51 protein-coding genes, 1 other RNA gene and 1 pseudogene are annotated in these 54,657 nt (G+C 72.2%); 26 read left to right on the top strand and 27 right to left on the bottom strand.

Annotated elements, in window-relative coordinates; all coding sequences use genetic code 11:
• The first annotated feature begins 67 nt into the window (after window positions 1-67).
• The gene (locus ABZ990_RS20015) at window positions 68-1,372 is read left to right on the top strand and encodes an MFS transporter (RefSeq protein ID WP_361232926.1); all 1,305 of its coding nucleotides are present in this window, start codon (window positions 68-70) and stop codon (window positions 1,370-1,372) included.
• A 150-nt stretch (window positions 1,373-1,522) separates the two neighbouring features.
• Here ABZ990_RS20015 and ABZ990_RS20010 read toward each other — a convergent pair whose 3' ends face one another.
• Window positions 1,523-1,771, bottom strand: coding sequence for a hypothetical protein (locus ABZ990_RS20010; protein ID WP_361232924.1), 249 nt, complete (start codon window positions 1,769-1,771; stop codon window positions 1,523-1,525).
• 59 nt (window positions 1,772-1,830) lie between these two features.
• Here ABZ990_RS20010 and map point away from each other — a divergent pair, with 59 nt between their 5' ends.
• The gene (gene map / locus ABZ990_RS20005) at window positions 1,831-2,688 is read left to right on the top strand and encodes a type I methionyl aminopeptidase (protein WP_361232921.1); all 858 of its coding nucleotides are present in this window, start codon (window positions 1,831-1,833) and stop codon (window positions 2,686-2,688) included.
• 116 nt (window positions 2,689-2,804) lie between these two features.
• On the top strand, window positions 2,805-3,455 hold the full coding sequence (locus ABZ990_RS20000) for a biliverdin-producing heme oxygenase (protein WP_361232918.1): 651 nt from the start codon (window positions 2,805-2,807) through the stop codon (window positions 3,453-3,455).
• A 103-nt stretch (window positions 3,456-3,558) separates the two neighbouring features.
• On the opposite strand, the gene ABZ990_RS19995 is transcribed toward ABZ990_RS20000, so the two are convergent.
• Window positions 3,559-4,215: a PhzF family phenazine biosynthesis protein gene (locus ABZ990_RS19995; protein ID WP_361233031.1), complete on the bottom strand. Its 657-nt coding sequence runs from the start codon at window positions 4,213-4,215 to the stop codon at window positions 3,559-3,561.
• 443 nt (window positions 4,216-4,658) lie between these two features.
• Here ABZ990_RS19995 and efeO point away from each other — a divergent pair, with 443 nt between their 5' ends.
• The 4 genes from efeO (at window position 4,659) to ABZ990_RS19975 (ending at window position 9,364) form a co-directional block, all read left to right on the top strand.
• Window positions 4,659-5,813, top strand: a complete 1,155-nt coding sequence (gene efeO / locus ABZ990_RS19990) for an iron uptake system protein EfeO (RefSeq protein WP_361232915.1) — start codon at window positions 4,659-4,661, stop codon at window positions 5,811-5,813.
• Between the two features lie 158 nt (window positions 5,814-5,971).
• Complete coding sequence (efeB, locus tag ABZ990_RS19985) at window positions 5,972-7,294, top strand: iron uptake transporter deferrochelatase/peroxidase subunit (RefSeq protein ID WP_361232912.1); 1,323 nt, start codon at window positions 5,972-5,974, stop codon at window positions 7,292-7,294.
• Between the two features lie 110 nt (window positions 7,295-7,404).
• Window positions 7,405-8,295 (top strand): iron uptake transporter permease EfeU, encoded by an 891-nt coding sequence (efeU, locus tag ABZ990_RS19980; protein ID WP_361232910.1) that lies wholly within the window; start codon window positions 7,405-7,407, stop codon window positions 8,293-8,295.
• A gap of 103 nt (window positions 8,296-8,398) precedes the next feature.
• Window positions 8,399-9,364 carry a hypothetical protein gene (locus tag ABZ990_RS19975; RefSeq protein WP_361232907.1) on the top strand — a complete coding sequence of 322 codons (966 nt, stop codon included), beginning with the start codon at window positions 8,399-8,401 and terminating at the stop codon, window positions 9,362-9,364.
• Between the two features lie 86 nt (window positions 9,365-9,450).
• Here the strand turns inward: ABZ990_RS19975 and ABZ990_RS19970 are convergent, their stop codons facing one another.
• On the bottom strand, window positions 9,451-10,236 hold the full coding sequence (locus ABZ990_RS19970) for a bifunctional DNA primase/polymerase (protein WP_361232904.1): 786 nt from the start codon (window positions 10,234-10,236) through the stop codon (window positions 9,451-9,453).
• A gap of 220 nt (window positions 10,237-10,456) precedes the next feature.
• Window positions 10,457-11,086: a TetR/AcrR family transcriptional regulator gene (locus ABZ990_RS19965; RefSeq protein ID WP_361232901.1), complete on the bottom strand. Its 630-nt coding sequence runs from the start codon at window positions 11,084-11,086 to the stop codon at window positions 10,457-10,459.
• Between the two features lie 244 nt (window positions 11,087-11,330).
• Between ABZ990_RS19965 and ddaH the strand changes: the two genes are divergently transcribed.
• Window positions 11,331-12,206: a dimethylargininase gene (gene ddaH / locus ABZ990_RS19960; protein WP_361232898.1), complete on the top strand. Its 876-nt coding sequence runs from the start codon at window positions 11,331-11,333 to the stop codon at window positions 12,204-12,206.
• 204 nt (window positions 12,207-12,410) lie between these two features.
• Window positions 12,411-12,737: a divalent-cation tolerance protein CutA gene (gene cutA / locus ABZ990_RS19955; protein ID WP_361232895.1), complete on the top strand. Its 327-nt coding sequence runs from the start codon at window positions 12,411-12,413 to the stop codon at window positions 12,735-12,737.
• A gap of 97 nt (window positions 12,738-12,834) precedes the next feature.
• Here the strand turns inward: cutA and ABZ990_RS19950 are convergent, their stop codons facing one another.
• The 5 genes from ABZ990_RS19950 to ABZ990_RS19930 all read right to left on the bottom strand — a co-directional run bounded on the left by ABZ990_RS19950 (window position 12,835) and on the right by ABZ990_RS19930 (window position 18,054).
• The gene (locus ABZ990_RS19950) at window positions 12,835-13,821 is read right to left on the bottom strand and encodes a small ribosomal subunit Rsm22 family protein (RefSeq protein WP_361232892.1); all 987 of its coding nucleotides are present in this window, start codon (window positions 13,819-13,821) and stop codon (window positions 12,835-12,837) included.
• Between the two features lie 51 nt (window positions 13,822-13,872).
• Window positions 13,873-14,412 (bottom strand): hemerythrin domain-containing protein, encoded by a 540-nt coding sequence (locus ABZ990_RS19945; RefSeq protein ID WP_361232889.1) that lies wholly within the window; start codon window positions 14,410-14,412, stop codon window positions 13,873-13,875.
• Window positions 14,413-14,549: 137 nt separating this feature from the next.
• On the bottom strand, window positions 14,550-15,956 hold the full coding sequence (locus ABZ990_RS19940) for a multidrug effflux MFS transporter (protein WP_361232888.1): 1,407 nt from the start codon (window positions 15,954-15,956) through the stop codon (window positions 14,550-14,552).
• A 118-nt stretch (window positions 15,957-16,074) separates the two neighbouring features.
• Complete coding sequence (locus ABZ990_RS19935) at window positions 16,075-17,709, bottom strand: alkaline phosphatase D family protein (RefSeq protein WP_361232885.1); 1,635 nt, start codon at window positions 17,707-17,709, stop codon at window positions 16,075-16,077.
• A 219-nt stretch (window positions 17,710-17,928) separates the two neighbouring features.
• A complete protein-coding gene (locus tag ABZ990_RS19930) occupies window positions 17,929-18,054 on the bottom strand; it encodes a hypothetical protein (protein ID WP_361232882.1) in 126 nt (41 codons plus the stop codon).
• Here ABZ990_RS19930 and ABZ990_RS19925 point away from each other — a divergent pair.
• Both ABZ990_RS19925 and ABZ990_RS19920 read left to right on the top strand, forming a co-directional pair.
• A complete protein-coding gene (locus ABZ990_RS19925) occupies window positions 18,053-18,508 on the top strand; it encodes a MazG-like family protein (protein WP_361232879.1) in 456 nt (151 codons plus the stop codon). The genes ABZ990_RS19930 and ABZ990_RS19925 overlap by 2 nt on opposite strands.
• A gap of 206 nt (window positions 18,509-18,714) precedes the next feature.
• Window positions 18,715-18,990 carry a hypothetical protein gene (locus ABZ990_RS19920; RefSeq protein ID WP_361232877.1) on the top strand — a complete coding sequence of 92 codons (276 nt, stop codon included), beginning with the start codon at window positions 18,715-18,717 and terminating at the stop codon, window positions 18,988-18,990.
• A gap of 140 nt (window positions 18,991-19,130) precedes the next feature.
• Here the strand turns inward: ABZ990_RS19920 and rnpB are convergent.
• Window positions 19,131-19,529, bottom strand: an RNA gene (gene rnpB / locus ABZ990_RS19915) — RNase P RNA component class A.
• A 41-nt stretch (window positions 19,530-19,570) separates the two neighbouring features.
• A complete protein-coding gene (locus tag ABZ990_RS19910; RefSeq protein WP_361232874.1) occupies window positions 19,571-20,149 on the bottom strand; it encodes a Uma2 family endonuclease in 579 nt (192 codons plus the stop codon).
• A 138-nt stretch (window positions 20,150-20,287) separates the two neighbouring features.
• On the opposite strand from ABZ990_RS19910, the gene ABZ990_RS19905 reads away from it, so the two are divergent.
• Complete coding sequence (locus ABZ990_RS19905; RefSeq protein ID WP_361232872.1) at window positions 20,288-21,049, top strand: MerR family transcriptional regulator; 762 nt, start codon at window positions 20,288-20,290, stop codon at window positions 21,047-21,049.
• Window positions 21,046-21,936: a hypothetical protein gene (locus ABZ990_RS19900; protein ID WP_361232869.1), complete on the top strand. Its 891-nt coding sequence runs from the start codon at window positions 21,046-21,048 to the stop codon at window positions 21,934-21,936. The genes ABZ990_RS19905 and ABZ990_RS19900 overlap by 4 nt, the downstream gene beginning before the upstream one ends.
• A 30-nt stretch (window positions 21,937-21,966) precedes the next feature.
• Here ABZ990_RS19900 and ABZ990_RS19895 read toward each other — a convergent pair whose 3' ends face one another.
• Window positions 21,967-23,025: a LacI family DNA-binding transcriptional regulator gene (locus ABZ990_RS19895; RefSeq protein ID WP_361232866.1), complete on the bottom strand. Its 1,059-nt coding sequence runs from the start codon at window positions 23,023-23,025 to the stop codon at window positions 21,967-21,969.
• A gap of 156 nt (window positions 23,026-23,181) precedes the next feature.
• Between ABZ990_RS19895 and ABZ990_RS19890 the strand changes: the two genes are divergently transcribed.
• From ABZ990_RS19890 to ABZ990_RS19875, 4 genes are all read left to right on the top strand, one after another.
• Window positions 23,182-24,489, top strand: coding sequence for an extracellular solute-binding protein (locus ABZ990_RS19890; protein ID WP_361232864.1), 1,308 nt, complete (start codon window positions 23,182-23,184; stop codon window positions 24,487-24,489).
• A 17-nt stretch (window positions 24,490-24,506) separates the two neighbouring features.
• Window positions 24,507-25,508: a sugar ABC transporter permease gene (locus ABZ990_RS19885; protein ID WP_361232861.1), complete on the top strand. Its 1,002-nt coding sequence runs from the start codon at window positions 24,507-24,509 to the stop codon at window positions 25,506-25,508.
• Window positions 25,508-26,326, top strand: coding sequence for a carbohydrate ABC transporter permease (locus ABZ990_RS19880; RefSeq protein WP_361232858.1), 819 nt, complete (start codon window positions 25,508-25,510; stop codon window positions 26,324-26,326). Before ABZ990_RS19885 ends, ABZ990_RS19880 begins: the two co-directional genes overlap by 1 nt.
• Window positions 26,327-26,454: 128 nt before the next feature.
• Window positions 26,455-28,794 carry a glycoside hydrolase family 3 N-terminal domain-containing protein gene (locus ABZ990_RS19875; RefSeq protein ID WP_361233028.1) on the top strand — a complete coding sequence of 780 codons (2,340 nt, stop codon included), beginning with the start codon at window positions 26,455-26,457 and terminating at the stop codon, window positions 28,792-28,794.
• A gap of 188 nt (window positions 28,795-28,982) precedes the next feature.
• On the opposite strand, the gene ABZ990_RS19870 is transcribed toward ABZ990_RS19875, so the two are convergent.
• Window positions 28,983-29,966: a glycoside hydrolase family 11 protein gene (locus ABZ990_RS19870; RefSeq protein WP_361232855.1), complete on the bottom strand. Its 984-nt coding sequence runs from the start codon at window positions 29,964-29,966 to the stop codon at window positions 28,983-28,985.
• Window positions 29,967-30,275: 309 nt separating this feature from the next.
• On the opposite strand from ABZ990_RS19870, the gene yaaA reads away from it, so the two are divergent.
• The gene (gene yaaA, locus ABZ990_RS19865) at window positions 30,276-31,043 is read left to right on the top strand and encodes a peroxide stress protein YaaA (RefSeq protein ID WP_361232852.1); all 768 of its coding nucleotides are present in this window, start codon (window positions 30,276-30,278) and stop codon (window positions 31,041-31,043) included.
• A 30-nt stretch (window positions 31,044-31,073) separates the two neighbouring features.
• Window positions 31,074-31,304 (top strand): annotated as a pseudogene (locus ABZ990_RS19860) (keto-deoxy-phosphogluconate aldolase); the annotation flags it as partial.
• Here ABZ990_RS19860 and ABZ990_RS19855 read toward each other — a convergent pair.
• The 5 genes from ABZ990_RS19855 to ABZ990_RS19835 form a co-directional block, all read right to left on the bottom strand.
• Window positions 31,297-32,109: a GNAT family N-acetyltransferase gene (locus tag ABZ990_RS19855; protein ID WP_361232849.1), complete on the bottom strand. Its 813-nt coding sequence runs from the start codon at window positions 32,107-32,109 to the stop codon at window positions 31,297-31,299. The pseudogene ABZ990_RS19860 and the gene ABZ990_RS19855 overlap by 8 nt on opposite strands.
• 407 nt (window positions 32,110-32,516) lie before the next feature.
• A complete protein-coding gene (locus ABZ990_RS19850; RefSeq protein WP_361232846.1) occupies window positions 32,517-33,980 on the bottom strand; it encodes a bifunctional RNase H/acid phosphatase in 1,464 nt (487 codons plus the stop codon).
• Window positions 33,981-34,020: 40 nt separating this feature from the next.
• On the bottom strand, window positions 34,021-34,764 hold the full coding sequence (locus ABZ990_RS19845) for a C4-type zinc ribbon domain-containing protein (RefSeq protein WP_361233026.1): 744 nt from the start codon (window positions 34,762-34,764) through the stop codon (window positions 34,021-34,023).
• Window positions 34,761-35,579, bottom strand: coding sequence for a Nif3-like dinuclear metal center hexameric protein (locus tag ABZ990_RS19840; RefSeq protein ID WP_361232843.1), 819 nt, complete (start codon window positions 35,577-35,579; stop codon window positions 34,761-34,763). The genes ABZ990_RS19845 and ABZ990_RS19840 overlap by 4 nt, the downstream gene beginning before the upstream one ends.
• A gap of 262 nt (window positions 35,580-35,841) precedes the next feature.
• Window positions 35,842-36,891, bottom strand: a complete 1,050-nt coding sequence (locus ABZ990_RS19835; protein ID WP_361232840.1) for an iron-siderophore ABC transporter substrate-binding protein — start codon at window positions 36,889-36,891, stop codon at window positions 35,842-35,844.
• A 444-nt stretch (window positions 36,892-37,335) separates the two neighbouring features.
• On the opposite strand from ABZ990_RS19835, the gene ABZ990_RS19830 reads away from it, so the two are divergent.
• Both ABZ990_RS19830 and ABZ990_RS19825 read left to right on the top strand, forming a co-directional pair.
• On the top strand, window positions 37,336-38,607 hold the full coding sequence (locus ABZ990_RS19830) for a hypothetical protein (protein ID WP_361233023.1): 1,272 nt from the start codon (window positions 37,336-37,338) through the stop codon (window positions 38,605-38,607).
• A 49-nt stretch (window positions 38,608-38,656) separates the two neighbouring features.
• Entirely contained in the window at window positions 38,657-38,779 is a 123-nt protein-coding gene (locus tag ABZ990_RS19825; protein WP_361232837.1) for a hypothetical protein, read from the top strand.
• Window positions 38,780-39,041: 262 nt separating this feature from the next.
• On the opposite strand, the gene ABZ990_RS19820 is transcribed toward ABZ990_RS19825, so the two are convergent.
• The 3 genes from ABZ990_RS19820 to ABZ990_RS19810 all read right to left on the bottom strand — a co-directional run bounded on the left by ABZ990_RS19820 (window position 39,042) and on the right by ABZ990_RS19810 (window position 42,469).
• Window positions 39,042-40,022, bottom strand: coding sequence for a 3-oxoacyl-ACP reductase (locus ABZ990_RS19820; protein ID WP_361232834.1), 981 nt, complete (start codon window positions 40,020-40,022; stop codon window positions 39,042-39,044).
• Window positions 40,023-40,312: 290 nt separating this feature from the next.
• The gene (locus ABZ990_RS19815) at window positions 40,313-41,410 is read right to left on the bottom strand and encodes a Zn-dependent alcohol dehydrogenase (protein WP_361232832.1); all 1,098 of its coding nucleotides are present in this window, start codon (window positions 41,408-41,410) and stop codon (window positions 40,313-40,315) included.
• A gap of 135 nt (window positions 41,411-41,545) precedes the next feature.
• On the bottom strand, window positions 41,546-42,469 hold the full coding sequence (locus tag ABZ990_RS19810) for a MaoC/PaaZ C-terminal domain-containing protein (protein WP_361232829.1): 924 nt from the start codon (window positions 42,467-42,469) through the stop codon (window positions 41,546-41,548).
• 374 nt (window positions 42,470-42,843) lie between these two features.
• Here ABZ990_RS19810 and ABZ990_RS19805 point away from each other — a divergent pair, with 374 nt between their 5' ends.
• The 4 genes from ABZ990_RS19805 (at window position 42,844) to ABZ990_RS19790 (ending at window position 46,572) form a co-directional block, all read left to right on the top strand.
• Window positions 42,844-43,833 (top strand): ABC transporter ATP-binding protein, encoded by a 990-nt coding sequence (locus ABZ990_RS19805; RefSeq protein ID WP_361232826.1) that lies wholly within the window; start codon window positions 42,844-42,846, stop codon window positions 43,831-43,833.
• The gene (locus tag ABZ990_RS19800; RefSeq protein ID WP_361233020.1) at window positions 43,833-44,552 is read left to right on the top strand and encodes an ABC transporter permease; all 720 of its coding nucleotides are present in this window, start codon (window positions 43,833-43,835) and stop codon (window positions 44,550-44,552) included. Before ABZ990_RS19805 ends, ABZ990_RS19800 begins: the two co-directional genes overlap by 1 nt.
• Before the next feature lie 40 nt (window positions 44,553-44,592).
• On the top strand, window positions 44,593-45,813 hold the full coding sequence (locus ABZ990_RS19795) for a sensor histidine kinase (protein WP_361232823.1): 1,221 nt from the start codon (window positions 44,593-44,595) through the stop codon (window positions 45,811-45,813).
• A 126-nt stretch (window positions 45,814-45,939) separates the two neighbouring features.
• Window positions 45,940-46,572 carry a response regulator transcription factor gene (locus ABZ990_RS19790; RefSeq protein ID WP_361233017.1) on the top strand — a complete coding sequence of 211 codons (633 nt, stop codon included), beginning with the start codon at window positions 45,940-45,942 and terminating at the stop codon, window positions 46,570-46,572.
• A gap of 48 nt (window positions 46,573-46,620) precedes the next feature.
• Here ABZ990_RS19790 and ABZ990_RS19785 read toward each other — a convergent pair whose 3' ends face one another.
• The 6 genes from ABZ990_RS19785 to ABZ990_RS19760 form a co-directional block, all read right to left on the bottom strand.
• Window positions 46,621-47,127, bottom strand: a complete 507-nt coding sequence (locus ABZ990_RS19785; RefSeq protein WP_361232820.1) for a hypothetical protein — start codon at window positions 47,125-47,127, stop codon at window positions 46,621-46,623.
• A gap of 52 nt (window positions 47,128-47,179) precedes the next feature.
• Window positions 47,180-48,655, bottom strand: a complete 1,476-nt coding sequence (locus ABZ990_RS19780; protein ID WP_361232817.1) for an MFS transporter — start codon at window positions 48,653-48,655, stop codon at window positions 47,180-47,182.
• A 77-nt stretch (window positions 48,656-48,732) separates the two neighbouring features.
• Window positions 48,733-49,923, bottom strand: a complete 1,191-nt coding sequence (locus tag ABZ990_RS19775; protein WP_361232814.1) for a Nonspecific lipid-transfer protein — start codon at window positions 49,921-49,923, stop codon at window positions 48,733-48,735.
• An 86-nt stretch (window positions 49,924-50,009) separates the two neighbouring features.
• Window positions 50,010-52,241, bottom strand: a complete 2,232-nt coding sequence (locus ABZ990_RS19770) for an acyl-CoA dehydrogenase (RefSeq protein WP_361232811.1) — start codon at window positions 52,239-52,241, stop codon at window positions 50,010-50,012.
• A 162-nt stretch (window positions 52,242-52,403) separates the two neighbouring features.
• Complete coding sequence (locus ABZ990_RS19765) at window positions 52,404-52,670, bottom strand: DUF397 domain-containing protein (protein ID WP_361232808.1); 267 nt, start codon at window positions 52,668-52,670, stop codon at window positions 52,404-52,406.
• On the bottom strand, window positions 52,630-53,481 hold the full coding sequence (locus tag ABZ990_RS19760; protein ID WP_361232805.1) for a helix-turn-helix transcriptional regulator: 852 nt from the start codon (window positions 53,479-53,481) through the stop codon (window positions 52,630-52,632). Before ABZ990_RS19760 ends, ABZ990_RS19765 begins: the two co-directional genes overlap by 41 nt.
• A gap of 273 nt (window positions 53,482-53,754) precedes the next feature.
• On the opposite strand from ABZ990_RS19760, the gene ABZ990_RS19755 reads away from it, so the two are divergent.
• On the top strand, window positions 53,755-54,393 hold the full coding sequence (locus ABZ990_RS19755; RefSeq protein WP_361232803.1) for a class I SAM-dependent methyltransferase: 639 nt from the start codon (window positions 53,755-53,757) through the stop codon (window positions 54,391-54,393).
• The last annotated feature ends 264 nt before the right edge of the window (window positions 54,394-54,657 follow it).

The raw sequence follows: 54,657 nt of genomic DNA, 5'->3' as shown, positions 1-54,657 counted from the left end.
GCCGATTCCCTTCCCCGCCCCGGAATTCGGTTGTCGGCGCGGACCGGGCCGCCGACCATGACCTCTCGTGAAACGAATCGCCGCCCTGCTCCCCGACCTCGCGCCCTGGCGCTCCTCCGCCGACTTCCGGCGGCTGTGGGCCCAGGGCGCCGTCACCGTCTTCGCGTCGTACATGGCGCTGATCGCACTGCCGCTCCAGATCAAGGAGCTGACCGGCTCCCCCTTCGCCGTCGGTGCGATGGGCGCGGTGGAGCTGGTCCCGCTGGTGGTGTTCGGGCTGTACGGCGGGGCGCTCGCGGACGCCGTCGACCGGCGCAAGGTGATCATGGCGATGGAGGCGGGGCTCGGGCTGCTCGCCCTGGTCCTGCTGCTGAACGCGCTCCTTCCGCACCCCCTGCTGTGGCCGCTGTACGTGGTCGCCGGCGCCGTCTCCGCGCTGACCGGTCTTCAGCGGCCCGCGCTCGACTCGCTGCTCGCGCGGATCGTGCGGCACGAGCACCAGACGGCGGCGGCCGCGCTCAACTCGCTGCGCTGGCAAGTCGGTTCGATCGCGGGCCCGTCGCTCGCGGGCCTGGTGGTGGCGTACGCGGGCCATGCCGCCGCCTACGCGGTGACGGTCGCGGGCTATCTGGTGTCGCTGCTGCTGTGCCGGGGGCTCGCGCCCGCGCCGGCCGCGCACGACGCCGAGAAACCGTCGCTGCGCGGAATCGCCGAGGGCGCGCGGTACGCGTGTTCACGGCCGGTGCTGCTCGGCACGTACGCGATCGATCTGGCGGCGATGTTCTTCGCGTTCCCGAACGCGATCTTCCCGTTCCTCGCCGACGAACTGCACGCCGACTGGTCGCTCGGTCTGATGTACGCGGCGGGCTCGGTGGGCTCGCTCGTGCTCGGGGTGACGAGCGGCTGGACCTCACGGGTACGGCGGCACGGGCTCCTGGTGGTGGCCGGGGCGACCGGCTGGGGCGTGGCCATCGCGGCGGCGGGCTGGTTCGGGAACGTGTGGGTGGTGCTGCTCTGCCTGGCCGTCGCGGGCGCCGGCGACATGCTGAGCGGGCTCGGCCGGGCCACCATCTGGAACCAGACCATCCCGGAGGAGCTGCGCGGCCGGCTCGCGGGCATCGAGGTCCTCTCGTACAGCGTCGGGCCGCAGCTGGGACAGGTCCGGGCAGGCACCCTGGCCGGCTGGACGGGCACCCGGGCAGCGGTCTGGTCCGGCGGCCTCGCGTGCGTGGCGTCGGTGGGGCTGCTGTGCCTGGCGCTGCCGAAGCTGCTGGCGTACGACGCGGAGACGGACCCGGACGCGCGGGCCCGCAAGGCGCGGCAGGAGGCCCTGACCGGCGAGGTTGCCCCAGCCGCCCCGGCCGCCTCCTGAGCGGGGGCGGCGGGGCCGGGGGGCAGGCCGCGCCGGGGCCTGGGGGACGTACACCCGCCCCCGCCGCCCCGGCCCGGATCGCTCACGCCTCGGCCGCCGGCCTCAGCCCCCGGCTCTCAGCCCCAGCCCTCAGCTCTCAGTTCTCGGCTCTCAGTCGCCGGACTCGTCGTCGCCCTTGCCCTTACCCTTGCCCGCCCTGTCGTGCCAGCGGGGGTCGGTGTCCCACTCCAGGTTGCGTTCCGCCGCGTTCTCCATGGCGTGGGATGCCTCCTCACGGCTGGCGTAGGGGCCGAACCGGTTCTTGGCCGGGCACTCGGGCCCTTCCTCGACCTTCTTGTGCTCCAGGCAGTAGTACCACTCGCCCGGCTTGCCGGCCGTACGCTTCTTGAACAGGGCCATCTCCCGGCTCCTTCCTTCGTCACCATGCTGCCCCGGACACGGTAGTTAGACTCGCTGACATGTCTGGCCAGTCGCTTCTCGTACCGGGGGAGATGTCCCCCCACCGTGCCGTTCCGGGGTCCATCCGCCGCCCCGAGTACGTCGGCAAACCCGCGCCCGCCCCGTACACGGGGCCCGAGGTGCAGGACGCCGACACCATCGAGCGGATGCGGATCGCCGGCCGCCTCGCCGCGCAGGCGATGGAGGAGGCCGCCAAGATCATCGCGCCGGGGGTCACCACCGACGAGCTGGACCGGGTGGCGCACGAGTTCCTGTGCGACCACGGGGCCTACCCGTCGACGCTCGACTACCGCGGCTTCCCGAAGTCGCTGTGCAGCTCGGTCAACGAGGTCATCTGCCACGGCATCCCCGACTCCACCGTCCTGAACGACGGCGACATCGTCAATCTGGACGTGACCGCGTACATCCACGGCGTCCACGGCGACAACAACGCCACCTATCTGTGCGGCGACGTCGACGAGGAGTCGCGGCTGCTCGTCGAGCGGACCCGGGAGTCGCTGAACCGGGCCATCAAGGCCGTACGCCCCGGCCGCCAGATCAACATCATCGGGCGGGTCATCGAGTCGTACGCCAAGCGCTTCGGCTACGGCGTCGTGCGGGACTTCACCGGGCACGGCATCAGCACGGCGTTCCACTCCGGCCTGATCGTGCCGCACTACGACTCGCCGCACCACACCACGCTGATCCGGCCCGGCATGACGTTCACGATCGAGCCGATGCTGACGCTCGGCACGCACGAGTACGACATGTGGGACGACGGCTGGACCGTGGTCACCAAGGACCGCAAGCGGACCGCGCAGTTCGAGCACACGCTGGTGGTGACCGAGACCGGGGCGGAGATCCTCACGTTGCCGTGATCCGGCCGAGGGGTAGCGTTTTTACCGACAGGATGTCGGGAACCGGTTGACCGGGGTCGGCCCGAGTCGGCACGATCGCCGTGGTTCTACGACCCCTACGGTCCCGGAGGCACGTCTTGACCACGCCCTTCTCGACGCTCATCCGCACGGCCTCGCACGAGCAGCACACCGAGGCGGAGACGTCGGGCTTCATGACCGACCTCCTCGGCGGACGCCTCGGTGTCGACGCGTACGCGCGCTACACGGAGCAGCTCTGGTACGTCTACCGCGCCCTGGAGGGCGCCCCGGGGGCCCTGCGATCCGATCCGGTCGCGGGGCCCTTCATACAGCCGGAGCTCTTCCGCATCGAGGCCCTGGAACGGGACCTCGCGCATCTGCGGGGGCCCGGCTGGCGGGCCGGGGTCTCGGCCCTGCCGTCCACCCGGGCGTACGCGGAGCGGATCGCGGAGTGCGCCCGCACCTGGCCGGGCGGATACGTGGCGCACCACTACACCCGCTACCTGGGCGACCTCTCGGGCGGCCAGATCATCCGCGACCGGGCCGAGCGCACCTGGGGCTTCGCGCGGAAGGGCGACGGGGTGCGGTTCTACGTCTTCGACGCGATTCCGAACCCGGCCGCCTTCAAGCGGGACTACCGGGAGCTGCTGGACGCCGTGGCCGCCGACGAGCTGGAGAAGCGGCGGATCGTCGACGAGTGCAAGCGGGCCTTCGACTTCAACGGGGCGATGTTCCGGGAGCTGGCGGGCGAGTTCTCGCTGAGCGCCTGAGGGCCTGAGGGCCGGGCGCCTGGGCGCCTGAGCACCCGGGCCCCCACCCACTCCCGTACGTACGACATCGCCGGGTCGCCAGGCCGACAGGCAGGCCGGCCGATCAGCAGGTCAGCGTGGATTCCAGGCGGACCCGGCCGCCCAGCTCGACCATGCCGTCCGGACCCGGGGCGGTGAGCATCTGCGAGCCCCGCCCCTGGACGATGTTGAGCGCGCGGCCCAGTTCGGCGGTGAGCAGCAGCGCCGCCGCGCCCGTGGCCTCGTCCTCGTCGATACCGTCCCCGCGCCCCGGGAAGCCCCGGGCGCGGATCCGTCCGGCGGACTCGTCCTCCCAGGCCCAGGCGTAGATCCACTCCCCCGGTTCCGGGACGGCGAGCCCCTCGACCTCCTCGGCCGTCGCGTACCGCCGGAGCGTGCGCGGCGGCGCCCACTCGGCGCGGGCCTCGATCCAGGTGAACTCGCCGTCCCCGCGGACCCACACCTCTCCGGCGGGCGGGCGGACCACTTCCAGGTCGAGCAGCCAGGCCACGCCGACGAGCGGATATCCGGCGAAGGGCAGCCGGGTCCCCGGGGTGTAGATGTCGACGAACCCGCGCTCCGGGTCGTCCACGAACACGGTCTCGCTGAAGCCCAGCTCCTTGGCGAGCGCCTGCCGGGACGCCTCGTCGCGGTACGCCCGCCCCTCGCGTACGACACCGAGCCGGTTGCCGTACCGGCCGTCGCCCGAGCAGAAGACCCGTACGACGTCGATGTCGGTCATGCCGCCGGCCGGCTCCGGCCGGACCTCGCCTCTGTTCACGTTCCCCGTCGCCTCTCCGGTCACGATCACGATCACGATCACTTCACGGTCACGGCCGCCCTCGCGCGTCCCGGCGCGGGCACGGGCACGGGCACGGGCACGGGCGCGCGTCCGGTCGCCGTCGCGGCCGTCGTCATGCCCGGCATTGAACCATCCGACTCAGGGGCCGCCACCCCCGTCACCACCAAAAGGAGCGAATCACCTGAATAGGCACTTTCCACACCACTCTTGACCGTTCATTGACCGAGCCGTAAGCCAGTCGTGACAAGGGTGGGAGCCCTCCGCCCGCCTTGAGAGCTGAATCACGACCCAGGGGGGTTCTACTCAGGTAAGCCTCGGTTAAGTTAGGTCTGCCTCACTATTTCCGCAGTATCCAGCAGAGCCGTCCCCGAGTGGAGCCCCGCATGCGATCCGTCCGTCTCTCCGTCGTCACCGCCGCCGCGACCGCGGCGACCCTGGCCGCCGTCACCGGCTGCGCCCAGAAGAGCGACGCCAAGGGTGGCGAGGGCGCGATCCAGGTGATCGCGAAGGACGACTCCTGCGAGGTCGGCACGAAGGACATCCCGGCCGGTCACATCGCGCTGAACGTGGAGAACCGCGGCAGCAAGATCACCGAGGTCTACGTCCTCTACCCGGACGACCGCATCGTCGCCGAGCGCGAGAACATCGGCCCCGGCACCAAGACCACCATCACCGCCGAGATCAAGGCGGGCGACTACGAGATCGCCTGCAAGCCCGGCATGAAGGGCAACGGCATCCGCCAGAAGGTCACCGTCACCGGGGGCAAGGCCGCCGCCAAGCGCTCCCCCGAGATGGACGCCGCCGTCGCCGGCTACCGCCAGTACGTGCAGGCCCAGGCCGACGCGACGCTGCCCAAGGTGAAGGTGTTCACCGACGCGGTCCGCGCCGGTGACGTCGAGGCCGCCAAGAAGGCGTACGCCGAGTCCCGGATCGGCTGGGAGCGCACCGAGCCGGTCGCCGAGTCCTTCGGCGACATCGACCCGAAGGTCGACGTCCGCGAGGACGGCCTGGAGGACGGCCAGGACCCGGTGAAGGACTGGACCGGCTGGCACCGCCTGGAGAAGTCGCTGTGGCACGACAAGAAGATCACCGACCGTGAGAAGCAGCTCGCCGACCTCCTCGACAAGGACGTCGCCGACTGGGTGAAGCGGATCGGCACCGCCGACATCACCCCGACCTCCATGGCCAACGGCGCCAAGGAACTGCTCGACGAGGTCGCCACCGGCAAGGTCACCGGCGAGGAAGAGCGCTACTCGCACACCGACCTCGTCGACTTCAAGGGCAACGTCGAGGGCGCCCAGAAGTCCTTCGAGCTGCTGAAGCCGGTCGCGCGGAAGAACGACGCCAAGCTGGTCGCCGAGCTGGACAAGCAGTTCGCCGCCCTGAACACGCTGCTCGACAAGTACCGCGCGGACAAGACCGGCTACGACTTCGTCTCGTACGAGAAGGTCACCAAGGAGCAGCGCAAGGAGCTGTCGGACGGCGTCAACGCGCTGGCCGAGCCGCTCTCCAAGCTCGCCGCCGCGGTCGTGAAGTAGCCGCCCCCGAAACACGCCGTCCGCACACGCCGCTCCGGACACTCCGCTCCGGACACGCCGCACAGCGGCACCGCGGCACGGCGGACGGCAGTGACGGACGGCAGCGAACGACAGTGGCAGACGGCGGCGGACGGCAGTCGGGAAACGAGGGACCAGGCATGAGCGAGCAGACCTCCACGAGCGAGACCTCCGGGAAAAACGATCCGGCGGACGGGGGCGGCACCACGCCGTCCCGCCGCTCGGTCATCGGCTGGGGTGGGGCCGGGCTCGCGCTCGGCGCCGCCGCCGCGGGCGGGGCCGTCGCCCTGGCCCGGGGCCGCGAGGACGTCACCGCCCCCGTCGCCGACACCGGCTCCGCCGTCCCCTTCCACGGCACCCACCAGGCCGGTATCGCCACCGCCGTCCAGGACCGGCTGCACTTCGCCGCCTTCGACGTGAAGACGAAGGACCGCGAGGAGCTGATCCAGCTGCTCAAGGACTGGACCCGGGCCGCCGAGCGGATGACCGCGGGCCACGAGGTCGGCGAGGGCGCGTACGGCGGTCTGCCGGAGGCCCCGCCGGACGACACCGGCGAGGCGCTCGGCCTCCCGCCGTCCCGGCTGACCCTCACCATCGGCTTCGGCCCCTCCCTCTTCGACGGCCGCTTCGGGCTCGCCGGCCGCCGTCCGGCGGCCCTGACCGATCTGCCCAAGTTCCCCGGCGACAACCTGGACCCGGCCCGCAGCGGCGGCGACCTGTGCGTCCAGGCCTGCGCGGACGACCCCCAGGTCGCCGTGCACGCCATCCGCAACCTGGCCCGCATCGGCTTCGGCAAGGTCGCGGTGCGCTGGTCCCAGCTCGGCTTCGGCAAGACGTCCTCGACGACCCCCGACGCCCAGACCCCGCGCAACCTCTTCGGCTTCAAGGACGGCACCCGCAACATCGCGGGCACCGAGACCGACCGGCTCGCCCAGCACGTCTGGGTGTCCGGCAAGGACGTCCGGGACGGCGAGGGTGGCAAGGACGGCGACGGCTGGATGGCCGGCGGCTCGTACCTCGTCGCCCGCCGGATCCGGATGAACATCGAGACCTGGGACCGCTCCCCGCTGTCCGAGCAGGAGGACGTGTTCGGCCGCGACAAGAAGGAAGGCGCGGCGCCCGGCAAGGCCAAGGAGCACGACGAGCCGTTCCTCAAGGCCATGATGCCGACCGCGCACGTCCGTCTCGCGCACCCCGACTCCAACGACGGGGCGACGCTGCTGCGCCGCGGCTACTCCTTCACGGACGGCACGGACGGCCTCGGCCGGCTCGACGCGGGCCTGTTCTTCCTGGCGTACCAGCGGGACGTGCGCACCGGCTTCGTACCGGTGCAGACCCGGCTGGCCCGGCACGACGCGCTCAATCAGTACATCCAGCACGTGGGGTCGGCCGTGTTCGCGGTTCCCCCGGGTGTCCGGGACAGGAACGACTGGTGGGGGCGGGCGCTCTTCGCGCAGACCTAGGCCGTGTCCGTCGGGTCGCGCCCGGCCGTTCCTCCTGGTCGTAACCGTCGACCCGTCACTCGTAACTCCCGTATCTCTCGTCACTCTCGTCACTCGGAAAGGACACCGACGTGCTCGGCAACTATCTGATCGGCCTGCGGGAGGGCCTCGAGGCCAGCCTGGTGGTCTGCATCCTCATCGCCTACCTGGTGAAGACCGGCCGCCGCGACGCCCTCAAGCCCGTCTGGGCCGGTATCGCCGTCGCGGTCACGGTCGCGCTCGCCTTCGGCGCCGGGCTCGAGTTCGGCTCGCAGGAGCTGACCTTCGAGGCGCAGGAGCTGCTCGGCGGCTCGCTGTCGATTCTCGCCGTCGGCCTGGTGACGTGGATGGTCTTCTGGATGCGGCGCACCGCGCGGCACCTGAAGACGGAACTGCACGGCAAGCTGGACGCGGCGCTCCAGATGGGCACGGGCGCGCTCGTCGCGACCGCGTTCCTGGCCGTCGGCCGGGAGGGCCTGGAGACGGCGCTGTTCATGTGGACGTCCGTGCGGACCTCCACGGACGGTTCGTACGAGCCGCTGCTCGGCGCGATCCTCGGTCTGCTCACGGCGGTCCTGCTCGGCTGGCTGTTCTACCGGGGCGCGCTCAAGATCAACCTGGCGAAGTTCTTCACCTGGACCGGCGGCATGCTGGTCGTGGTGGCCGCGGGCGTCCTCGCGTACGGCGTGCACGACCTCCAGGAGGGCGGCTTCCTCGGCGGGCTGCAGAACAAGGCGTTCGACATCTCCGAGACGATCCCGCCGGACAGCTGGTACGGCACGCTCCTGAAGGGCGTGTTCAACTTCCAGCCGGACCCGACGGTCCTCCAGGTCACGGTGTGGGCGCTGTATCTGGTCCCGACGCTCTTCTTCTTCCTCGCCCCTATAGGGTCGGGGACGTCCAAGCGGGTGGCGAAGCAGAAGGCGACGACCGAGACCGATGAGAAGGCTGAGGCGAACCGGACGGCCGAGGCGGCCGGCTGACACGCTCACAGGACCCGTCCGCCCCGTCGAACCTGTCCGGCACACGGCAGCGGAGCGCGGGGCGGGGCGGCGGGGTCCGCGGGGTCGGCGTCCGGCGGGCACCGTGCTCGCGGCGGCCGCGGCGGCCCTGCTCACACTGACCGCGAGCGGCTGTGTGACGGTGCACGGTGAGAGCGCGCTGGTCCCGGCGGCCACGCCCGCCGAGGCAGAGCAGGCGCTCAAGGACTTCACCGCCGCCTTCAACGAGGCGAACAAGACCTACGACCCGACCCGCGACGCGGGCCGGGTCACCGGTCCGTTCGGGGAGATCAACCAGGCGGGCCTGCGCTCGCGCAGGATCACCAACCCCGGCGGCAACCCGGACCACCGGCCGCTCGAACTCACCGACGCGAAGTTCGTCATCCCGCGCGAGGCCGGCTGGCCGCGCTTCTTCCTCGCGGACACCGACTCCAACCGGGACACCGACCAGGGCCCCAACGACACCCGCTGGCTGCTCGTCTTCGTCCGCGGCGGCGCCACCGAGCCGTGGAAGGCCGCCTATCTGTCGGTCATGAACGCCTCCCGGGTGCCCGTCTTCAAGCAGGAGCAGGGGTACGCGGTGCCGGTCGCCGCCGGCTCGACCGCGCCGGTGATCGCGCCGGGCGTCCTGGGCGAGCGGTACGTGTCGTTCCTCAAGGACGGGCAGCAGGGGCCGTTCACGCCCGGCACCCACACCACCGCGTGGCGGGAGCAGCGGAAGAAGGCGGCCGCCCGGACCGGGCTCGTCACCCAGTACGTCGACCAGGCCGAGAGCCGAGGCGACTTCGCCCCGCTCGCGTTCGCCACCGAGGACGGCGGCACGCTGGTCTTCTTCGCCACGCGCTACTACGAGCGGCAGACGGCGGCGGCGGGTTACCGGCCCAAGGTCGGCGCGGACGTCAAGGCGCTGATGACCGGCGAGGTCAAGAACACCGTCACCAAGCGGTGGGTGTCCAGCCAGACGGCTCTGCTGAAGCCCGCCGGCACGGAGCGGAACGGGGTCACGGTGCTGACCCGGCTCCAGGGCGTGACGGCGGCGGAGGGCTCGTAGGCGCAGGGCGCGTAGGCGCAGGGCGCGGGGCTCGTGCGGGCGCGCGGCCGGGGCGGGCCGCGCCTATTAGGCGCCGGGTCAGCGGGTCAGCGGGTCAGCGGCCAGGCGACCTCGGGGGCCGCGCCCTGGGCCTCCTGCTCGGCCGCGTGCCGGGCGCAGGCGTCGGTGAGGGATTCCAGCAGGTTCAGCGGGTCGGGCAGCGGGTGCTCGGGACCGCGTACCCAGGTGAGCACCGGCTGGCTGTCCTCGTCGCCGGGCAGCCGGGACGGCGGGACCAGCACGTACGAGCCGCGGCAGTGCCAGCGCAGCCCCGGATGCTCGTCCATGGTCTCCGGATGGCAGTCCAACTCGCACGGCCACCACTCGTCCTCGTCCTCGGGGGTGCCCCGGGTGGCGGTGAAGAAGAGCATGCGGCCCTCGTCCGGCCGGTCGTCGGCAGCGTCGGAGACGACGACCGGACCGACCTCGACGCCCTCGGCGAGCAGCCGCTCCAGCGCTGCACGGCCGGCCCGGAGGGGGACGTCGAGCACGTCGTGGACCATGCCGGTGGCGGTGATGAAGTTCGCCTCGGGCGAGCCCTGCGCCCAGCGCTCGATCTGCGCGCGGTCGGTGGTCGACTGGGTCTGCCAGGCGAAGGAGACGGGGTGGCGGCCGGGGGTGGGGCAGCCGATCCGCTCACAGGAACAGCGGTAGCCGACGGGGTGCGCGGCCGGGGCCAGCGGCAGTCCCGCCGCCGCGGCGGCCAGGAGCATCGTCTCGCGGTCGCGCGCGCGGTTGTTCCCCGCCTCGGCGGCGTTCCGCCGGGGGCGCTTGCGCAGCCACTGCGCGAGTCTGCTCTCCGTGCCGCGGTTGCGGCCGATCCCGTCGCCCATCTATCCCCTCACACCTCAACGTCGCCATGCCCGCCCGTACGGATCCATGGTCCCACCATCCTGCGCCCCGGGTGAACGGAGCGGGGAACCGGGGCGGGGCGCGGACGGGGCGCGGACGTGCGCGGGCGGATGTCCGGGGGCGGGCGCGGGACGCCGGGGCAGCGCGCCGGGGCCGGTCCCGGGGAGGTCCCGGGGCGGTCCGGTCCGGCCCGGCGCCGGCTCAGCGCCGCGGGGCGAGACCGAGCAGGGCGTGGTCGACGAGGGCGTCGGCGTAGTCGTGGGTGAGCGGCTGCGTACGGTGCAGCCAGCGGTGATGCAGCGGGCCGACGAAGAGTTCGACGGCGATACGGGGATCGACGGCCGGGTCCACGGCGCCCACGGCCTGCGCGGCCTCGATCCGGCGGATGTAGGCCTGGAGCTGGGGTTCCAGCAGCCGGGCGGTGAACTCGGCGCCCAGGGTCGCGTCGAGGATCCCCTCGGCGGTCAGGGCGCGGGTGGCCCGCTCGAAGGCCGAGTCCGTCAGCTCGTCGACGGTGGCCCGCAGGACGGTCTTGAGATCGGCGGCCAGATCCCCGGTGTCGGGGAAGTCGACGTCCGCCACGCCGCCCGCCCCCTCGGCCGTATGGGTGGCGAGGTCGAGGAACGCCTCCAGGAGGACGGCCGCCCTGGTGCCCGTGGGCCACCAGCGGTAGATCGTCTGCTTTCCGACACCCGCGCGGGCGGCGATGCCCTCGACGGTGGTCCGGGCGTAGCCGTTCTCGGCCACCAGGGCGAGGGCGGCGTCGTAGATGGCGCGGCGCGAGCGCTCGCTGCGGCGGGAGGCGTCGGGGGCGGCCTTGGTGTCGGGCATGGGATCAACGTACCAGCGCCGAGACGCCTCGTCTCGCCGAACCGTGACCGGCGGGCTCCCCGTACCTCGCGCCCACGCCCTTTCCCACACCTTTGCCGGGCCCTTCCCCACACCCTTCCCGGACCCCGCGCCGGTCCCGCCTTCGCGTCCCTCACCCTCGCTCCTCCCGTTCGCCGTCCGTCTTCCGGCCCCTCATACGAACCACCCGAACGGCCCACTGTTTTCGCCGCCCGGAAAGCGGACCATGGGCTCAAACGATCAGCGCTCAGCGACCGTAGAGGAGCTCTCTTTGCGCAACACTCCGCGCGAGGCCTCGCCCCGCCGTTATCTGATGTGCCCACCCGCGCACTTCAAGGTGACGTACTCCATCAACCCCTGGATGGACCCCACGAAGCCGGTCGACGTCCCCCTCGCCCTCGCGCAGTGGGAAGACCTCCGCGACCGCTACCTCGCGCTCGGCCACACCGTCGAGATCCTCGAACCGTTCCCGGGCCTGCCGGACATGGTCTTCGCCGCGAACGGCGCGACCGTGGTGGACGGCCGGGTGCTCGGCGCCAAGTTCGCCCATCCGGAGCGTTCCGGGGAGGCGTCGGCGCATCTGGACTGGTTCCGTGAGCACGGCTGGGCGGACCTGGACATCCGGCTGCCCGAGCATGTCAACGAGGGCGAGGGGGACTTCGCCGTCACCGCCTCGTGGGTCCTGGCGGGCCGGGGCTTCCGTTCCAGTCCGCTGGCGCGCGACGAGGCCCAGGAGTTCTTCGGCCGGCCCGTGATCGGCCTGGAGCTGGTGGACCCGCGCTACTACCACCTGGACACGGCGCTGTGCGTGCTCGACGACGCGCGCGACGAGATCATGTACTTCCCCGAGGCGTTCTCGGCCGGCAGCCGGGCCGTCCTGGAACGGCTGTTCCCGGACGCCCTGACCGTGACGGACGAGGACGCCGCCGTCCTCGGTCTGAACGCGGTCAGCGACGGGCGGCACGTGATCCTCCCGCAGGCGGCGGTGGGACTGTACGCACCGCTGCGGGCGCGCGGGTTCGAGCCGATCGGGATGGATCTGGGCGAGCTGCTCAAGGGCGGCGGCAGCGTGAAGTGCTGCACGCAGGAGTTGCGCGTCTAGGAGCCCTGGCCCAGGGGGGCGCGGGCCGCGACGCCCGGGAGAAGAAGGCCGGTGGGGACGCGTGACCCGTCGGCCTTCCTCTTCCCTCCCGCCCCGCTCCCCTCGGCCGGTCCGGGGCACGGGCTCGCACGGAAGGAACACGGACCCGGCCTGCCCGGACCACGCGGGTAGGGTCCGCACCACATCGAACAGGAGGGGTCTCGCATGAACCACGCGATCGTGATCGCGCAGACGACCATCGACGACGAGGACGGGGCGGCGGCCCTGGCGCGCGGTGCCGTCGAGAACAGACTGGCGGCGTGCGCGCACATCGACCCGGCGCTCACGGCCGTCTACCGGTGGCAGGGACGCGTCGAGAGCGCCCCGGAGTGGCGCGTCTCGTACAAGACGACCGAGGACCGGCTGCCCGAGCTGGAGGCGTGGGTGGGCGAGAACCACGCGTACGCCGTTCCCGAGTGGATCGTCCTGCCCGTGACGGGCGGGTCGAAGTCGTATCTGTCCTGGGTGGCCGAAGAGACCAGACCGAACTGACGACGTTCGACGGGGCCGGTCCGTGCCGTCCTTGGCCGTCCTCGCCGGCCCGGTCCTCGTCCGTCCTCGCCGATCAGTCCTCGTCCGTCCGCGCCGGTCAGTCCTCGTCCGGCTCCGGCGGCCAGGCGTCGCCCCAGTCGATGTCCCGGGCCTGCTTGTACAGGGGGCCGTGCCGCTTGGTGACGGTCTCCCGGCCGAGGCCGTCGGGGCCGCACAGGTCCAGCAGGACCTGGCCCTTGCGGATCTGCGGCCTGCGGGTGATCCGGGCGGGGGCCGGGGTCACGGGGAACCGGGTGGCGGCGACGTACGCGTACTTCTCGTCCTCGTACGGCAGCGACCCGCCCTTGACCTTCCGGTGCAGCGAGGAACGGCTGACCCGGGCGGCGAAGTGGCACCAGTCGGTGCCCGGCACGATCGGGCAGGCGCCGCTGTGCGGGCAGGGCGCGGCGACGGTGAACCCCGCCTCGACGAGGAGGGTGCGGGCGGCGATGATCCGCTCGTAGCCGTCGGGGGTGCCGGGCTCGACGATCACGACGGCGCGGGCCGCCCGGGCCGCCTCGGCGACGAGGGTGGCGCGGTCGGCCTCGGTGAGCTCGTTGAGGACGTACGAGACGGTCACCAGGTCCGTGTCGTCGGCGAGCTTCAGCGACGTGCCGATCCGCTCACGCCGCCACTCGGCCTCGAACACGCCCCGGGCGAGTTCCGCGCCGAGCTTCAGCGCGGGCTCTGCCCAGTCCAGGACGGTGGTGCGGGCGGCACCGTCCCAGGTCTCCGCGACGGCCCAGCTCGCCGCGCCGGTACCGCCGCCGAGGTCGATGTGGGTACGCGGGGCCCAGTCGGGCGCGGCGTCGGCGAGGGCGCCGACCGCGGCCCGTACCGCCTCGAAGGTGGCAGGCATCCGGTACGCGGCGTAGGCGGCGACGTCGGACCGGTCGCGCAGCACCGGCACGTCGGTCGGGGTGGTGCCCCGGTAGTTGGCGATCAGCCGGTCGACGGCCTGCGCGGCCTGCCGGGGCGGCAGCCCGTCGAGGACGGCGGCGAGCGCGGCGCGCAGGGTGTCGGCGGTGGGGGCGGAGACGTTCACCGCAACAGTCTAGGCGGGACCGTCCCGACTCCCCCTCCTGCTCGGGGGCTCCTACGCGCCGGGAGCGGGGGTCGGCCCGGGGCCGGACTCCGGGCCCGGCGGGGTGAGCGGGCCGGGGCGGCCCGGGTCGGCGGCGTGGACGGCGCGCCAGGCAGCCATGGAGCGGTCCCACTGGTCGCCGGTCAGCTCGGTGAGGGAGGCGGGGAAGAGGCCGTCCTCCTCCTTGGCGATGTGCTCGTGGAGTTCGTCCACGGCGCGGACGAAGGCGGACCGCTGCTCGGCGATGTCCAGGTCGAGGGAGGCGAGGAACACGGCGAGTTCGCGGTGTTCGCGGACGAGGTCGCCGATGTACGGCGCATACGCGGCGTACTCATCGTTCTTTTCCCCCATCACCGCGAACAGACCCTGCTCCTCGCCCGCCCAGTGGGTGTACAGCCGGGCGGCCATCTCCGCCACGAGGGTCCGGGCGCGGTCCCGTTCCCCGGCGCCGAGGGCCCGGACGGCGTCCCCGGCGAGGTCGGTGATCGCCTCGTGCTCGGCGATGAACTCCTTGATCAGGGGGATCTCACGGCAGCCGCAGTAGTGGCACATGCCGTCGATCGTCACACCGCGCGGCCCGGCCCGCCGTGGCGGCACGCCCGGAGCGGGACCGGCGCCGGGACCGACTCCGACTCCGGAGCCGGGCCTGCTCCGGGGCCGGTCCGGGGCCCGGTCCCGGAGCAGCGGACTCAGCGCGCGGCCTCCGAGCGGGACCACGGGCGGCACAGCAGCAGGAAGCAGCCGAGGGCGCCGAGGGCGCAGCAGACCTGGACGAGGGCCATGGGGACGGCGGTGCCCTCGCCCGCGATGCCGACCAGCGGGGAGGCGACGGCGCCGATGAGGAAGGACGAGGTGCCGAGCAGCGCGGAGGCGGATCCGGCGGCGTGCGGGGCGCGCATCAGGGCCTGGGCGTTGGTGTTGGGCATGACCAGACCCATCGAGGACATCAGGACGAACAGTCCGGCGGAGACCGGGACGAGCCCCGGGTCGCCGAACACGCCGCTGGTCATGACGAGCAGCGCGAGCGCGCCGCAGAGCATGACGGTGAGACCGATGCCCAGGACCTTGTCGAGGCTGACCCGCCCGACGAGCAGCTTGCCGTTGATCTGGCCGACGACGACCAGCCCGACCGAGTTGATCCCGAAGAGCAGGCTGAAGGTCTGCGGCGAGGCCCCGTAGATCTCCTGGATGACGAACGGCGAGGCGGAGATGTACGCGAAGAGCACGGCGAAGGCGAGTCCGCCGGCCAGCGTGTAGCCGGCGAAGACCCGGTCCACGAGCAGTCCGCGCATCGTGCGCAGGGCCTCGCCGATACCGCCCGTGTGCCGGCGGCCCGGCGGCAGGGTCTCGTCGAGGAAGCGCCAGACGACGAGGGTGAGCAGCAGTCCGACGGCGGTGAGGACGTGGAAGACGCCCCGCCAGTCGGTGATCCGCAGGATCTGGCCGCCGATGAGCGGGGCGGCGATCGGCGCGGCGCCGGAGACGAGCATGAGAGTGGAGAAGAAGCGGGCCATCTCCACGCCGTCGTACAGGTCGCGGACGACGGCCCGGGCGATCACGATGCCGGCGGCGCCCGCGAGTCCCTGGAGCAGCCGGAAGGCGATGAGCAGTCCGACGGTGGGAGCGAACGCGCAGACGGCGGTGGCGAGGACGTACAGCACCATGCCGATGAGCAGCGGCCGGCGGCGGCCCCACTTGTCGCTCATGGGGCCGACGACGAGCTGGCCGGCGGCCATGCCTGCCAGACAGGCGGTCAGGGTGAGCTGGACGGTGGCGGCGGGGGCCCGCAGCATGTCGGTGACCTCCGGCAGGGCCGGGAGGTACATGTCCATGGAGAGCGGCGGGAGGGCGGTGAGACCGCCCAGGACGAGAACCAGGAGGAGTCCGGCCCGCCGCGCGGCGGGGGTGGCGGGAGCCGTTCCGGCGGGGTTCGTTCCGGCGGGGCCCGGGGCCGTCGACTTCTTGGACGCGGGCCCCTCGGCCTTGGCCCTGCCGGTCTCGGTCCCGGCCCCGTCGACTATGCATCCCTTGCCCGTGGACCCGCCCGCGGACCCCTTGCCTATGGAGCCGTCGCTCCCCGGTGTGCGCTGTTCCACCGCTCCCCCGCCCGTCCGCTCATCCGCTCGTTTTGTTGAAACCTTCCCTATCGTAGGCATGCACCGGAAACGCCCGGCCGGACGGCGGGTCCGGGCGGACCCGCCGGACCGGCCCCGCTCAGACCTGCTTCAGACCGGGCCGGCCCACCTCGGTCACGAAGGACGCGACCGTGCTGACCGGCGCTCCCGGGGTGGACACGACGGGGACCGCCCGGAAGTCGGCGCGGGCCTCGCGCCTCCCCAGCGCGACCGTCACATAGCCGCGCCGCCCGTGGGCGAAGCGCAGATGCGGATTGGCCTTGGTGAAGGTGTCGGCGTTGGCGGGCCGGTCGACCCCGTCGTGGCCGCTGCTGATGGAGGTGGCGACGATCTCGGAGCCGAGGGTCCGGGAGGACGGGTCGCGGAAGTCCTCCTTGATGTCGAGGGCGTAGGCGACGTGCACATCCCCGGTGAGCACCAGCAGGTTGTCGATGCCGGTGGCCGCCACTCCGGCCAGGACCCGCTGCCGGGAGGCCGGGTAGCCGTCCCAGCAGTCCATGGAGAGCTTGAAGTCGGCGCCCGGCACGCTGCGCCGCTCGGAGAAGAGCACCTGCTGGGACACGACGTTCCACAGGGCCCGGGAGTCGCGCCAGCCGTTGATCAGCCAGCGTTCCTGGGTGGCACCGGTCATGGTGCGCGCCGGGTTCTCGGACTCGGGTCCGGGCGTCTGCCACCCGTCCCCGTACGCCTGGTCGGAGCGGTACTGGCGGGTGTCGAGGATGTCGAACTGCGCGAGCGTCCCGAACCGGAGCCGCCGGTAGAGCTTCATGTCGGGGCCGCTGGGGCGCTGCGGCCGGCGCAGCGGCTGGTTCTCCCAGTACGCGCGGTAGGCGGCGGCCCGGCGGATCAGGAACGCGTCGGACGGGCCGTTGTCCTCGGGGACGTCGCCCGCGTAGTTGTTCTCGGTCTCGTGGTCGTCCCAGGTCATGGCGAAGGGATGCGCGGCGTGCGCGGCCATGAGGTCGGGGTCGCTCTTGTAGAGCGCGTACCGCAGCCGGTAGTCCTCCAGGCTGACGGTCTCCCGGTTGAAGACGTCCGGCAGTCTGCGGTCGGTGTAGTGGCGGTTGCCGCCGGTGGCGTTGACCGCGTACTCGTAGAGGTAGTCGCCGAGGTGGAACACGGCGTCGACGTCCTCGTCCGCGAGATGGCCGTAGGCCGTGTAGTAGCCGTCCTGGTACGCCTGGCAGGACACGGCGGCGATCTTGAGCCGGCTGTTCTGGGCCCCGACCGGGGGCGCGGTGCGCGTGCGGCCCACGGGGCTGGTCCAGGAGCCGGCGAGGAAACGGTAGAAGTAGTCGCAGCCGGAGGCCAGGCCGGTGACCTCGACGTGGACGGTGTGGTCGAACTCGGGGTGCGCGAGCGTGGTGCCGCGCCGTACGGACTTGGTGAAGCGCCGGTCCCGGGCGAGTTCCCAGCGCACCGGGACCCGGGTGCCGGACGGCAGACCGCCGCCCGTCTCGTACGGGCGCGGGGCGAGCTTCGTCCACAGCAGCACGGAGCCGGGCAGCGGATCGCCGGAGGCCACCCCCAGCGTGAACGGGTTGTCGCGAATGCGGCGCGGGTCGAGTTCGGCGGCGGCGGCCGTACCGGTGGCCGGCAGGTTGACGGCGAAGGCCAGCGCGGCGGCGGCACCGGTGGTGGTGAGAAAGCGGCGGCGCCCGAGGTCGCGGACGGCGGCGCGGAAGACGTCGGTGTGGGACTGATGGTCGGTCATGTTCCCCTCCCCTGACGGATGCTGTCCTTCCGATATTGCAGCCATGCATGGCGACCTCGTGTTGTTGGACGCGCTACTTCCACGTGTCGGGCTAATGAGTTCCCGGCGCGGGGCCGTCGGCTCCGCGCGCGGGCCGCGCCGCAGGCGGGGGGAGGGGTGGGGCTCGCGGGGCGGTCGGGGCATCGCCGACGACCTCGTTCTCCGCACCCGCACCACGCCTCACTCGATCGTGTGGTCGACGCCTGCGCTGCGTTGACGGCGGGGCGTCGGCGAGGTGTCGGCGAGGCCGTGGATCGCCACCCGGAGGGCGCGAGTGACGGCGGCGGGCTGGCAGGCTTCCTCCATGACCGATCCCCACCCGACGGACACGAGCCCTACGACCGACGCGACCGACGTAACCGATGCAGCCGATGCAGCCGATGCAGCCGATGCAGCCGATGCGAGGAAACCGTCGGACCTGGACACCTGGGACACCGTCGCGGGGCTGCACGCCTGGCTGACGGCCCATCAGACCCTGCCGCCGGGCCAGGAGGTCCTGCTGCGCGTCCTGAAGCTGTCCGAGGAGGTCGGCGAAACGGCACAGGCGGTGATCGGCGCGACCGGCCAGAACCCGCGCAAGGGCCACAGCCACACCTGGGAGGACGTCGAGGCCGAACTCTGTGACGTCGTCATCACGGCGATGGTCGCCCTGCGCACCCTCACCCCGGACGCCCGGGAGGTCTTCGCCCGCCACCTGCGCCGGGTCGCGGCCCGTTCACTGCCGAACCCGGCGGCGGAACGGGGACGGGAAGCAGAGTAAGAAACCCGGAAGGAAAGCAGGAAACCCCCTGCCGCGAAACAGTCAGGGGGAACCGGCCGAAGTCGGCGAGGGTACCGAGAGCGCGGATTCCGCAGGACCCACACACCGCCCGATATTCAACAGGCGCGAATCCGGCCGGAGAGTAGCGTGGAAAAGGGGTTTTCCCCACCCGGAGCAAGCCGCTCACCGAATGATCGGGAGGAGCGATGGACGCACAACTCGCCTTCGCGGACCACGGAGGCACGGGCCCGTTCTGGTTCACCACGCCCAACGGCGGCATCGAGCCGGGCTCTCGTGTCACAGCCTCGATCTGCGAGCTTGACGCCAACGGGAACCCTCAGACCGGCGCTGCCGTCATGACCGTCCAGAACGTGGTCCCGCTGAACAGCGAGATCGCCTTCCATGTCTCGATCATGCAGGACGCGGTGAACCCTTGGCCGAATCCGCTCAACTTCAGGGTCAGCTACATGTTCGTCACGTGAGAAGGCAGCCGGTAAAAATTCCAGCCGATACCGAAGGGGCGCTGTCGCGGTTTCTCTCGGCGTTTTCCCGCAAGGCGACAGAAGGCATACGCCTTCGGGTGCTCCACACCCCCTCGCGGGGGTGGAAACGATGAAAACGACAGACGAGCTGGGCTGTACGCCGGGTTTTGTACCCCGGGACCTCGCGGTCGTCGGGGCGACGGCCATCCATCTAGGACCGACGTTGCCGCCGGCCTCGTGCGGTCTACCCGCGAACTCGGGCGGGCAGCCCTCGAACGTTCGCGCAGGGACACCGGAGTGTCCCCTTTTGACCTTGCTCCAAGTGGGGTTTACCTAGCCGCCTGAGTCACCTCAGGCGCTGGTGGTCTCTTACACCACCGTTTCACCCTTACCGAGGACCGAGGTCCCCGGCGGTCTGTTTTCTGTGGCACTGTCCCGCGGGTCACCCCGGGTGGCCGTTAGCCACCACCCTGCCCTGTGGAGCCCGGACGTTCCTCGGGAGGATCCGAAGATCCCCACGCGGCCGTCCGCCCGGCTCGTCTGCCGTGCCGACCATGCTACCTGGCGCCACGGGCACCCTTCACAGGAAGTCGGCGGTGGCCAGGTCGAAGCCGAAGGGGTCGGGGAGGGTGAGGGGCTTGCCGAAGGGGACCGTCTGCCGCGCCCGGTAGTCGCCGTCCTCCGGCTCGGCGAACAGCGTCACCGCGGAGTCGTCCCGGTCCACCAGGAGATAGAAGGGGATGCCGCCACGGGCGTAGCAGCGGCGTTTGGTGTCGCGGTCCTTGTGCGCGCGGGTGGAGGTGACCTCCAGGACCATGGAGACGCCGTTGCACGGCATCCACGAGTCGGCACCGCGGAAGAGGCGGCGTTCCCGGGGAGCGAAGGTGCCGTCCGGGATGACACGGTCTCTCGGGGCGCCGGGGGCATCCTTGAGAGTCAGCCCCTTGTTCGGCGCGTACTGCATCCTCGTACGAGATCGCTCGATCATCTGTTCAACGATCAGGCCGATGCAGTCCTCATGGTCCCCGTCCGGCGGCGGCGTCACGACGATCTCCCCTTCGATCAGCTCCGCCCTGAAGCCCTCTGGCGTCTCCAGCGCCAGAAAGCCCTCCAGCAGGACGTCTTCCTGCGTGAGTGGTTCGTGCGGCATGGCAGTCATGCCGTGATCATCGGACATCGTTCTACCGCCGTCCCTGGGATCGCCCCGCTTTCCCCCGATCGTGGCACACGGCCGGGAGGCGGCGGCCCCGGAACGCGCGCTTGACCTTGTCGCAGCGTCAACGTTTCTACTGGGGCCATGCGGATCGGCGAGATCGCCGCGCTCGTCGGGGTGACCCCGCGAGCCGTGCGGCACTACCACCGGCTGGGGCTGCTGCCCGAGCCGGTGCGGCGGACGAACGGATACCGGGAGTACGGGATACGGGACGCCGTCCGGCTCGCGCGGATACGGCGGCTGACGGAGCTGGGGCTCGGCCTCGACGAGGTCGGGGACGTGCTGGCGGGCGACGAGGGGCGGGAGCTGGTGGACGTACTGGAGGAGCTGGACGCCGACCTGGCCCGGCAGGAGCGGGTGGTCCGGGAGCGGCGGGCGCGGCTCGCGGAGCTGCTGGCCGAGGCCCGGGCGGGGCGGCTGCCGGCCGACGGGCCCGTGTCGCCGGAGCTGGCCGGATGGCTGGCGGAGCCGGGCGGTTTGGGGGTGGTCGCCGCAGGGTCGCCGACGGCCGCCTTGGACCGGGAGATGCTCACGCTGCTCGACACGGTCGTACCGCACGGGGAGCGGGCCCGGATGGTGGAGCTGCTGCGGGCCACCGCCGACGACGCCGCCGCGCTCTACGCCCGCCTCGACGCGCTCGCCGACGCCACGCCCGGCGATCCCCGGGTCGCCCGGGTGGCCGCCGCCCTCGCCGCCCTCGTCCCCGACGAGTTCGCGGTGGGGGTGCCGGACGCCGGCTTCGCCGACGCGCTGTTCGCGGATCTCGCACCGGCGCAGGCCGAGGCCGTCCTTGAGGGCCTGCGGCTGGCCGCCGAGCGGGCGGGGCGGACAGGGCGGGCCGGATGAGAGCGCGGAGGTACGCCGCGTACGCACTGTTCCCCGGCGAGCTGGCGCTACTGGTCTGTCTGGTGGCGGGGGTACGTATCCCGGTGACCGTGCTCGTCGCCGCCGAGGCGGCCGTGGGCCTGGTGGCGGGAGCGCACCTGGTCTCGTTCCTCCGGCTGTGGCGGCGCGGCGGGTCCGCGCGCGACGCGGTCCGTGAGGTCGTACCCGAGCCGGTGCTGCGGCTGGCCGGGCACGAGCTGCGGCTGTTCGCGAGCCTCGGCCGGTGGGTGGCGCGGCGGCCGCACGGGATCAGGGACGAAGGCGCGGCGGCGTTCCCGTACGCGCGCGATCAGGCGGCGCTCATGTACGGCTTCGCGTTCGTCTGCGGGGTCGAGACCGTCGGTATGGCGTATCTGCTGGCCGGGCTGCCCGTCGTGCACGCCGTCTTCCTCGTCCTCGACGGGTACACGGTGCTGTTCGTGCTGGGGTTGCACGCGGCCTCGGCGACCCGTCCGCACGTACTGACGGCGGATGCGCTGCGGGTGCGGCAGGCGGCCCATGTGGACGTACGGATTCCGCTGGACCGGATCGCCACCGTGCGGCGCGAGTCGTTGTTCTCGCACGAGAAGGCCGCAGGTGAGCTGAATCTGGCCATCGGCGCGCGGACGTCGCTCACACTGGAGCTGGCGGAGCCGGTCGCCGCGCCCCGGCTGCTCGGCGCGGCCCGGCCCGTACGGGTCGTACGGCTGCACGCCGACGACCCCACCGCCCTGCACCGGGCCCTGACCAAGGCCCTCGCGGAGTCGATCCCGGAGGCGATCGCGCGGACCGGGCCGGAAGGGTTCACCCCTACGGGTACAGCGCCCGCAACGCCCTCACCCGTACCGGGCCCGCCCGCCTCGGCCTGAGGACACGAGGCCCGAGGTCCACCCCACCCCTCACAGCGTGCTGTGCGCCGGGGGCGGTGAGACGGGCGCCACGCGGTCCGGCGGCGGGGCGGTGCTCTTGCGGACGACGAGGCTGGTGGCCAGTTCCATGCGGGTGACCGAGGGTTCGCCGGCCCGGAGCCGGAGCAGCATCTGCACCGCCTCCTCGCCCATCTCGCGCAGGGGCTGGTGGACGGTGGTGAGTCCCGGGCTCGACCAGCGGGCGATCATCACATCGTCGTACCCGACAACGGACAGGTCCTCGGGCACCCGCAGCCCGCAGACCCGGGCCGCCTCCATGACACCGAGCGCCTGGAGGTCGCTCCCGGCGAAGATCGCGGTGGGCCGGTCGGGCAGCCGGAGGAGTTCCATCGCCCGCGCGTAGCCGCCCTCGACATGGAAGTCGCCGAACCGCACGAGGGACGTGTCGTGGCCGAGACCGGCCATATTCATGGCGGAGCGGTAGCCGTCCAGCCGGGCCAGGGAGCAGAGCACGTCCTCGGGGCCGGTGACGATCCCGATGCGCCGGTGGCCGAGGTCGATGAGGTGGCGGGTCGCGGCGACGCCGCCCGACCAGTTCGCGGATCCGACGGACGGGACGTCCGGCTCCGGGTCCCCCGCCGGGTCGATGATCACAAAGGGGATCGACCGCGCGCCGAGCTGCCGTTTGACGACGTCAGGGAGCGAGGAGAAGACCAGGATCACGCCGATCGGACGGCGCTGGAGCACGCCTTCGATCCAGTCCGCCGCGGGGGCGTGCCGGGTGCCGCTCTCGGTCAGCACCACGCTCGCCTGGTGGGCCTTGGCCAGGTTCTCGACGCCCCGGATCAGCTCCATCGACCACACGCTGTCCAGCTCGTGGAAGACGAGTTCGATCAGCGGCGCCTCGCGGGCGGCACGGGTGGTGCGGCGGTACGAGTGGGCCTCCAGAAGGCGCTCCACTCTGCCGCGCGTAGCCGGTGACACGTCCTGCCGGCCGTTGAGAACTTTCGAAACTGTCGAAAGCGACACCCCGGCCTGCTGCGCCACTTCCGCCAGCGTGATTCGCCGGTTCGCCTCGCCATCTCGCATCCGAGCAGCATAAAGCACCGCGCAACCCCCTTACATAGTCACGCTTTGATAACGCGTCACCGAAGGGTTGACCCGCTCACCGGCTCGACCATAGCGTCCGGCGCACATGAAATTTCGCTACCTGAGCCGAAACACTTTCGAAAGGTGAGGCGAGCGATGAAGCGTCAAACACAGCTCCTGAGAACCGCGGTCGTGGGCGGGGCGTCCCTGGCCATGGCCCTGTCCCTGGCAGCCTGTGGCGGGTCCGGAACATCGGCTGGAAAGGGCCAGGACAAAATCCACATCCTGGTGTACGGCGACGCGACCAACAAGGTCGAGAAGCAGCTCGTCGAGACGTTCAACAAGACGTCCGACGTCAAGGCCGTCCTCGACACCATCCCCGGCGCCGACTACCAGACCAAGCTGCAGACCGTCATCAGCGGCAAGCAGGCGCCGGACGTGTTCTTCAACTGGGGCGGCGGCAGCATCAAGCCGTACGTCGACGCCGGGCTGCTGATGCCGCTCGACGACTTCATCGCCAAGGACGACCATCTGAAGTCGGACTTCCTCCCGTCGGTCTTCAACACCGCGGTCGTCGACGGCAAGGCCTACGGCATCCCCATGCGCGGCACCCAGCCCGTGCTGATGTTCCACAACAAGAAGGTCCTCGCGGACGCCGGCGTCTCCGCCCCGAAGACCTGGGACGAGCTGCTGACCGCCGTCAAGAAGCTCAAGGACAAGGGGGTCACCCCGATCGCCCTCGGCGGCGGCGACCAGTGGCCCACCCAGATGTGGTTCCAGTACGTCTACGACCGGGTGGCCGGCCCCGAGCTGTTCGCGAAGGCCCAGGGCGGCGACAAGAGCGCCTGGGCGAGCGCCGACAGCAAGAAGGCGCTCGGCATGATCCGGCAGCTGGTCGACGCCGGCGCCTTCGGCACCAACTACGACTCGGTGAAGTTCACCGACGGCGGCTCCCCCGCCCTCCTCGCCACCGGCAAGGCGGCCTTCGAGCTGATGGGCTCCTGGGAGTACTCCACGCTCAAGGACGGCCACCCGGACTTCGTGAAGTCGGACCTGGGCTACGGCACCTTCCCGACCGTCAAGGGCGGCAAGGGCGACCCGGCCAACCTCGCCGGCAACACGAACAACTACTACTCGGTGCTGAAGTCGACCAAGCACCCCGAGGCCGTCGCCGCGTTCCTGAAGCTGATGTACTCGGACGACTTCGCCAAGGCCCAGCTGGCCATCGGCAACCTGCCCACCACCGTCAACACCCCCCGGTTCCTCGGCGACTCGGACAACCCCGAGTACTCGAAGTACCAGTACGACCTGGTGGCCAAGGCCCCCGGCTTCCAGCTCTCCTGGGACCAGGCGTACCCGCCCGCCGCGGGCACCGCGATCCACCAGGCCGTCCAGCAGTTCTTCAACGGCAAGATGGACGCCGACGCCTTCATCGCCGCCATGCAGAGCCTGCCCGCGGCCTGACCTCCGAGGCGCCAGACATGACCCCTACCTCAGCCACCGCCGCGGACGGCACCCGGTCCGCGCGCCGCGCGGACCGTACGAGGAAGACCGGGAAGCCCGGCAAGACCGGGCACACCCCCGCCGGGACGGGCCGCCGCGCCCGCCCCGGCGGGGTGGGCCGCCCGGGATTCGTCTGGGCGGTGCCCGCCGCCGTCTTCTTCGGCCTGTTCGCCCTCGTCCCCCTGCTCCTGGTCCTCGTCCTCTCCTTCACCCGCTGGAGCGGCCTCGGCGACCCGGAGTTCGCCGGCCTGGAGAACTGGGACAAGCTCCTCGCCGACCCCGTGATGATGGACAGCCTCTGGCTGAGTCTGCTGCTCACCGTCCTCGGCGTCGCCGTCCAGACCCCGATCAGCATCCTGCTCGGGGTCTGGGCCGCCGGGCACCAGCGCAACCGGGCCGTGCTGTCCGCGATCTACTTCGTCCCGCTCCTGCTGTCCATCACCGCGGTCTCCGTCCTGTGGCGGGCCGTGCTCGACCCGAACTTCGGCGTGCCGTCCCAGGCGAAGTGGCTGTTCGGCGACGGCAATCTGCTCGGTGTGCAGGCGGGCGCCATCGGCGTCCTCGTCTTCGTCAGCACCTGGCAGTTCACCCCGCTGCACACCCTGATCTACCAGGGCGCCGCCCGTGCCATCCCCCAAGTCCTCTACCAGGCCGCCCAGATCGACGGCGCGGGCACGGTCCGCCAGTTCTTCCACATCACCCTGCCGCAGCTGCGCAACAGCATCGTGACGTCGATGATCCTCATGGTGGTCGGCGGGCTCACGACCTTCGACACCATCCTGATCCTCACCCAGGGCGGCCCCGGCACCGACACCACGAACAGCGCTTACTACATGTACCAAAAGGGCTTCAAGAGCTTCGACTTCGGCGCCGCGTCCGCCATCGCCCTGCTCCTCGTCCTCGTCGCGACCGCGGTCTCGCTGGTCATGGTCCGGCTGACGGGCTACGACAAGATGCGCAGCACCATGGAGGGCGTGTGATGCGGTCCCGCCCCAACTACCTGGCCGGATTCGGCTCGTTGATCTGGCTGTTCGTGGTCGGACTGCCGCTGTACGTGATGCTGGTCGCCACCTTCCAGACCCGTGCCGACTACGCCGCGAACGGCCCGCTCTCCTTCCCCGAGCACTTCACGCTCGACAACTACGTGAACGACCTGAGCGAGGGCTTCGCGCAGTACTTCCTGAACACGGTGCTCGTCACGGCCTCGGTCGTCGGCATCGTCGTGCTGCTCGTCCCGCCGCTCGCGTACGCCATCGTGCGCAACGACGGCAAGGCCACCGGCCGGATCTTCCGGCTGTTCCTGCTGGGGCTCGCGATCCCGTCCCAGGCGGTGATCGTCCCCGTCTTCTACCTGATCGACCGGGCCGGCCTGTACGACAGCCTCATCGGCGTCGTGCTGCCCACCGCCGCCTTCGCGATGCCCGTCTGCGCCCTCATCCTGACCGGCGTCATGCGGGACATCTCCCCCGAGCTGTACGAGGCCATGACCCTCGACGGGGCGAGCCCCTGGCGGATCTTCCGCCAGCTGGTCCTGCCGCTGTCCAAGAGCGGTCTGTCCACCATCGTGGTGTTCTCCTCGCTCCAGGCGTGGAACGGCTTCCTGTTCCCGCTCGTCCTCACACAATCCTCGGAGAACAAGGTCATCACCATGGGCCTGTACGACTTCCAGACGGAACACGGCGTCGACATGCCCGCGCTGCTCGCCGCCGTCGTCCTGTCCATGCTCCCCGTCCTGCTCGTCTACCTGTTCGCCCGACGCGCCCTGGTCCAGGGCCTGATGGGAGTCGGAGGGAAATGACCGACGACACGGCCTCCCGGCCGCAGCCCCGAGTCCCGCACCAATCACCGTCCGCCGACGGGCCGTTGCCCGCCTGGCGCGACCGCGCGCTGAGCCCGGCCGACCGCGCCGAGGCGCTGCTCCGCGAGATGACGCTGGAGGAGAAGACCGCCCAGCTCGTCGGTGTATGGGTGGGCGCCTCCGCCGAAGGCGCCGAAGTCGCCCCGCACCAGCACGACATGGAGGAGGTGGTCGACCTCGAAGCGCTGCTGCCGAACGGGCTCGGCCAGCTCACCCGTTCCTTCGGCACGCTCCCCGTCGACCCCGCCCTCGGCGCCCTGTCCCTGATGCGGACGCAGGCGCGGATCGCCGCCGCGAACCGGTTCGGCATCCCGGCGGTCGCCCACGAGGAATGCCTCGCGGGCTTCGCCGCCTGGGGCGCCACCGCGTATCCCGTCCCGCTGTCCTGGGGCGCCACCTTCGACCCCGCCCTGATCCGGGAAATGGCCGGGGCCATCGGCCGCGACATGCGCGCGGTCGGGGTGCACCAGGGTCTCGCGCCCGTCCTCGACGTCGTCCGCGACGCGCGCTGGGGGCGGGTCGAGGAGACCATCGGCGAGGACCCGTACCTCGTCGGCACGATCGCCACCGCATACGTACGCGGTCTGGAGTCGGCCGGCATCGTCGCCACGCTCAAGCACTTCGCCGGGTACTCCGCCTCCCGGGCGGGCCGCAACCTCGCCCCGGTCGGCATGGGCACCCGGGAGCGCGCGGACGTGATCCTGCCGCCGTTCGAGATGGCGGTGCGGGAGAGCGGGGTGCGGTCGGTGATGCACGCGTACACCGACACCGACGGCGTCCCCTCGGCCGCCGACGAGGAGTTGCTCACCGGGCTGCTCCGGGACACCTGGGGCTTCGACGGCACGGTGGTGGCCGACTACTTCGGCATCGCGTTCCTGCGGATCCTGCACGGGGTGGCCGGCACGGACGCCGAGGCCGCGGGCCTCGCGCTGGCGGCCGGCGTCGACGTGGAACTGCCCACCGTGAAGACCTTCGGCGCCCCGCTGCTCGACGCGATCCGGGACGGCCGCGTATCCGAGGAGCTGGTGGACCGCGCGCTGAGGCGAGTCCTCGCGCAGAAGGCCGAACTGGGGCTGCTCGACCCCGACTGGAGCCCCGTTCCGGCCGCCCTGCGGGGCGTCGACACGGAGGCCGGACCCGACGCCCTGCGGGGCACGGTCGACCTGGACCCGGCCGCCAACCGGGAACTGGCCGGACGGGTCGCCGAACGGGCGATCGTCCTGCTGCGCAACGACGGCGTCCTGCCCCTGGACGGCAGATCCGGCACGGATTCGGAGTCCGGGACCGGGGTCGGGGTCGGGGTCGGGTCGGGGGCCGGGGTCGTACGCCGGATCGCTTTGATCGGCCCCACCGCCGAGGCGCCCACGGCCGTCCTCGGCTGCTACTCCTTCCCGGTCCATGTCGGCGGGCAGCACCCGGACATGCCGCTCGGCATCGAACTGCCCACTCTCGCCGAGGCGTTGAGGAAGGAGTTCCCGGCCGCCGAGATCATCGTCGCACCGGGCACCGGAATCGACGACGACAGCACCGAGGGCTTCGCCGAGGCCGTCGCGCTGGCCCGGGGCGCGGATCTGGTGATCGCCGCCCTCGGCGACCGCGCCGGGCTCTTCGGGCGCGGCACCAGCGGCGAGGGCTGCGACGCCGAGTCCCTCGAACTGCCCGGCGCGCAGGGCCGGTTGCTGGACGAGCTGCTGGACAGCGGTACGCCGGTGGTGACGGTCCTGCTGGCCGGCCGGCCTTACACGCTCGGGCGCGCGGCCGAGGAGTCCGCGGCCGTCGTACAGTCGTTCTTCCCGGGCGAGGCGGGCACGGTCGCACTGGCCGCCGTCCTCAGCGGGCGGACCGCGCCGAGCGGCCGGCTGCCGGTGAGCGTGCCGCGCCGCGGGGGCGCCCAGCCGTCCACGTATCTGGCCGCGCGACTGGGCCACGCGGCGGAGGTCTCCAGCATCGACCCGTCCCCGGCGTTCGGCTTCGGGCACGGTCTGACGTACACCACCTTCGCGTGGAGCGACCTCACGGTCGAGAACGCCGAGGCGCCCACGGACGGCGCGTTCCAGCTCGCCCTCACGGTCGCCAACACGGGCGAGCGGACCGGCACGGAGGTCGTCCAGCTCTATCTGCACGACCCGGTGGCCTCCGTGGTCCAGCCCGTGCGGCGGCTCGTCGCGTACGCGCGGCTCGACGGCCTGGAGCCCGGGGAGAGCCGGCGGGTCCGGATGACCGTGCCCGCGGATCTCGCGTCGTTCACCGGCAGGTCGGGGCGGCGGATCGTGGAGCCGGGCGAGCTGGAACTGCGCTTCGGCGCCTCCAGTACGGACACGCGGCTGACCGCCCGGGTGACCCTCACCGGCCCGGTGCGGGAGCTGGACCACCGGCGGCGGCTGCACGCGGACGTCGAGATCGACTGATCGTCCGCTGCCCGCCCATTGGGCCGTCCGCCCGAGGACACCGGCCGGCTCCGCCGCCCGTACCCAGGTGGGTACGGGCGGCGGAGCCGTTTTTCGTACGGGCTCGGGGGTTGTCCGGCGGGTCTGAGCCGGACAGGCCCCGAGGTGGCCGACCGGCCGGCTGATCAGCCGGTCAGTCGGTCAGCCGGTCAGGAGGCGGCGCACGAGACGGTGGGCCAGGTCTGGTTGCCGTTGTGCTGGATGGTCATGCCCCAGTTGTTGCCGCTGCCGTTGGGTTTGGCCACCAGGGTCTGGCTGGTCGGGTACGAGGCGGTGATGTTCCAGGTGGACAGGACCTTCGCCGGGGACGGCACGTTGACCGTGACGGTCCAGGTGCTGGAACCGCTCACCGCGACGTTCAGGTTGTAGCGGTCGCTCCACGAGTCCCCGGCCGACAGGGTCGCCGAACAGCTCGTACCGCCGCCGCCACCGCCGCCGTTGCCACCGCCGCTGTCGGTGCCGCCCACGGTGATGTTGGAGCTGCCGCTGCTCTGGTAGCCCTCGGTCGCCATGATCATGTAGTTCATGGTGCCGAGCTTCATCCCGGCGTTGGCCCAGGCGTCGAAGTGGTTGCCGGTGGTGATGGTGCCGCCGGTCCGCTTCGACTGGCGCACGCTCCAGTACTGGTCGAAGGTCTTGTTGCCCTCGATCGAGGGGGCGTTGTAGCGGGTCGTCTTGTAGATGTCGTACGTCCCGCCGTCCGAGGTGACCGTGCCCTTGAACGTGCCGGTGGGCCGGTAGGAGCCCCAGTTGTCGACGATGTAGTACTCGACGAGCGGGTTGGTGGACCAGCCGTAGAGCGCCAGATAGGCGTTGCCGGAGGTGTTGAAGCTGCCCGAGTAGGTCACCGCCTTGCGGCCGCCGGTGGACCAGCCCTTGCCGGACACGAAGTTGTTGGTGTTGCTCCACTGGGTGCTGTACTGACCGCCGCTGCCCATGTCCATGGACACGGAGCCCTGGGTGTCGGTCCAGAACGAGTAGTAGTAGCCGTTGTTGGTGCCGGTCTGGTTGCTGTTGACGACGGTGCCCGCAAGGGCGGTCGCGGGCACCAGGAGCGCTGTCAGGAGCGCGAGGACGGCGGTGCAGGCGGCTCGGACGAGCGAGCCGAATCCGTCGGTTCCGGTTCGTTGCATGGCGGTGCTTCCTCCTCGTACACGGGGTGAAGGTCATCCGGATGCTGTGGCGGGATCCGCCAGCCAGGAATATGCGACCCCGCTCACCCGATGTCAATACTTTCGGCAACCGTCCCGAAACTTTCGAATGCTCCAAATTGATTCCTCGGCACCAATACCCCAGCTCACTTGCGCCACCCGTATTTCCCCGCCTCACAGTGAGCCGTCGAATATCCGCCTCCACTCGACCAAGTCGCCGAAATCTTTCGAATGGCCGACGGCGCGGCACCCCCTAGGCTTGAACCTCCGTATACGTGAAGGAGAACCACCGTGCTCGTCCTGTTGCCGCCCTCCGAAGGAAAGGCCGCCTCGGGGGACGGGGCGCCGCTCAAACTGGAGTCGCTGGCGCTGCCCGGTCTCACGGAGGCGCGATCGGCGGTCCTGGACGAGCTGGTGGAGCTGTGCGTCGCCGACGAGGAGAAGGCGCGCGTGGTGCTGGGTCTGAGCGAGGGGCTGCGCGGCGAGGTGGCGAAGAACACCGGGCTGCGCACGGCCGGGGCGCGGCCCGCCGGGGAGATCTACACCGGGGTGCTGTACGACGCGCTCGGCCTGGCGACGCTCGACGCGGCGGCCCGGGAGCGGGCGGGCCGTTCGCTGCTCGTGTTCTCCGGGCTGTGGGGCGCGGTGCGGGTGACCGACCCCATCCCCTCGTACCGCTGCTCGATGGGCGTGAAGCTGCCGGGGCTCGGCGCGCTGGGCACGCACTGGCGCGGCGCGATGACCTCCGTCCTGCCGGAGGCGGCGGGCGACGGCCTGGTCCTGGACCTGCGCTCGTCGGCGTACGCGACGGCGTGGAAGCCGAAGGGCGAGGTCGCGGCACGGACGGCGACCGTACGGGTGCTGCACGCGCCGACGCGGAAGGTCGTCAGCCACTTCAACAAGGCGACGAAGGGCCGTATCGTCCGGGCGCTCCTGGAGTCGGGCGTTGAGCCGGCCGGACCCGCGGAGCTGACCGAGGCGCTGCGGGACCTGGGATACGTCGTGGAGGAGACCGGCAAGGCCGGGGCCCTGGACGTCCTGGTGGACGAGATCCACTGACCCCGAGCCGCCGGGCGTCGCACTGTGCCGGGCGGCGCCCCGTATCCGAAGTCCCTCGCGGGCCCGCTCCCCCAGGCCCGGTCCTGCCCGACCGGCGGCATCTCGCTCGCCTCGGCCCCCGCGTATCCGGCCCTGCCGAACGTCGCCTGCGTCGGCGGTACGTGGATGCTGCCGCCCGACGCGCTCGCCGCCCGCGACTGGGCGCGGGTCGAGTCCCTGGCCCGTGAGGCGGCGGTCCTAGGCGCCGCCGCCGTCAGATGAACGCGACGGCGGTGTGGTCGACGACCGGCCGGAAGCCGAGCCGCTGGTAGAGCGCGTTGCTCGTCGGGTTCGCGCGGTCGGTGAAGAGCACCACATGCGCGGCGCCCGCGTCGAGCGCGGCCCGGCTCGCCGCGCCGGTCACCCCGCCCGCGTACCCCCGGCCCCGGTGGCCGGGCGGCGTGTAGACGAGCGAGACCCGCGCCTGACCGGCCACCACCGGGGACACGCTCGCCATCGCGACGGGCTCACCGGCCACCTCCCACAGCCACAGCCGCCCGTCCGCGACCCGGGTCTCGACGGCGGCCGTGTAGTCGGCGTCCGGGTCCTCCCCGACGACCCGCGCGAACTCCCGCGTCCACCCGACGGCCAGCGGCACATCGGCGGGCTCCGCGAGCCGTACGGCCCCCGCCGGGGCGGGCTCCGGTGGTACGAGCTCCCCGAGCCGAAACAGCCGCACCCCCCGCTCCGCCGCCCACGCCCGCCCGGTGGCCTCGGCGAACACCTCGACGGCGCCGGCCTCACCCCGTACCGCCGCCACCTCGCCCACCCCGGGCAACACCCCGGCCAGCGCCCGCGCCGCCTCGTCCCCCGCCATCCCGAGCTGCACCGCCCGCCCCGGCAGGACCACCACGACTCCGGCCACGCGCCCGTCGACGGGATCGCGCCACCAGCCGCGCGGGCCGGTGATCCGCCCGGGCGCGTCGAGGAGGGTGAGGAGCGCCGTGTTCCGTACGGGATCGGAGGAGAGGTGGGGGTGGACGGTATGCCGGAAGGCGGCGTGATCGTCGGTGAAGTGCCAGCTCATCCGCTGATGCTGAGCCGGACCACTCCCGGAGTGCCAGCCGTTTTCCACAAAGAGAAATCCCCCACCACAAAGCCCCCCCCACCCTCACCCACTCACGCGCGGCACCCACCCCCCACCCCACTCAAGCGGACGGGGTGCGGGGCGGTGCGCGCGAGACGACGACGGGAGCGGGGGCCGGGAAGGGGGCCGTGTTCGAAACGTAAAGCGTGATTTGTGGCGCGGAAAAAGAGACGCCTCACGCGCTACAAAGGGCTCCGCGCCGTAAATCATGCAGTGCAGAACACGAGCCCCCGGACCGGCCCCCGCGCACCCACCACGAACCCCCAGCGCACCGCCCCAGCACCCCGAACGCGCCCCCACGCCACGCCACCACCACGCCACGCCCACCCGCACAACGCAGCGCAGCGTCAGCGCAAGTGCGACGTGTCGTTCAGCAGCCGCACCGACGCGTTGCCGTCCGCGTAATACGCCACGGCCGAGATCGACGCCGCGGAGAGTTCCATCCGGAACAGCGACTCGGGCGGCGCTCCGAGGGCGAGTCGGACCAGGGTCTTGATGGGGGTCACATGGGTGACGAGCAGGACCGTGCGGCCCGCGTACGCGGCGGTGAGCCGGTCGCGGGTGGTGGCGACGCGGCGGGCGACGGTGGCGAAGCTTTCGCCGCCGCCGGTGGGCGCGGCCTTCGGGGAGGCGAGCCAGGCGTCGAGGTCGTCGGGGTGGCGTTCGCGGACCTCGGCGAAGGTGAGGCCTTCCCAGACGCCGAAGTCGGTTTCGCGGAGTCCGTGGTCGACGTGGACGTCGAGGCCGAGGCGGGTGGCGACGGCCTGGGCGGTCTGGAGGCAGCGGGTCAGCGGGGAGCTGACGACGGCCTGGATGGTGCCGCGTGCGGCGAGTGCGCTGGCCACGGCTTCCGCTTGGCGCAGTCCGGCGGGCGAGAGTTCGGGGTCGGCGCCGCCGCTGCCGGAGAACCGCTTCTCGGGGGTGAGCGCGGTTTCGCCGTGCCGCAGCAGGACGAAGGTGGCGGGCGCGCCCATGTCGGGACCGGCCCAGCCCCGGGCGCCGGAGGCCCCGGCCGCGGGAGCGGACTCGGAGGTGACGGGGGCGCTCTCGGGGTGGGCGGCCTCGGCCTCGAAGTCGCCCGTGGCCGTCTCGCGGTCCCTGGTGGCCGCGGTGGCGAGGGAGGCGCGGGCCTGCGCGGCGAGGGCTTCGTCGGGCGGGAACAGCCCGTCGTCGGCAAGGCCGGCAGGGCCGGTGGAGCCGGCGGTGGACGACCCCGCGCCCGCACGCGACGAGCCCGCACCCGACAAGCCGGCGCCCAGCGACCCCGCACCCGCCAGCGCCGCGCGCGCCTTCGCCGCGCCGGCGGTCGCGTCGCCCGCGGCCTTGCGGGCCGCGGCCAGGTCGGCGGTGTGGTCGATCGCGGCGGTCGACCCGGCGGGGCTCCACTGCTCGCCGCGCCGTCCCGCGTCCATCGCCTCGTTGGCGAGCCGGTCGGCGTGCTTGTTGCGCTCGCGCGGGATCCACTCGTAGCGGACCCGGCCGGGCGGATAGATCCGCGCGGCCTCGGCGGCGAGCGGCTTCATGTCGGGGTGCTTGATCTTCCAGCGCCCCGACATCTGCTCGACGACCAGTTTGGAGTCCATGCGGACATGGACGTCGGCGTCGGGGAACAGGTCGATCGCGGCCCGCAGCCCGGCGACGAGGCCCTTGTACTCGGCCACGTTGTTGGTCGCCACGCCGATGAACTCGGCGCGCTCCGCGAGCGTCTCACCCGTCACCGGATCGAGGACGACGGCGCCGTATCCGGCGGGTCCCGGGTTGCCCCGGGAGCCGCCGTCGGCCTCCACGATCAGCTCGCGTGGCGTGGTCATCGCAGGCAGTCCCCGTTTTCTCCGAGCCGGGCGGGCCGGACTACAGGCCGGACTCGGAGGTGCGGACGAGGATCCGGCCGCAGTTCTCGCAGCGGACGACCTCGTTGGTCGCGGCGGACCGGACCTCGTTGAGCTCGGCGATGTTGAACTCGATGTGGCAGCCCTCGCAGCGGCGCTGGTAGAGCCGGGCCGCGCCGACGCCGCCCTGCTGGGCGCGCAGCCGCTCGTAGAGCTTCATCAGGTCGGCCGGGACGGAGCCGGCGACGAGCTCGCGCTCCTTGGTGACCGTGGCGGCGTCGGCGTCGAGCGCGCCCTGGGCGGTGTCGCGGCGCGCGGTGGCGTCGTCGGCCTTGGCCTGGACGGCGGAGACCCGGCCGGTCAGCTCGGCGACCCGCTCCTGGGCGGACTCGCGGCGCTCCATGACCTCCAGGACGATCTCCTCCAGGTCGCCCTGGCGGCGGGCGAGAGAGGCGATCTCGCGCTGGAGGCTCTCCAGGTCCTTCGGGGAGGAGACGGCGCCGGAGTCGAGGCGCTGCTGGTCGCGGGCGGCGCGCTGGCGCACCTGGTCGACGTCCTGCTCGGCCTTGGTCTGCTCGCGGGCGCAGTCGCTGTCCTCGGTCTGCGCGGCGACGAGCAGGTCGCGCAGCTGGGTGAGGTCCTTGGTCAGCGACTCGATCTCGGCGTGCTCGGGCAGCGACTTGCGCTTGTGCGCGAGCTGCTGGAGGCGCACGTCCAGGGCCTGGACGTCGAGAAGTCGGATCTGGTCGGCGGGCGCGGCGTTCAGTTGGGGGCTCCAGAAGAAGTGTGGTGGGAGGACCAGGGGTCGGTGACCGTCTTCGAGACGTGGACGCGCAGGTCCCAGCCGTGACGGTCGGAGATCGTGTCGAGCTGGGCGGCGGCCTGCTCGCACCAGGGCCATTCGGTGGCCCAGTGGGCGGCGTCGACGAGCCCGAGGGGGGAGTGCTGGGTGGCCTCGGAGACGGGGTGGTGGCGCAGGTCGGCGGTGAGGAACGCGTCCACACCGGCGGCCCGCACGGCGTCGAAGAGGCTGTCGCCGGAGCCGCCGCTGACGGCGACCCGGCGCAGGGTCATGCCGGGGTCGCCGGCCACCCGGATGCCCTGCGCGGTGGCGGGCAGCCGCTTGGCGGCGCGGGCGGCGAACTCGGCGAGCGTCTCGGGATGGTCCAGTTCGCAGATCCGGCCGAGGTTGTTCTCGGGGACGAGCGGACCGGTGACGCGCAGGTCGAGCGCGCCGGCCAGGGCGTCGGAGACGCCGGGGTCGGCGGTGTCGGCGTTGGTGTGCGCCACGTGCAGGGCGATGTCGTGCTTGATCAGCGTGTGCACGACGCGGCCCTTGAAGTGGGAGGCGGCGACGGTCGTCGTCCCCCGCAGATAGAGCGGGTGGTGGGTGACGAGGAGGTCGGCGCCGAGCCGGATCGCCTCGTCGGCGACCTCCTGGACGGGGTCGACGGCGAACAGGACACGGCGGACCTCGGCGTCGGGGTCGCCGCAGACGGTGCCGACGGCATCCCACTGCTCGGCCCGCTCGGGCGGCCAGAGGGCGTCGAGCGCGGCGATGACTTCAGACAGACGGGGCACGGAGGAAAGGCTACCTGCCCGCCGCGCTCCGCCGTCCTGGCCTGTGGACAAGTGGGCGGGGCGCCGCGCTCCGCCCTGTGGACGACACGCCCGCCGGGGGCCGCGCGCGGCGCCCGTACACCGTACGTCTCGCGCTGTACGGCGTAGGGCGCAACCCGTACGCCGTAGGGCGCGCCCCCGGCCCCGTACCGCCGCGTCCCGTACGCCGTAGGGCGTGCCCCCTACGCCGTACGGCGGCGCCCGGGGCCGTACCCCCCGCCCCCTACTTCTCGACCAGGTCCGCCCGGAGGTCGTCGAGGACGGAGAACGCCGCCGTGACGCCGAGGCCCAGGTACCAGGTCTCGTCCGGGACGTCCTTGGCCTGGCCGGCCTTGACCGCCTTGAGGTTCTTCCAGAGCGGGTTGGCCTGGGCGGTGTCGCGCTTGGTCGCCTTGGCGTCGCCGTACACGCCGGTGAAGATCCAGTCGCCGTCGGCCTCGTCGATCTTCTCCGGGCTGACCTCGACCGCCAGATCGTCCACCTGCTGGTTGGCCGGCCGGGGCAGGCCGGCGTCCTGGAGGATGGTGCCGATGAAGGATGCCTTCGCGTAGAGGCGGATCTTGCCCGGGAGGTAGCGGACCATCGAGATGGTCGGCTTGTTCGGGCCGATGTCCTCGCCGAGTGCGCGCGCCTTGGTCTCGTACGAGGAGAGCAGGGACTTCGCCTGGGCGGTCTTGTCGAGGGCGGCGGCGTTGAGCAGGTAGTTCTCCTTCCAGGTGAAGCCCGGACGGATGGAGAACACGGTCGGCGCGATCTTCGACAGCGCGTCGTACTTGTCGGCGGCGCGCAGCTGGCTGCCGAGGATGAGGTCGGGCTGGAGGTTGGCGATGGCCTCCAGGTTGAGGTTGTTGATGGTGCCGACGGACTTCGGGGTGCCGGCGTCCTTCTTCAGGTAGCCGGGGATGCCGTCGTCGCCTTCGGAGGGGGCGTAGCCGACGGGCTTGATGCCGAGGGAGACGACGTTGTCAAGTTCGCCGACGTCGAGGACGACGACTCGCTGGGGCGCGGCCGGGATCTCGGTGCTGCCGAGGGCGTGGGTGACGGTCCGCGGGAACTGACCGGCCTTGGCGTCCGTCCCCATGGCGGCCGTCTTGGCGGCGGCGTCGCCGAAGTCCTTGCCGCCGACGGCGACGTCCTTCTTCTTGTCGCTCTCGCCGCTCTTGTCCGCACCGGCGCCCTGCGCGCCGTCACCGCCTCCGCCACAGGCCGTGAGGGTGAGCGCGGCGGCGAGAGCGAGGGCGGCGGCAGCGGTGCCGCGACGGCGGAGGGACATGACGGGTCTCCTGTCACGTGCGGGCGGAAAGACGGAGGGCCGGGAGGGCGGAGGGAACGGGACGGGCCCGAGGGGCCGAAACGGCTGAAATGACCGAATCGGCTTGACCGGTACCACTCGACGCCCCTCGCCGAGCCCGTCGACTCAACTTAGGTTCGCCTTACCTTACCCACGTCTCCTCGCGTCAGCACAACCCACCCGCATCCCTCAGCCGAATCCGCCCACGGTCATCCTTTGAGGTGAAGTGGCCCGCCGCGTGTTGTTCGGCTGGAAGTGCGAAAACTAGCTTCGTGGGCCGGAGGTGACGACTCGATGACCACACCGACGGCGACGACAGCGACAACGGCGGCGGCAGCGACAGCGACGGCAGCGATGCCGGTGCGGGCCGGGGTGACGGTGCCGCAGGCGGCGGCACGGACGGCGGCGCGGACGGCGGCGGACCCGATGGCGGCCCGCACCGCCGGGCCGCCCGCGCGAGGGTTCGCGATCACCGCGAACGGCGCCTACGCGGCACGGCTCGGCGGCGCGGAGGACTCCCCGTACGCGGAGCGGTGGACGCTGGACGGGCCCGAGCCGTACGCGGTCCCGCTGCCGCTCGCCCGGCCCGAGGCGCCGGGCACGCCCCTGCAGCCGCTCGCGGACGGCCGGGTGCTCGTGCAGCGCCGGGTGGACGGGACGCGGCACACGTTCTCGCTGCTGTACCCGACCGGGCCGGGGACCGGCGAGCTGCCGCTCGGCGCGGTCGAGGTGCCCGCGCCGGGCGCCCTGACCCTGCTGCCGCCGTCGCCGGACGGCGTCCGCGCGTACGCGATGCACACCGGCCCGGACACGACGACGCTGTGGCTGGTGGCGGGCGGAACGTTCGGGCCCGAGCGGGTCGCCGAGCTCAGGGGCCGCTGTACGGGCGGGGTGTGGCTGGACCGTACGGGCCGGATGCTGGCGCTCGACCGGCGCCTGGGCGACGGGCCGGTGAAGACGGTCACGGTCGATCTGGAGCGCGGCGGCGAGGTCACCCGGCTCCTGGAGATCACCCCGGAGAGCAACGACCGGCTGCTGCTCGCGGACGCCGACAGCGGACTGCTCGTCCTGCGTTCCGACGCGCCGTCACCAGGGCACGACCGGCTGGCCTGGGGCGTGCTCGGCAGCGCGCTGCCGGCGCGGTTCCCGGAGTGCCTGCGGCTCGACGACGCGGCCGTGACGCCGTTCGCGCTGCGGCCGGGGCAGGCGCTGCTCCCGGAGGAGTGCGGGGTCGCGCTGCGGATCGACGCGGCGGCGGGCAGCTGGGTCGGTCTGTGGCGGCCGAACGAGCGGCGGTTGCGGCACGCGGCCGCCCCTCGCGGCTGGCTGGCCGGATCGGGCCTGTGGACGGCCGAAGGAGTACTGCGCCTGCCGTACGTGACGGACGACACGCCCTGCGGCCTCGCCTCCCTGGCGGAGCCGGCCGCTCCTCCCGCGCCCCCGTCGGGACCCGGGGCCGGGGCGGGCGGGCAGCCGGGTGCCGGGCCGGACGGAGAAACGGTTCCGGAGCGTCGCGCGGGCGGGGAGCCGGGGGCTCCGGCGGGCCCGGGAGCGGCTCCCGGAGCGGGTCCCGGGTCCGGTCCGTGGCGGGGGCCCGGGCCGGAAACGGGAGTGGGGCCCGGGGCGGGCGAAGCGAAGGTGTGCCGTCCGGTTCCACTCCGCGATGCGCCGCTGACGGACCGCGAACCCGCTGGCTAGACTCACGGGCCGCACCAGCAAGAGCGACGCATACGGGGTGAGTTCCACCATGAGCAACACGGACGCGCAGGAGCCGAACGGCTCGGGCAAGCACCGCGGCCCGGCCGCACCGACGGAGGACTCCTCGTCCTCCGGGAGCGGCCGCCACCGGCGCGAACCCGAAACGCAGTAGAGGCACTGCCGACGGTCCTCGCGACCAACGGGAAAAGGGGCCCTGGGGCCGGTCGGACGACCGGCCCCAGGGCCTCTCTCGTACCTCTCCCGTGCCTCTCCCGGGCCTCTCTCGTGCCTTCGATCGCGGTCGGCCGTGAGGCGGGCGGACCCGGAAGTCCAGAGGTCCAAGGGCCCTCCAAGGCCAGGGGACCAGGGTTGTTTCCAGCCACCGCCCCGGCCTGTTCCTTGTCCGGGCCCGGCCGGGTCCTCCTCCGCCCCGATCAGCCTCTCTTCAGGCTCAGGACCTCCGCCGCCCCGAAGGTCTCCCCCGCCGGCCGGCCCGCGTAGTGCGGGGTGAGCAGAGCGTCCAGCTCCTCGTACGTGAACACGTCCTTGGCCGTGTCGAACTTGGCCGCCACCCGGGGCCGGTCGACGATCGCGACCATCCCGCCGTGGACGACGAACAGCTGACCGTTGACCCCGGCGGCGGCCGGTGCGGCGAGATAGCCGACGAGCGGCGCCACGTGCTCCGGGGCCAGCGGGTCCAGTTCTTCCTCGGACGCCGGTTCGGCGAACCCGGCGAAGACGTCCTCGGTCATCCGGGTGCGGGCCCGCGGGCAGATGGCGTTGACCGTGACGCCGTACCGGGCGAGGGCGAGGGCGCTGGAGGTGGTCAGACCGACGATGCCGCCCTTGGCGGCGGCGTAGTTGGGCTGTCCGGCCGAACCGGCGAGGTACGCCTCGGAGGAGGTGTTGACGATCCGCCCGAAGACACCGTCCTCGCCCGCCTTGGCGCGCTCGCGCCAGTGCGCGGCGGCGAAGCGCGTGGTGTTGAAGTGGCCCTTGAGGTGGACCCGTACGACCGAGTCCCACTCGTCCTCGCTCATCGAGAAGACCATCCGGTCGCGCAGGATGCCCGCGTTGTTGACCAGGACGTCCAGCTTGCCGAACTCGCGCACGGCCAGGCCGACCAGGGCACGCGCGGTCTCGAAGTCGGCGACGTCGCCGAGGTGGGCGACGGCCCGGCCGCCCGCCGCGCGGATCTCGGCGGCGACCTCCTCGGCGGGCGCGGCGGACGCCTCGCCCGAGCCGTCGCGGCCGGGCTGACCGTAGTCGTTGACGACGACGGCCGCGCCGAGCCGGGCCAGTTCGAGCGCCTCGGCCCGGCCGAGGCCCCGGCCGGCGCCGGTGACGATCGCGCTCAGCCCCGCCAGCGGCCGGGACGCCGGGGGCGGGGGCGGGGGCACAGGGGGCAGTGACATGGTTCGCGTCCTCTCCGGTGAAGCCTCGGAACCACTTCGGATCCGCTGCGGAACCACTCGGGAACCGGCTGCGGGCCGCTGCGGGTGTTGCCGGTGTCTCGCGCATTGCAGGCATTGCACGTATTGCGGACAGGTGCGTGCGGGGCCGCGATCGATCCCGCGGATATCAACGCGTGCGCTCGCGCTTCGGACACTGCGCGGACCGCCCGGGTGCCGGTACGGCTGTACCGGGCCGCACCGGGCGGACCCCGGGCCGCACCGGATCGCCTCCGCGCCGCCGCGCCGCCTGGTCAGATCTCGACGCAGGTGCGCAGCGCGGCGCCCGTCCGCATCTGCTCCAGCGCGTCGTTGATCCCGCTGAGCGGTACCCGGTGGGTGATCATCGAGGCCAGGTCGATCCGGCCGGCCCGCCAGAGCGCGATGGTTCGTTCGTACGAGCGGATCACGTCGCCGCCGCCGTACATCGACGGCAGGATCCGCTTCTCGTCGAAGAACAGCTCGAACATGTTGAGCTGGAGGAAGTCGTCGAGGGCGCCCGCGCCGACGACACAGAGGGTGCCGCCGCGCCGGGTGGTCTCGTACGCGGTGCGCGCGGTCGCGGACTTGCCGACGACCTCGAAGACGTAGTCGAAGCCCTCGCCGCCGGTGAGGCGCTGCCGGGCGTCGGCCAGGCCGTCGGGGGCGACAGCCTCGGTGGCGCCGAAGCCGAGGGCGGCCTCGCGGCGCGACGCGACCGGGTCGACGGCGACGATCCGCGCCGCGCCCTGGAGCCGGGCCCCCTGGATGGCGGAGATGCCGACGCCGCCGCAGCCGATGACCGCGACCGACGAACCGGCTTCCACCTTCGCGGTGTTGATCGCGGCGCCGAGACCCGTGGTGACCCCGCAGCCGATGAGCGCGGCGATGTCGAAGGGCACGTCGTCGGGGATCGGCACGGCGCAGCGCGCGTCGACGACGACCTCCTCGGCGAACGTGCCGGTACCGGCGAAGCCGAAGACGTCACCCACCCCGGCGGACGAACCACCGTCCGAACGGCGGAAGTTGGGGGTTCCGGCGTTCATGAATCCGGCGAGGCAGAGCTGGGTCTGCCCGCGCTTGCACGCGGGGCAGTTCCCGCACGCGGGCAGCCAGCACAGCACCACCCGCTGTCCGGCGGCGAGTCCGGCGACCCCGTCGCCGACCTCCAGGATCTCGCCCGCGCCCTCGTGTCCGGGGACGAAGGGCGCGGGCTGCGGCAGGACGCCGCTCATGGCGGAGACGTCGGAGTGGCACAGCCCGGTGGCCCGGATCCGGATCCGCACCTTCCAGGGGCCGAACCCCACCGCCTCGATGCCGTCGAGGACTTCGAGTTTGTCCTGTCCTATCTCGTGCAGTACGGCTGCGCGCATGGTGCGGCTCCCATCGGCCCGTGGCGGGCCCGAGACACTGCGAACGGCGAACGGCGAACGGCGAACGGCGAACGAAGGATGGCGAACGAAGGATCGCGGACGGTGCGGGGCGGAGGGGCGGTCCGGCCGCCGGGGTCAGGAGGGGTCGGCGATGGTCACGACGGTGTCGGCGAGTACGGGGGCGTCGTCGCGTTCCACGGCGGTGACGGTCACCTGCACCCGATCGACGCCCGCCTCCGTACCCGATTCCGCACCCGTACCCGATTCCGTGCCCGTGCCCGTACCCGCCAGGCGCCACATCCGGATACGGAGGGTCTCGCCGGGGAAGACGACGCCGGCGAAGCGGGTGCGGTAGCCGCGGACGCGGGTGACATCGCCGTCGAGGAGGGTGTCGACGACGGCCTTGAGGGTCATGCCGTACGAGCAGAGCCCATGCAGGATCGGCCGGTCGAAGCCCGCGAGCTTGGCGAACTCGGGGTCGGCGTGCAGCGGGTTCCAGTCGCCGGACAGCCGGTAGAGCAGGGCCTGCTCCTCGCGGATGGGCCGCTCCACGGTGGCGTCCGGCGCGCGGTCCGGGACGTCAAGGCGTTCGGAGGGGCCTCGGTCACCGCCCCAGCCGCCCTCGCCGCGGACGAAGATCCGGGCGTCGCTGGTCCACAGCGGCCCGTCCTCGTCGGCGGCCTCGGAGCGCAGCACGAGGACGGCGGCCTTGCCCTTGTCGTAGACGGCGGCGACCCGGGAGGTGGTGGCGGCCCGGCCGGCGACGGGCAGCGGGCGGTGCAGGGTGATCGACTGACCGCCGTGCAGTACGGCGGCCAGGTCGATGTCGATGCCCGGGGCGCCCAGTCCGCCGACGACGCCCATGCCGGCGCCCGCGACGGTGGCGAAGCTCGGCAGGACGTGGAGCCGGGATTCCAGGGTGTAGCGCAGCTCGTCGGGGTCGTTCGCGGGGACGCCCGCGCCGAGGCCGAGGTGGTAGAGCTGAACATCCTTGTGATCCCAGGCGATTTCCGAGCGTCCGGGCTCGGCGGCGACGGCCTTGGCGGCGTCAATGGGCATCGGGTCGCTACTCCTTGTGGCGATGGGGACCTCGGCGCGGTCGTCCGCACCGTCGACCGCGCCGAGGCCGTGCGGGAGCCGGTCCGGACCGCGTTCCCGTTCTAGAACGCGTTCTAGGGCGGCGATCCCATGTATAGCGGAGGGAGTTGACGAGGGGAACCCTCCTGACGCTACGTCAGATCCATGCCGGATCCGGGTCGGGCGCCTCCGCGGGCGGGCGGGGAGCCGTACCGTACGGGCCCACGGGCGCGGACGCGGCCCCGTACCGGACCCGCGTGCTCCGCCGGACCGCCCCTCACCCAGGACATTTGTCACGGCCAGGTCCGTACACCGGCGCCTGCCGGTGTCCTCCGCCGCTCCGTAGCGTCCTTGTCATGACGAACGAGCAAGCGTCCAGCATCCCCGCCGCCGACCGGGCCGGCCGCGCCGGCACCGCGGTCGCTTTCACCACCGTCACCAAGTCCTTCGGCGAGGTCCGCGCCGTGGACGGCATCGATCTGCGCATCGACCGAGGCGAGACCGTCGCCCTCCTCGGCCGCAACGGCGCCGGGAAGTCCACCACCATCAATCTGCTCCTCGGCCTCGACACCCCCGACAGCGGCCGGGTGCGCCTCTTCGAGGACGTTCCCGAGCGCGCGGTCGGCGCGGGCCGGGTGGGCGCCATGCTCCAGGACGGCCGTCCCGTGCCCCGGGTCACCATCCGCGAGCTGGTCGACTTCGTCACCCGTACGTATCCGAAGCCGCTGCCCGTCGACGAGGCCCTGGAGCTGGCCGGTCTCACCGACCTGGCCCACCGCCGTGCCGACCGGCTCTCCGGCGGCCAGGCCCAGCGCGTCCGCTTCGCCGTCGCGCTGGCCGGCAACCCCGAGCTGATCATCCTCGACGAGCCGACCGCCGCCCTCGACGTCGAGGCCCGCGAGGCCTTCTGGGACTCGATGCGCGGCTACGCCCGGCGCGGCAACACGGTCCTGTTCTCCACCCACTACCTGGAGGAGGCCGACGAGCACGCCGACCGCATCGTCGTGGTCGACTCCGGCCGGATCGTGGCCGACGGCACCGCCGAGGAGCTGAAGCGGGCCGCCGGCGGCACCACGGTCTCCTTCGACCTGGCCGGCGGCCCCTCCGAGGGCCTGGCCACGCTCCCCGGCGTCACCTCCGTCGAGATCCGCGGCGACCGCGCCCATCTGCGCAGCGCCGACTCCGACGCGACCGTCCTCGCGCTCGCGGCGCAAGGCGCCGTGCGCGGCCTCCAGGTCGCCCCGGTCTCCCTCAACGACGCCTTCCTCGCCCTCACCCGCGCGTCCGCCCAGGGCACCGCCCAGAGCACCGCCCAGGACGCCGTACCCCTGGAGACGAACCGATGATCACCGCGTACATCCGCCTCGAAGTCCGCCGCACCCTGCGCGATGTCGGTTTCGTCATCTCGTCCATCGGCGTGCCGGTCATGATGTATCTCCTCTTCACCAACCTCGGCGGGCAGAACGACTCCGCGTTCAAGACCGCCGCGATGATCGGCATGGCGGCGTACGGCGCGCTCGGCGCCGCCCTGTCGCTCGGCACCGGCGTCGCCGAGGACAAGTCCACCGGCTGGCTGCGCCAGTTGCGGGTCACCCCGATGACACCGCGCCAGGTCGTCGTCGGCCGGACCCTGACCGGCGGTGTCATCGTCCTGCCGGCCATCGTCGCCGTCCTGCTCGCGGGCGCCACCGTCAACGGCGTACGTCTGGACGCCTGGCAGTGGGCCGTCGTCGCCCTCACCCTGTGGGCGGGCTCGCTGCCCTTCACCCTCCTCGGACTCGGCAACGGCTACCGGCTCACCAGCCAGTCGGCCGGAGCCGTCAACGTGGCCTGCAACCTGGGGCTCGCGGTCGTCGGCGGTCTGTGGTTCCCGGTCGACCTGTTCCCCGGCTGGCTGCGCTCCCTCTCCGCGTACACCCCCACCTACCGCTTCTCCGAACTGGGCCGCGCGATCACCGAGGGCTCGGCGCCCGGCCTCGCGACCCTCGCGATCCTGGTGGCGTGGGCCGCGCTGTTCGGCCTGTACGCGGCCGTCTCGTACCGTCGTTCGGCACGGACCGTCTGACCGGCGGTCGGGGAACGAGGGGCGAGGGACGGGGACACCGATGGCACGAGGAGAATTCCGGCGGCGCCGCGCCGAGAGCAGGCGCGGCGGCCGTCCGACCGGACTCAGTCTGATCCCCTGGCTGTTGCTGGGTCTGGGCGCACTGTCCCACCTGGTCTCGGGCGAGGCGCCGAACCCCTGGATCGGCGGCCTCGGGCTGCTGGCCTTCAACTCCCTCTACATCGCGGTCGTCATCCGCGCCTTCGACGCGCGCACCCGCGAGAAGCCGCTCACCTGGTGGCTGCTCACCGCGCTCGGCGCCCTCACCTTCGGGCTCGTCCTCGGGTACGGCGAGTCCTGGCTGCTGCTCTTCCCGCTGCTCGGCCTCGCGGTCGGGGCGGTCGTACGGCGCGGCCGGAAGCTCCGGCTGATCGTCATCCCGCTGCTCGCGGCGGTGGCGGGGGCGACGTTCGCGAAGGCCGACTGGGGCTCGATCGGGGTCGTGTACGGCACCTTCATCTCGATCCTGGTGACGTCGGCCATCCTCACCCTGGACGAGACGGTCGACCAACTGCGCAAGACCCGTGAGGAACTGGCCCGTTCGGCGGTCGAGAAGGAACGGCTGCGCTTCTCCCGCGACTTGCACGACCTGCTGGGCCACACCCTGTCCGTGATCGTCGTGAAGTCGGAGGCGGCCCGGCGGCTCGCCCCGCGCGACCTGGACGCGGCGCTGGCGCAGATCACGGACATCGAGTCGGTCGGCCGGCAGGCGCTGACCGAGATCCGCGAGGCCGTCACCGGCTATCGCGAGGGCAGCCTGACCACCGAACTGGACCGCGCCCGGGACCTGTTGTCGTCGGCCGGAATCGAGCCGGTGGTCCGTCAATCGGGCCCGCCGCTGGAGCCGCAGACCGAGGCGCTGCTGGGGTGGGTGGTCCGCGAGTCGTCCACGAACGCCGTACGGCACAGTGGCGCGACCCGCTGCGCGATAGAGATCGGCGGCGGCCCGGAACGCGTCCGGCTGACCGTCACCGACAACGGCACGGGCCGGTCGGCGGGCACGGACACCCCCGGCAGCGGCCTGAAGGGCCTGCGCGAACGCCTCGTCGCGGCCGGTGGCACCTTCACTTCGGGTCCGCTTCCGCAGCGGGGGTTCCGGGTGACGGCCGAACTTCCGGTGGAGGCCGTGGAATCCGCCGAGGACGAAGGGCCCGGCACCGGCTCTCGATCCGCCCCCGTGTCCGCCCCCTGCTCCCGGTCCGGGCCGGACGACTGCCCGTAGGGAACGACCGACCGGCAGCCTGCGGGCGGGGAGGTTGCCGGAAACGGCAGCTCGGCTGGGACGCGGGACGGGAGTGAGAGCGGGGCGCCGCCGCGCCTTCGTCCTACCCTGGTGTCCGTGAACGAGATGCCGCAGGACCAGCGCCCGGCGCGCTGCACGAGGGTCCTCCTCGCCGAGGACCAGGGCATGATGCGCGGCGCGCTCGCGCTGCTGCTCGGGATGGAGCCGGACATCGAGGTGGTCGCCCAGGTGGGGCGGGGCGACCAGATCGTGGAGGCGGCACTGACCGCCCGGCCGGACATCGCCCTGCTCGACATCGAGCTGCCGGGCCGTTCGGGCCTGGACGCGGCGGCGGACCTGCGGGACGAGGTGCCCGACTGCCGGGTCCTCATCCTCACCACCTTCGGCCGGCCGGGCTATCTGCGCCGGGCGATGGAGGCGGGGGCGGTCGGCTTCCTGGTGAAGGACGGGCCGGTGGAGGAGCTGGCCGAGGCGATCCGCAAGGCCCTGCGCGGCGAGACGGTCATCGACCCGGCCCTGGCCGCCGCAGCCCTCAGCGCGGGCCCCAACCCCCTGACGGCCCGCGAACGCGACGCCCTCGGCGCCTCCGTCGACGGCGCGACGATCGCGGACATCGCGGCGAAGCTCCACCTCTCGGAGTCCACGGTCCGCAACTACCTCTCGTCGGCCATCGGCAAGACGGGCACCCGCAACCGCATGGAGGCGGTCCGGGCGGCCCGCCGCCAGGGCTGGCTCTGAGCTCCGCGCCGCCGCCGTCCGGGGAGGTCGCGGGATGGGACCGTGAGGCTACGCCTCACCCTCCAGCCAACGTTCGAATGGTGCGACCTCCGACAGTTCGGAGTCGATCGCCTTCAACCCCCGGGCGAAGTCCATGGCCAGTTTCGAGAGCATCGCGACCAGCTCACTTCGCGCGATGCTCTCGCGCTCGGGGTCGGGAACCCAGCTGGTTCGCGATGCACAGTGGATCACTACGCGATCTCCGCTGGGCCGGAAGGTCAAGGTCCTCTCGATGCCCTGCGAGTAGAGGTCCACCTCCACTTCGCGGCCGTTGCGCATACCTGCCAGAAGCGTCGGAAGCTGCTCCATGAAGACGGACAGGTCATACGCGACATCGAGCGGCCACTCACCGTTCCCGAAGCCGCCCATGTGAAATGTGCTGCCGCCGGCGTCGGAGAGGGCGCCGCACGCCTCCATGACAAGGGTCTCGTAGTCGTCACCCGACTCCAGGCTCGCTGCGGCAGGAGCGACAGCTCCTGACGAACCGGTCGGATCGAACGACACGGAGAAGGTCATCTCCCCCGCCTCCTCGTTCCGGTCATCGCTCTCCACAACGCCGCCTGCCCGCTCACGCCTTGTGGTCCGACTTGGGCAGCCAGATCGCCATCACCACGGCCGTCGCCAGCAGGACGCCCACCGCCACGCGGAAGGCGGTGGCGTAGCCGGCGGTGAGGGCCTCGGGGGTGGTGGAGCCCTGGGTGACCGAGGCGGCGACCGTGGAGAGGGCCGCGAGGCCGAGGGCGCCGCCCATGGTGCGGGAGGTGTTCATGAGGCCGGAGGCGAGGCCGGCGTCGGCCGCCGGGACGTTGCCGGTGGCGAGGACGACGAGAGGGGTCGTAGCGAGGCCCATGCCGAACATCATGAGGATGCCGGGCAGCAGGATCGCCGTGACGTACGTGCCGCCGGCCGTCATCGTCGACTGCCAGCCGTAGCCGACCGTGGCGATCAGCACGCCGAGCGCGGCGACCTTGCGGGCGCCGAGGCGGGGCAGCAGGCGCGGGGCCAGTTTGGAGCCGGCGATGATGCTGACGGAGCTGGGGACGAAGGCGAGTCCGGCGATCAGCGGCGGGTAGCCGAGGACGTTCTGGGCGTAGAGCGTCATGAAGAACCAGGTACTGAAGGAGGACAGGCCGCACATCAGGATCGCGGTGTTGGCGGCCGACACCACGCGGGTACGGAAGATCCGCAGCGGCATCAGCGGCTCGGCCGTGCGCGCCTCGACGGCGACGAAGGCCGCGAGCAGCAGCAGTCCGGCGGCGAGCGGGCCCAGGGTCGCGGGGGCGGTCCAGCCGGACTCCTCGGTCTGGACGATGCCGTACGCGAGAGTCGCGAGGCCCGCCGTGACGAGCACCGCGCCCGGCAGGTCGAGCCGGCGGCGGCCGGCGGCGGTCCGGCCCTCGGTGAGCCAGCGCAGCGCGCCGGCAAGGACGAGGACGCCGACGGGCACGTTGATGAGGAGCACCCAGCGCCAGGACAGCAGGTCCACCAGGACGCCGCCCACGAAGCCGCCCGCGGCGCCGCCGGCCGCGCCGACCGCCGTCCAGGTGCCGACGGCGCGGGTACGGGCGGGGCCGGCCGGGACGGCGCCGGTGACGAGGGTGAGCGAGGCCGGGGACAGGACGGCCGCCCCGAGGCCCTGTACGGCGCGCGCGGCGAGCAACTGGCCGCCCTCCTGGGCGAGTCCACCCGCCAGCGAGGCGACGGTGAAGAGCGCGAGCCCGACCAGGAACATGCGTTTACGGCCGAAGAGGTCGGCCGCGCGCCCGCCGAGCAGCATGAAGCCGGCGAACGCGATCGAGTACACGTTCACGACCCACTGCAGTCCGGTCGCGGACAGTCCCAGCGTCTCCCGCATCGACGGGAGCGCCACGTTCACCACGGACACGTCGAGCACGACGAGGAACTGGCCCGCGCTGGAGACGAGGACCACCAGCCAGAGGCTGAGGGGCGCGGGCAGGGCGGATAGGGGGGCGGAGGCTGCGGAGTCGGGGCCGGTGGGGGACTCGGGGCCGGTGTCGGAGCCTGTTCGCGGCGAATGCGGCATGACCGTCATGGTCGCATCCGTATACAACCCCGTACATCGCTTATCCGGGCCAGGTGAGGGTGGCCCCCGGACAGCCCCTACCGCCGGAGCAGGGTCACCACGGCGGCACCGCCGAGGCCGATGTTGTGCGCGAGGCCCACCGACGCCCCGGCGACCTGGCGTTCGCCCCCCTCGCCCCGGAGCTGCCAGACCAGTTCGGCCGCCTGCGCGAGACCGGTGGCACCCAGAGGGTGGCCCTTGGAGATGAGTCCGCCCGACGGGTTCACGACCCAGCGGCCGCCGTACGTCGTCGCGCCCGACTCCACGAGCTTGCCGGAGGCGCCGTCCTCGCACATGCCCAACGCCTCGTATGTCAGAAGCTCGTTGATGGAGAAGCAGTCGTGGAGTTCGACGACGTCGACGTCCTCGATGCCGAGCCCGGACGTCTCGTACACCTGGAGGGCCGCCTCGCGCGACATGGGCCGGCCGACGACGTCGATGCAGGAGCCCGAGGCGAACGTCTCCTCCGTGTCGGTGGTCATCGCCTGGGCGGCGATCTCCACCGACCGTTCGCCCAACCCATGGGCGTCCACGAAGCGTTCGGAGACGACGAGCGCGGCGGCGGCACCGTCGGAGGTCGGGGAGCACTGGAGACGGGTGAGAGGGGCGTGGACGGTCTTGGCGGCCATGATCTCCTCGACCGTGTACACGTCCCGGAACTGGGCGCGGGGGTTGCGGGCGGAGTGACGGTGGTTCTTGACGGCTACGGCGGCGAGTTGGGCCTCGGTCGTGCCGTACCGCTCCATGTGCTCACGGGCCGCGTTGCCGAAGATCTGGGCGGTGGGCGGGGTCGCCGCGAAGCCGTGGCGGGCGGCCATGACACCGTAATGCCGGGCCACGGGCGAGGACTTGAGGTCCGCGCCGCCCGCGCTCCCGCCGCCCAGCGCGCCCCGGCTCATCTTCTCGAAGCCGAGCGCCAGGACGCAGTCGGCCGCTCCGCCCGCCACGAACTGCCGGGCCATCATCAGTGCCGTCGAGCCGGTCGCGCAGTTGTTGTTGACGTTGTAGACGGGAACGCCGGTGAGCCCGAGCCCGTAGACGGCGCGCTGCCCGGCTGCGGAGGGCTGGAAGCAGTAGCCGGCCGCGACCTGCTGGACCCGCTCGTACGGGATGCCCGCGTCGGCCAGCGCGGCGGCGCCGGCCTCCTTCGCCATGTCCCCGTAGCTCCAGTCCCGGGTCTCCGGCTTCTCGAACTTCGTCATGCCGACACCCACGATGTACGTCTTCACGGCGTTTCCTCTCGGCTCGGTCGCGGTCGCGCTTCTCGGATCCGGGCCCCGAATCGCGGTGGCCGGCGGGGGCGGGGTGCCCGGTGTCAGTCCCTGGGCAGGCCGAGCAGTCGCTCGGCGATGACGTTGAGCTGCACCTGGGTCGTACCGCCCGCGATCGTCAGGCAGCGCGACATCAGCAGTTGGTGCACCGCCCGCTTCCCGGGCCCTTCCGTCAACGCACCCTCGGGACCGAGGAGTTCGAGGACGAGTTCGGCTACCTTCTGCTGGTGCCCGGTCTGGACGAGCTTGCGGACGCTCGCGCCCGGCCCGGGCTCCAGGCCGGAGACCTGGCTCAGGGTGGTCCGCAGCCCGATGCAGGCGAGGGCGTGCGCCTCGGCGACGAGGGCGCCGATCCGGGCCCGTACCGCGTCGTCGGCGCCTCCGGCGGCGGCGAGCAGCGCTTCGAGGCCCAGGTCGAAGGTGGCCTGGTCGGCCATGTGGACGCGTTCGTCACCGAGGGTGTGGAGGGCGACCCGCCAGCCGTCGGTCGCCCCGCCGACGACGGCGTCGGCGGGCAGGACGGCGCCGTCGAACCACACCTCGTTGAACAGCGCGTCCCCGGTGATCTCGGTCAGCGGGCGGATGGTGATGCCGGGGGTGCGGCGCATGTCGACGAGGAAGTAGCCGAGCCCCCGGTGTTTGGGCGCCTCGGGGTCGGTCCGGGCGAGGAGGATGCCGAAGTCGGCTTCGCGGGCGCTGCTCGTCCACACCTTCTGTCCGGTGATCCGCCAGGATCCGTCCTCGGTCTGTTCGGCGCGGGTGCGGAGGGAAGCCAGGTCGGAGCCGGCCTCGGGTTCGGAGAAGAGCTGGCACCACTGCCGTTCGCCGCGCAGGGTGGGCCCGAGGTGCTGTTCCCGCTGGGCGGGCGTGCCGTAGGCGAGGAGCGAGGGCACCACCCAGGTCGCGATGGACAACGGGCTGAGGGTGACGCCGAGTTCCGCCATCTCCCGTTGTACGGCGAGCTGCCGTACCGGCCCGGCGCCGAGCCCGTACGGCGGGGGAAGATGCGGCGCGGCGTACCCGGTCCCGGCCAGCAGCCGACGCGCCTCGCGCGGATCCGATCCGACGGCGACGGAGAGTGCCGCCCTGGCCTGCTTCCTGAACTCCTCACCCTCTGGCGGGAGTTCGATACGCATGTCGCGTCGCGTTCCCTTGGTCACGGCGTGGCGTACGGCGGCGAGGCGGTGGGCGTCGCCCGGGCCGAGGAGCTGGCGGGCGACCAGGGCGCGCCGCAGGACGAGGTGGGCGTCGTGTTCCCAGGTGAAGCCGATGCCGCCGAGTACCTGGATGCAGTCCTTGGCGCAGCCGTACGCGGTGTCCAGCGCGGCCCCGGCGGCGAGCGCGGCGGTGTACGCGCGGACGTCGGCCCCCTCACCCCGGGCGGCCCGGGCCGCGTCCCACACCAGCGCGCGGGCCTGTTCGAGCCGGACGAGCATGTCGGCGCATAAGTGCTTGATCCCCTGGAACTGCCCGATGGGTCGCCCGAACTGCACGCGTGTGCGGGCGTGTTCAGCGGCTGTTTCGAGGGCGCGGGCGGCCACCCCGCACGCTTCGGCCGCGAGGAGGACGGCGGCGAGGTCGCGTACGAGTGCGGTGTCGACGGCTTCGAGCACCCGCTCGTTCGACACGAACACCCCGTCGGCGACGACTTCACCGGTCGGCCGGACCGGGTCGGCGCTGTCGTGTGGCCGTACGGCGAGCGTGTCGGCGTCCACCGCGAGCCAGACCGTTCCGCCGCGCGGTGTGCGGGCCGCGAGGATCAGCAGATCGGCGTGGGCCGCGCCGAGCACGGGCGGGGCGACACCGTCGAGGACCAGGCCATCGAGGGCCAGGCCATCGAGAACCAGACCGTCGAGGAGCGGACCGTCGGCGGTGCGGGAGGGTGCGGCGACCAGGCTGCCGGGGCCGAAGGCGACGGCCCCGATCCGCTCCCCGGCCGCGAGCGCGGCCACCTCCTCGCCGCGCCCGGCCCGGTGCAGCAGCTCGGCGGCGAGCACGGTCCCGGTGTAGGGCCCGGGCAGCAGCGCCCGCCCGGTCTCCTCCAGGACGACGGCGAGATCGACCAGGTCGCCGCCGCCCCCTCCCCCATGCTCCTCGGGCAGGTGGATGCCGAGCAACCCCTGCGCGACGGCGCCGTCCCAGTGGGCGGGGCGGCCGACGGCGAGGGCGAAATCGTCAAGGTGCCTGCGGACTTCTTCGCGGGGGACGGCGCGGGCGAGCCAGCCGCGGACGGATCGGGCGAGCTCCCGCTGTTCCTGCGTGATGGCGATGCCCATGGCCCGCAGATTAGAACACGTTCCAATCTGATGGAAGGTCAGATGTGGTGCGGAGTAAGCGATCCGGACAACGGGACATCGCAGAGATCTCAGCAGAGGGGCAGGGGCGGGGTCACGCGCGGGCACCCGGCCGGCGTGGGCCCCGGGGCCAGCAGGAAGGATTCAGCCGACGGCGCCCTCGGCGACCGCCGTCACGAAGGTCACGAAGGTCACGAACGCATCCGGAGAGACACGAACGACCGGACCCGACAGATCCTTCGAGTCCCGGACGGCGATCTCCCCCGCGCGAAAGGCGACTTCGACGCACTGGCCACCCGTGTCACCGCTGTGCGACGACGTGCGCCAGGCGGTCCCTCCGGGCGGCACGCACACGACGCGGTGCGAGGACTCACGCCGATTCGCTCCCGCGAGGTGCGGTTCGGCCGCCATAGCGCTCCTCCATCACCCGGGCGATCAGTGCGGCTGAACTCTCCACGGAGAGGGCGGCGGCCTGGAGATGGTCGTAACGGATCAGACCCTCCCGGACGGCCGCCGGATCGGCGGTCATGCGCCCCTGCATGAAGTCCTCCGTGTAGACCACGTCGGGGTCGTCCTCGAAGCGCAGGATGTTGAAGGCGCCCAGCATGCCCGTGTGGGCCCCCGCCGAGAACGGAAGGATCTGGATCTTCACCCACTCCCGTCTCTGCATCTCCAGCAGACGGGCGAGTTGGCCCCGCATCACCTCGCGCCCGCCGACCTCCTGGCAGAGCACGGCCTCGCTCATGACCACCCAGAGCACCGGCGGGGTGTCGCGCTCCAGGATCCGCTGCCGTTCCAGCCGGGCCGCGACCTTGGTGTCCAGGTCATCGCCCTCATGGCGGGCGCTGAGGATCTCCCGTGCGTACTCCGGAGTCTGGAGCAGCCCGTCGATCAACGTGGTCTGGAACGACTGGATGTACATCGCCCGCGCTTCCATGTCCGCGTAGGGCTGGAACCAGTTCGGGAGCTGGCTGCGCAGGACCAGGCCGATGAGGCGGGTGAACTGGCCACCCGTCATCAGCGCGGCGTCGAGCTGTTCCGAGAAGCGGCGGGTGGGCACCTTCTTCGCCGTCTCGATCTGGCCGATGAGAGAAGCCGTGCAGAAGAGGATGTCCCCCAACTGCTGTTGGCTGAGCTTTGCCTCCTCCCGCAGGCGCCGCAGTTCGAAACCGTAGTAGTCCAGCGGCGACGCACTGGGATCGAGGCTACGGATGTTGGCCATGCCGAGGCACCCCCAAGCTCACGCTTGCAAGCGTTACTTCTGGTTCGTCGCCGAGCGTAGTGGCGGTATTCCGCTCCGATGGCGTGAATCACACAGCAGAACCCTTTCCAGTGGATAACGGCACAAGCTGCCGGATGGGGTTCACCGTGGGTGAGAAGGCAGGGGAAGGAGGGAGGGGGAGGAGGGAGGGGGAGGAGGGGATGTGGTTCGGGTGCGGCGCGTAAGGCACGATGGGCGCTCGTACCGCGTACTCGCCAGTAGGAGGACCCGCCCATGCCCGCCGCCGAGCCCACCCCCGAGATCCTCGCCGCCTTCGAGGCCGCGAAGGGCTTCATGCCGGTCAAGGAAGGGCTCGCCCTGTACGCGGCGGCAGCCGAGGCGGCGCGGCTCGGGCTGCCCCTCCTTGAGGTCGGCACCTACTGCGGGCGGTCGACGATCCTGCTCGCGGACGTGGCGCGGGCGGCGGGCACGGTCGCGCTGACCGTCGACCACCACCGGGGCAGCGAGGAGCAGCAGCCGGGCTGGGAGTACCACGACCCGACCGTCGTCGACCCCGAGGTCGGCCTCATGGACACCCTCCCGACCTTCCGGCGCACCCTGCGCAAGGCCGGCCTGGAGGACCACGTCGTCGCCCTCGTGGGCCGTTCGCCGCAGGTCGCGGCCGTGTGGGCGGGCCCGCTCGGCTTCGTCTTCATCGACGGCGGCCACACCGACGAGCACGCCACCAACGACTACGAGGGCTGGGCCCCCAAGGTCGCTCCCGGCGGTCTGCTCGTCATCCACGACGTCTTCCCGGACCCGGCGGACGGCGGCCAGGCGCCATTCCGGATCTACCTCCGGGCCCTGGAGTCCGGGGACTTCGAGGAGATCTCGGTGACGGACTCGCTGCGGGTGCTGCGCCGGAAGGGATGAGGGAAGTCCCCGCTCGGGCGGGGTGCACTCGCTGAACCCATGGTGGCCCATCCACTGGTCGGGGCCATCCCCGCTCGCGCGGGGCCTCGGCCTCCCCACTCCCCCGGAGACCGACCGGCGCCCGCCTCACCCCGCACCAACCAGACGGGGTGAGGCGGGCGACCGGCCTCTAGGGCGTGTTTCGAAAGTCCCTCCTGGCCCGCGACGCCTGGCACGCCCGCTCGCTGCGTTGTCGGAGTCATCCAAGTACGCCCAGTACGAGGA

The sequence above is a fragment of the Streptomyces sp. NPDC046203 genome (genome assembly GCF_040646255.1).
In the GTDB taxonomy this organism is placed as follows: domain Bacteria; phylum Actinomycetota; class Actinomycetes; order Streptomycetales; family Streptomycetaceae; genus Streptomyces.
The sequence above is the reverse complement of the archived record's forward strand: the minus strand, read 5'-3'. Positions and strand labels throughout refer to the sequence as shown.

Excerpts from the sequence above, each read along its gene's own strand:
- ABZ990_RS19870 (WP_361232855.1), bottom strand. The coding sequence starts at position 29,966 with ATGCAACGAACCGGAACCGACGGATTCGGCTCGCTCGTCCGAGCCGCC.
- efeB (WP_361232912.1), top strand. The coding sequence starts at position 5,972 with ATGAGCGAGCAGACCTCCACGAGCGAGACCTCCGGGAAAAACGATCCG.
- ABZ990_RS19855 (WP_361232849.1), bottom strand. The coding sequence starts at position 32,109 with ATGAGCTGGCACTTCACCGACGATCACGCCGCCTTCCGGCATACCGTC.
- ABZ990_RS19910 (WP_361232874.1), bottom strand. The coding sequence starts at position 20,149 with ATGACTGCCATGCCGCACGAACCACTCACGCAGGAAGACGTCCTGCTG.
- ABZ990_RS19895 (WP_361232866.1), bottom strand. The coding sequence starts at position 23,025 with ATGCGAGATGGCGAGGCGAACCGGCGAATCACGCTGGCGGAAGTGGCG.
- ABZ990_RS19890 (WP_361232864.1), top strand. The coding sequence starts at position 23,182 with ATGAAGCGTCAAACACAGCTCCTGAGAACCGCGGTCGTGGGCGGGGCG.
- ABZ990_RS19795 (WP_361232823.1), top strand. The coding sequence starts at position 44,593 with ATGGCACGAGGAGAATTCCGGCGGCGCCGCGCCGAGAGCAGGCGCGGC.
- ABZ990_RS19770 (WP_361232811.1), bottom strand. The coding sequence starts at position 52,241 with ATGGGCATCGCCATCACGCAGGAACAGCGGGAGCTCGCCCGATCCGTC.
- cutA (WP_361232895.1), top strand. The coding sequence starts at position 12,411 with ATGAACCACGCGATCGTGATCGCGCAGACGACCATCGACGACGAGGAC.
- ABZ990_RS19815 (WP_361232832.1), bottom strand. The coding sequence starts at position 41,410 with ATGCGCGCAGCCGTACTGCACGAGATAGGACAGGACAAACTCGAAGTC.
- ABZ990_RS19825 (WP_361232837.1), top strand. The coding sequence starts at position 38,657 with ATGAGCAACACGGACGCGCAGGAGCCGAACGGCTCGGGCAAGCACCGC.
- ABZ990_RS19850 (WP_361232846.1), bottom strand. The coding sequence starts at position 33,980 with ATGACCACGCCACGCGAGCTGATCGTGGAGGCCGACGGCGGCTCCCGG.
- ddaH (WP_361232898.1), top strand. The coding sequence starts at position 11,331 with ATGGGCTCAAACGATCAGCGCTCAGCGACCGTAGAGGAGCTCTCTTTG.
- ABZ990_RS20010 (WP_361232924.1), bottom strand. The coding sequence starts at position 1,771 with ATGGCCCTGTTCAAGAAGCGTACGGCCGGCAAGCCGGGCGAGTGGTAC.
- ABZ990_RS19880 (WP_361232858.1), top strand. The coding sequence starts at position 25,508 with ATGCGGTCCCGCCCCAACTACCTGGCCGGATTCGGCTCGTTGATCTGG.
- ABZ990_RS19965 (WP_361232901.1), bottom strand. The coding sequence starts at position 11,086 with ATGCCCGACACCAAGGCCGCCCCCGACGCCTCCCGCCGCAGCGAGCGC.
- map (WP_361232921.1), top strand. The coding sequence starts at position 1,831 with ATGTCTGGCCAGTCGCTTCTCGTACCGGGGGAGATGTCCCCCCACCGT.
- ABZ990_RS19785 (WP_361232820.1), bottom strand. The coding sequence starts at position 47,127 with ATGACCTTCTCCGTGTCGTTCGATCCGACCGGTTCGTCAGGAGCTGTC.
- ABZ990_RS19885 (WP_361232861.1), top strand. The coding sequence starts at position 24,507 with ATGACCCCTACCTCAGCCACCGCCGCGGACGGCACCCGGTCCGCGCGC.
- ABZ990_RS19900 (WP_361232869.1), top strand. The coding sequence starts at position 21,046 with ATGAGAGCGCGGAGGTACGCCGCGTACGCACTGTTCCCCGGCGAGCTG.
- ABZ990_RS19835 (WP_361232840.1), bottom strand. The coding sequence starts at position 36,891 with ATGTCCCTCCGCCGTCGCGGCACCGCTGCCGCCGCCCTCGCTCTCGCC.
- ABZ990_RS19905 (WP_361232872.1), top strand. The coding sequence starts at position 20,288 with ATGCGGATCGGCGAGATCGCCGCGCTCGTCGGGGTGACCCCGCGAGCC.
- ABZ990_RS19805 (WP_361232826.1), top strand. The coding sequence starts at position 42,844 with ATGACGAACGAGCAAGCGTCCAGCATCCCCGCCGCCGACCGGGCCGGC.
- ABZ990_RS19820 (WP_361232834.1), bottom strand. The coding sequence starts at position 40,022 with ATGTCACTGCCCCCTGTGCCCCCGCCCCCGCCCCCGGCGTCCCGGCCG.
- ABZ990_RS19765 (WP_361232808.1), bottom strand. The coding sequence starts at position 52,670 with ATGGCGGCCGAACCGCACCTCGCGGGAGCGAATCGGCGTGAGTCCTCG.
- ABZ990_RS19790 (WP_361233017.1), top strand. The coding sequence starts at position 45,940 with ATGCCGCAGGACCAGCGCCCGGCGCGCTGCACGAGGGTCCTCCTCGCC.
- ABZ990_RS19930 (WP_361232882.1), bottom strand. The coding sequence starts at position 18,054 with ATGGAGGAAGCCTGCCAGCCCGCCGCCGTCACTCGCGCCCTCCGGGTG.
- ABZ990_RS19935 (WP_361232885.1), bottom strand. The coding sequence starts at position 17,709 with ATGACCGACCATCAGTCCCACACCGACGTCTTCCGCGCCGCCGTCCGC.
- ABZ990_RS19995 (WP_361233031.1), bottom strand. The coding sequence starts at position 4,215 with ATGACCGACATCGACGTCGTACGGGTCTTCTGCTCGGGCGACGGCCGG.
- ABZ990_RS19875 (WP_361233028.1), top strand. The coding sequence starts at position 26,455 with ATGACGCTGGAGGAGAAGACCGCCCAGCTCGTCGGTGTATGGGTGGGC.
- ABZ990_RS19830 (WP_361233023.1), top strand. The coding sequence starts at position 37,336 with ATGGCGGCCCGCACCGCCGGGCCGCCCGCGCGAGGGTTCGCGATCACC.
- ABZ990_RS19810 (WP_361232829.1), bottom strand. The coding sequence starts at position 42,469 with ATGCCCATTGACGCCGCCAAGGCCGTCGCCGCCGAGCCCGGACGCTCG.
- ABZ990_RS19920 (WP_361232877.1), top strand. The coding sequence starts at position 18,715 with ATGGACGCACAACTCGCCTTCGCGGACCACGGAGGCACGGGCCCGTTC.
- efeO (WP_361232915.1), top strand. The coding sequence starts at position 4,659 with ATGCGATCCGTCCGTCTCTCCGTCGTCACCGCCGCCGCGACCGCGGCG.
- ABZ990_RS19925 (WP_361232879.1), top strand. The coding sequence starts at position 18,053 with ATGACCGATCCCCACCCGACGGACACGAGCCCTACGACCGACGCGACC.
- ABZ990_RS19945 (WP_361232889.1), bottom strand. The coding sequence starts at position 14,412 with ATGTGCCACTACTGCGGCTGCCGTGAGATCCCCCTGATCAAGGAGTTC.
- ABZ990_RS19755 (WP_361232803.1), top strand. The coding sequence starts at position 53,755 with ATGCCCGCCGCCGAGCCCACCCCCGAGATCCTCGCCGCCTTCGAGGCC.
- ABZ990_RS19760 (WP_361232805.1), bottom strand. The coding sequence starts at position 53,481 with ATGGCCAACATCCGTAGCCTCGATCCCAGTGCGTCGCCGCTGGACTAC.
- ABZ990_RS19780 (WP_361232817.1), bottom strand. The coding sequence starts at position 48,655 with ATGCCGCATTCGCCGCGAACAGGCTCCGACACCGGCCCCGAGTCCCCC.
- ABZ990_RS19970 (WP_361232904.1), bottom strand. The coding sequence starts at position 10,236 with ATGGGCGACGGGATCGGCCGCAACCGCGGCACGGAGAGCAGACTCGCG.